This window comes from Mesorhizobium sp. B263B2A (genome assembly GCF_020165775.1).
Lineage (GTDB): Bacteria > Pseudomonadota > Alphaproteobacteria > Rhizobiales > Rhizobiaceae > Mesorhizobium > Mesorhizobium opportunistum.
In genome coordinates, this window is the sequence record NZ_JAIUIU010000039.1 from 1 (window position 1) to 44415 (window position 44415).

Below are 44415 nucleotides of genomic sequence, written 5' to 3' on the forward strand. Positions count from 1 at the left end.
AACTTCTTCGTCGCCAGCGGCGAGCCGCCCTCGTTGGTGAGGCGTATATAGTCGCCACCCAATCAAACTGTCAACACCGATCTCAGATGTTTTTTCGATTTCTCGCGGAGATATCCACCGAGCCGAAATTCGTAAGTTGGCTTGGCTGAACAGGGGCGGCGTTTCGCGGCCGCTCATTCCCGCCGAAACTTTCCGTCGCCCCGGTCCCGGGGGCGCAGCGTTGGCCTGAGAATCGCCTGTCCGTTTGGCGAATGCCGACCGCCGTGCCCGTCTGGGCAGCGCTTTAGAGCCGGCCTTCCAGCAATTCAGGCGTGATATTGCGGCCGGCGTAAAAAATGCCCAGGATCAGCACCTGTTCGCCCTCGATCGCGAAAGCGATGCTGACGGCGCGGCGGTAGCCGATGATCCGCAGCCAGGCATGATTTCGAGCCGCTCGGTGCCGCGCTGTGGAAAAGTCGACAAGCCCAGGCAATGATCGCGGATGCCGACAACGAAATTCCAGGCGATCGCGGGTGACGCACGTTCGGCTATGTCGTCATAGAGCTGTTCGAGCTCAGCTTCCGCTCCGGGGTGGAAGACGATCTGATACTCCATCCCCTACTTGGCTTTCGCCTGCCTCGCACGATGACGCGCCTCCAGCCGGGAGAAGACCGCATCCGCGGGAACACCCTTCGCCGGATCCTGTTGAAGTTCGGCCAGGCGCCCCGGGATTTCCTCCCGCAGCCATTTCTCCCGCTCCGCCTCGAAGTCCTCGAGCATACGCAGGCCGGCGCGGACGACTTCGCTGGCGTTGTTGTACCGGCCTGATTCGAGTTGCTTCCTGATGAAGCTCTCGTAATGGTCATTCAAAGCGTAATTGGGCATCGCAACCTCCTGGGAAAATATGGGGGCATACGATGGATATGGCAATAGATATCAACTGTTGGCACTTCTATCCGATTCGAGCCCTTCATCGGCGACGTGATTCGCCTCAGTGACTTGATCCTCTCAAACACAGGATCGCATCGCTGATTCGGCATCATCGAGAACGCGGCCAGGCGACACCAGCGAGATCGAGGGTTGGCGCGTGAAACCGATGGGCAGCCCGTGGGCGCGAATACCTAAGCCGGCTGGACTCCAAGCCCAACCGACTAACCTCATGTCGCATCGGCCGCGACCACGCGCCGATCAGCAATCCTCGTCGGCCGACGCGCCAAAAGCAAAAAAGCCCGGCGCGATGGACGAGCCGGGCTTGAAATATTTAATACGGAGAGAGAAGCCTGATCCTGCGGTCGAGTGCTTGAGTTGTGTTCGGCGTTGGCTTGCCTTGTTACCGGCCACTGATTCGGAGCGAATCGCTGGCGCCGCCGGCAAGCCGGCCTGCCCACTTGGAGTTTGGCGGGCGGTTTTGGTTGGGGAGGATGATTTGCGGTTTGTCCCGGGTTTGGCTTTGCCTCGAAGCGAGCATCTGCTGGAGGTTAGGCTCGAGCGGCCGCCTGAATGCGAACGGCCCGCATTGATGCGGGCCGTTTAAGTTTGGTTGCGGGGAGGATGATTTGACTTTTTGTCCCGCGGCGTCGGCTTTGCGCGCGTGCGGACCCTGGAGCGGAGAGATGGCCACCGTCGGCTGGATACAAAAGCAGCCCGGACTTTGCCGGGCTGTTTTTGTATTTGGTTGCGGGGACCCGCGCCCCGTTTTGTCATAACATCGTCAGACCCTCGGTTTTGGTCGGGTTTGGCGAGTTCGAGGATGCCGAACAGCTCGCCGCGTAGCTCCGCGTGGACCTCGCCGCGCTTGTCGCCGGGGGTGAGGACGATCTGTCCGATCAACGAGCGCAACGCCTCGGCGGCTTGGCGACCGTCCTCGTGGTGGGCAAGCACTCGCGTGAACTGCTCGACCCGCTTCTTATAAAGAGTGGCGATGTTCGGATGCAGGTCGGGCACGTCAGTGGGCGCCACTGCCACACGCGCTGCGATCTCCGCCTTCTGCCTCTCCAGGTCTTCCATTCTTGCTTTCATCGAAGGTTGGTACAGGCCATCCTCGATCGCGGCCATCATGCCGGCGATGGCGCGCTCGATCTTGTCGAGTGCCTTGCGGTCCTGTTCGCCCTGCGCGCGACGCTCCTGGTTGAGGCGGTTCGTCTCCTGGGCATAGGCTCTGATCGCCTCGGCCACGGCATCGGCCGAGACAAGCCTTTCCTTCAGGCCTGCGAGGACGCGCTGCTCGATCTTTTCGCGGGTGATGGTACGGCCATTGTCGCAGATCCCGCGGCGCTGGTGGTTGAGGCAGGCATAGCGGTCTCGTGTAAACAGGCCGTAGCGCCCGCCGCAGCAGCCGCACGTAAGCAAGCCCGACAGGAGGGAGACCGGTCGCTTCATGGTGTGCAGTTTCCTCGCCCGCGCCTTGCGCGTGGCGATGGCCACCGCCTCGAACTGGCTGGCGATGGATTTCTGTCTCTCCTTCACGGCCTGCCACAATTCATCCCCGACGATCCTGAGATGCGGCACCTCGGTGCGGATCCATTTGGCTGGCGGATTCGCCCGCGACACGCGTCTGCCAGTCGCAGGATCCTTGACGAAATGCAGGCGGTTCCAAACCAGCATCCCGGTATAGAGCTCATTGTTGATGACGCCGGTGCCCCGGATGACATGCCCGCGCACGCTGGTATCGCCCCAATGTCGGCCGAGCGGACCTGGAACGCCCTCCTTGTTCAAGTCGACGGCGATCGCCTTGGGGCTTTTGCCGGCGGCGAATTCGCGGAAGATGCGGCGCACGATGGTCGCTTCCTCCGGCACGACCTCGCGGTCGCCACGGACGGGCTCGCCTGCGGCATCAAGTTTCTTCACCACCCGGTAGCCGTAGCAAAGCCCGCCCCCGGCCTTGCCTTTCTCTACCCTCCCCCGCAGGCCGCGATGGGTTTTGAGGGCAAGGTCCTTGAGGAACAGGGCATTCATCGTGCCCTTGAGGCCGACATGCAGTTCACTGATCTCCCCCTCGGCCAAGGTGACGATGGCAGTGCCGGCGAATTTGAGATGCTTGAAGAGGGTGGCGACATCTGCCTGGTCGCGGCTGATGCGGTCGAGCGCCTCGGCCAGCACCACCTCGAAGCGGCCGCGCTGGGCATCGCGTACCAGATGCTGGATGCCCGGCCGCAGCACCGTGCTGGCGCCCGAGATCGCGGCATCCTCATAGGTTCCCGCAACGCTCCAGCCCTCGCGCGCCGCCTGCTCATGGCACAGCCTTAACTGGTCCTCAATGGAGGCATCCCGCTGGCTGTCGGAAGAATAGCGGGCATAGAGTGCGACACGGGTCACGGCGGCAGATCCTCTCTCTTGTTTGCAGGGGGTTTACCATCCGGCTCCCTGCCCTCTCCCTTTCGGCGGCCCGGCCGATTGTCGTTGGCTGCCCGCCTCGCCTCGAATGCCTCCCGCGCCATCTGCCGGCCGATCAGCCGGGCGATATCCAGCACAACCCTATCCAGCTTGGCCACCGCCATGTTGTCAGGGCCACCCTCGGGGCCGACGAGGTCGCCGTTGTCGTTGGCCGGGACCAAAGCCTGCGGCCCAGTGCTGGTTTCCTTTGCCATCGCGGTCGCTCTCCCAATGGTGGATCGACCCGCCATCAGAGTCCTCCGGACGGCGAAGAAAAGCACGAAGTTCATGTCGTAGAGCCACAGCGTGCAATGACTTGCGTCGTGCGGTTTCGTCTCAATCGTCAAGGTTGGGCTTCGGTCGGCAAGTGGAAACGTCCTGATGCTGACATCCAGACCATCAGTGAGATGGCGAACCTGGCAATCTGTGTGCCCGTCTCTCGATATCGTGGGCTGTTGATTTCCAATATCGCCTACGAGTTGCAAACCTGAAGATACATTTCAGAGGGTGAGTCAGAAGAGCGCTACATCGCGACGATATCCCGCCGCGGCTTCCTCTTCCAACGCCGCGACCAGCTGGACTGCGGACTCCCAGTGCTTGGCCACATCGCTCCGTGTCCTTTCCCGGCTCCGGCGGGCAACCGGCAAATCTCCCGCGATCGCCTTCAAGTCAAGGAGCACGGAAGCTATGTGCGGCCACGGAAAATCGGTAGGGTCGCCAATATCTCGATCAGCGCCGACAATCATTTCCAACTTGGCGACAATCCCGGCGAGCGACGTAGCAGCGACTTCGGGAATCGAATCTTGAAGCGTAAGAGCTTCGGTCATCGCAAAGACCTCGGCCTCCCGCGCAACCGCGTACTCCTGGGGATCGCTAAGAGTACCCGCTGTTCGATCTTGAGCTTGCATAGGAACATCTGCGGCCAATACCTCGATCCCAGGATCGACCATGATTTGGCTCTCCAGCCGCTGCTGCACGCGGCATAGCAGCAATGAGGCATATCGAGCTCGTTGCCATTCGCCCCAAAGGCTCAAAGCGGAATCTGTGGCTTGGGACCCCGTCCTCTCGAACTCATCGCGTTGCTGGCCGATGACGAAAGGCAAAGTCGTGGTATTGTCGGAATCAGTCATGGATCCGAGCTCCCAACAGCTTGGCTGTGGTTAAGCCGGTTGCGTGCAAGCGCACGTCGCCCGGCCATATTCGCGCGACGGCCGATATCAGCAAGGACCAGGGTCGTTGCAAACGGCTGAAGCGGCCAGTCTATCGTGCCCTTTTAACGTACCAGAGATCACTTTGCAATCACATGATCTGAAAGATATCACTGGAGCCCAGATGCGAGCGGCGCGCGCCTTGGTTCGTTGGAGCGCGAAGGATCTGGCCAAAGCTGCAAGCGTGGGCGTGGCGACTGTGAGACGTGCCGAGTCCGACGACGGCATTCCGCCGACGACCTTAGCTAATCGAAAAGCGATCCGTAGCGCGCTGGAAGCGGCAGGCATCGAGTTTATTGCCGAGAATGGCGGTGGCCCAGGCGTAAGGCTTGCACGTCGATTTTGATTTTGGGCGACGTAGGTTGTCGGCGTGAAGCGAGAGCTGTCGTCTACTGCCGGGAGCAGTGCGCCCATAATATTCGTCTGGCCGAGTTTACGCGCACCCGGCACCGCTATACTGCTGGCACCATGAGGGGCGGGTACCCAGTATCGAAAGAAAATTCTTGCATTCTTGCGGTAGCGTGTTGGACAGGGAAGCCTTGCTCTAGACAAAGGGACAGGACGACTGGCTAACATACCGGCCGGATGACATCGGCATGGCAGCTTCTGGGGGCATAATTGCGTCTACAACCAAGGACGCTGGTGCACAGCATCGTCGGCAGTACGATGATGGCAAAGCGAGTTCTCGATGTGGCAGTCGCTGCTCCAATGCTAGTAATGACGGCGCCCGTGCTAATCGTCGTGATGCTGGCGATCCGGGCGACGTCTGCCGGCCCTGCTATCTTCTCGCAAATCCGCGTCGGCCAGGATGGCATTCTTTTTGCCTGCCACAAACTGCGCACGATGCATAAGGAAACGCCGTCATTGCCCACCCACGAGGCGTCTGCCAGTTCAGTCACCGCGATCGGCAAGGCGCTGCGGGCGACCAAGATCGACGAATTGCCGCAGCTCTGGAATGTGCTCAAGGGTGAGATGAGCCTTGTCGGGCCGCGTCCATGCCTGCCGACGCAGACCGAATTGATCGAACGGCGCAGAGAACTGGGCGTGCTCGCTTTGCTTCCCGGAATCACCGGGCTCGCGCAGATCAAGGGGATCGACATGTCGGAACCAGCACTCTGCGCCGAGACCGATGCAGCCTACGTCAAAGAGTCGGTCTCCATCGGTTTGGACCTCAAAATATTGCTGGGTACATTCCACCCACATAAACGACGCGGCCTGTCGGAGGGGAATTTGGCGCGGCCGCTGCGCAAGACGTGAACCTGCCAGCGCCGGACGCAGACGGCAGCGTGGACGACGACGCAGTGTCTCACACGCCATCCCATCGCCGTCCCGGTCCAGCTTTCCGCCCCACTAGCAGTTCGGCAGATAGGTCGTCGCAGGAACTGATCTGCTTAAACGTCCGCCGCGGCTCGCACGAATAACCGCTCTGCGCGACCAGCTTGCGGCTTATGCCGAGCGGCTGGGTCTTCGGCGCCGTGCCATCAGAACGACTCGCGCCACTCCCACGGCGCGTCGAATTTGCTAACCCATAGGGCGAGCTTGGCCACTTTCGCTCTCGCCTGTTGCGACGCATAGGCGCCATTGCTGTAGCGCGGCCAATCGGGCGCCTGGCCATGCTCGACTATTCAGGCCGGCAAGCTGGCAAAGTCGGCGCCGGCCGTTTACAATTGGATATAGCGATCCCAGGTGACGGACGTGCGCTTCACCGCCTCGAGGCGGCCAGGAACCTGTCCGGCGCTTCCGCCGATCGCCGGCCGCACGGATGTTCGAAGCCCTTGCCGCAATATTGCTTGCTCTCTGGCGCGTTGATACTGTTGATCCGCCGCCCATGGACTTAGTTCGAAGCAGCAGGTGCGAGCCAATTTGGAGGAAGTTGCGCGGTTCTTGAACATGGACGCTTGCATTCCTCTTGGCTGGTGGTAAACGCAATCACAATGCCACAACTTTTCGTGATCGCCTTTGTTGGTCGTCAGGGGTCGAGCTTTCTGCAAGGATTGCTCAACTCTCATCCTGACGCATCTTGCGCGGGCGAGTTGTTCTCGCCGGCGGCGTCAAGGCGAGGCATTAAGGCTTTCCTTAAAGGGGAGCCGCAGCCGTTCGTTCACAGCGGCGAGTCAAATGTGGCCAGATATCTCGACATCCATGTCCACCGGCTGAGAGGCCGGGCAGTTGGCTTCAAGCTGCCGCTTTATTCGATGCAGGAACACCCGGGCATCTTCCCGGCTCTTAAAGAGCACGACTACAAGGTCGTGCTGGTCACACGCGAAAACCTTTTAGATCAGTTTATCTCCATGCGCCTGGCTCAGATCAACAACGCTTGGCGTTCTGACTTAGGCGAATTCAAAACACGAAGCTTTGCCGCAGACCCCCTGGAAGCACAGGAGCGCTTCATCCAGTGGGAGGAGGAGAACGCGGCAACCGCTGCAGCCGTGGCCGGAATGGAAGCGTTGCCCGTGACCTACGAGCAGATCAGCAGCAGCTTGCCGCGAGTCCTAGACTTCTTGGGTCTTCCGCTTGCCGAGACAAAAAGTCCATTCCAGCGGCAACGCACTTGGAGCCGTGCTGCTGCCTTGGAAAACTTCGATGATATGGCGGCGTATTTCTCATCGACGAGATGGGGCGGCTTTTTCGAAGCTTAATGCTTATCCTAGAGCAGTTCAGGGCCATGATGCTCCGGCGCCGTGCCGATCGAATGGCCTTCAATTGACGAGCACGAAGACCCGCTAAGGAGGACCATCTTTTCGATCCGTGGCTCTCCCCGCCCATAAAGTGGGAAATCGACAAGATGAGGTGGCGCCACCGGCGTCCATTATAATGTCCATGACCGGCCTCCCTGCGGCTGTCAGGAGCTCTGCGAACAAAATAAGAACAAGAGCCTCTTGACCGGAGACGTTCCTCATTTCAGGGGGATGCCGAGCAACCCGCGAAGTGGCCGAGAGGCACCTCCTGGACCCTGATGCATGCCGATGACGCCGGTCAGGTAGCGGGCATCCTTAGCGGCCGCTGCAATGTCACGCGCGACTATAAGCCGATTGAGTTACGGGAGGTTATCGGCAACGTCACGATCGACGATGTGCGGGAGAAGGTCCGCTGCCCAGCAGTGCGGCAGCCGGAGTGAATGGACGCCGAGCGATTACATCAGCGCCTCTTGCAATCCGATGGGAGAAACGGGTGATCCGGCGCGGCGAATTTGGCAGCGGTAGCGGCCCGGCTCAAAGACAGGGCGTACCGTCACTGCGGGCGGGCCCGGTGACTCCGAAGGTGCCGCTGGCGGACAAAGCCGACGTAAAACAGCCGCGTGAGCCAGCCCGCAAGGGGCGGATACATTTCGCTCCATTAGACGAGTTGAATAAAGGTCCCATGTCGGATAACCTGTATCTATTGTTTGCGTGGGGGCACGCCGATGACTGATCAGCCGATAAGACAACGGCGCTATGGGAGCAGGCTGGCTTCTTCCGTAGTTGAAGCCGCCGAGCAGATAGCGGTCGGGCTGATAATATTAGCGTTTTATCCGGTTCTGGCCTTTATTGCACTGCAGGCAAGGCACCGAAATCGGCCACGTGGCACGAAGGCCAGCCGTAGAGTGTCAGGGGATGAGTTTTCCTAATTGCCCGGCATCCAGATCGCCATCAGGTATTGTGCGCCGCGAAGATTTTCTCCGCTTCGCCGGGCGCCATCTCGCCTAGACTGAGATCGTCTGCGCGCCCAGGTTCATCAAGCGCTTTTGGGCGCAACCGCAAATCCATCGCTAGCAACGCTGACGCAGACCAAGGCTAGGCTAGGTCGTAGACTCATTACTGCGTAGCCAGATGCGGATGGCAACAAGCTTAAGGGCTGCGAGGTAGTTCTCAGCGAGCTTGTCATAGCGTGTGGCTATGCGGCGAAACTGCTTGGCCTTGTTGAAGAAGCGTTCTACGAGGTTGCGCGCCTTGTAGAGGAAGGGGCTGAAGCAGATAGACTCCTTGCGGTTGGCCTTTGGTGGGATATTGGCCCATGCCTTGCGCTCGGTGACGGCGATACGCAGTGCGTTGGCATCGTAGCCTTTGTCGGCCAACAGCATGGCGCCTTCGGGCAAGTCGGCGATCATGTCCGGTGCGATGCGATGTCGCTCTTCTGGCCTGCCGTGAGCATCAACCGGATCGGCCTGCCTTCGGCATCGACAAGCGCGTGAATCTTGGTTGTTAGACCGCCTCTGGAGCGGCCGAGACAATGATCTCGATCCCCCTTTTTGCTGTCGCGCCCTGTTGATGGACGCGAACAACGGAGGTGTCGATCATCTGCACCCGGCCGTCATGAGCCTTGGTGATAACGTCCATGAGACGATCCCACACGCCTGCTTTGCGCCAACGGTTGAAGCGATTGTAGATCGTCGTGGGCGGACCATACCGTGCAGGCAAGTCAGCCCAGCGCGCACCTGAACGCAGCACCCAGAAGATGCCGTTCAGGACGCGCCGATCGTCAACACGCGGCACGCCGCGCACCTTGTTGGGCAGATGCGGTTGGATCGCGCGCCACTCGAAGTCAGTCAGATCATATCGGCTCATGCCGACGCTGTCAGATATTCGAGGCTTGCGAAAGAGAAAATCGCAACTGTTTGACAGGACTAACCTCCCATCGCAGACTCCGTCCGTGAGCGAGCCCTGGGTCAACATCGTCGCGACGTTCCATCAAAAGCAAGGCATCGGGGATGATGCGTTCCGCGCAGCGGTTGCTGGAGTAGAGCGAGTTGCTATTCTGATCGCCGAAGGGCCGCTCAAGCCCGCCTTGTTCGGCTGGACCTCTATGCACGATCTATGCGTCCAACAAACCGATGTATCTCCGTATTCCGGAGCCTATCTTCGCATTTCGCCGCTGCTTTCCGGCCTAATCGAGTTTCGCTACATCGACACCGCAGTCGCCCGCCGACAATGGAATCGGCTCGTGCCGGCTGACGCCGCACCCGATCAGTTTACAGCCTTCCTCCGTCAACTGCGCTGGGCGGCGTTCCAAACGCCCGCTGGTAATGAGTTTACGGCCTAGCCCTTCCGCTTCGCCTTCTTCGCCGGTTAGCCGTAACCTTCCTGCCCAACCCGCTCGCCATCGCCAGCGCCGACCGCTGGGCTGCGTAGTTCGGCGCCACCATCGGATAGTCGCGAGCCAAACCCCACTTTTCGCGGTACTCGTCGGCGGTCAGACCGTAGTGCACGCCAAGATGGAGCTTCAGCGATTTGAACCATCCCCGAGACAGATGATGTCGTCGGGGGAACACCGAGCGCTTCGGATTGACGGCGGGCGTCAGGGCCGGCGTCTCTGGCGCGCCCGGTCCTCCGATCTTTGAAAGCGACGAATTCGCGCTTGCGATCAGTTCCAGGAGAGACGCAATCTGCACCGCGTTTTTTGTGACGAAGGCAGACACGATCTCTGCAGTGAGCTCGATCAACTTTCGGTTATTCGCAATCTCTTTTGACATGCAGTATCTCCGGCGTGGCGACAAATAGCTGAAGTCTCTCAGCCGGTTTTCGGAGAATTTCCACCAGACCAATCAACCACCATCACCGACTGCAGCGACAGTGTCCGAGCCGATCTCCCAATCTCGTTGACCTGATCAAGCGCAGGGTGCCGGCGCTCTCTAGACAGCAGCGGCTGCTTGTGAACCTGCGCCAGCGCCGTGCATCCAGAGGTCACGCAGAACACGTCCGCAGTTCCGTCGCCGCCCTTATCGGCGATGACAGACACCATGAAATGCACCCTGTTGGCGAACAGGTTATCTTTGATGTGGCACCAGTTGGCCCGGTCAGGCCATCCTGCGCGACAGCACGGGCTGCGAGCAGGCTATCGAGCGTCACCTATCCCGTTGGATAGCGCGCCGTCCGAATCCCGAACGTCAGCCAGCGCGTCATCGGGCCGCTGGCGCAACGCTTCAACTCCGCCAGATCGGCATCAGCGCCGTTCCAGGAAATGCAGTCTGGCTGCTGTTCCTGTTAAATGCAGGGCACGAATATTTGAGATCCGAAGTTGGTGGCCACGCCTGCGGACTAGCGTAGCGCCTAAACGCGCCCTGCCTAACCAATCTAGCACTTGGAGTCTCGCAATCGCACTGACAGGCGCTCCCGCCAAAACGCTTTGACTTGTAAGTTGGTTAAAGGCCCGATAACGTTCTCCGGGGTTTAGAGATGTTCTGGGTCATACTGGGCTTTTTCGTTGCGGGTAGCATGTTGATCGTTCTCATGGCGGCCTTAAGCCAGCTCGGAGACGAACCCGGCGCTCATCGATTTGGCAAGCCGCCGTCCGACGATGAAGGCCGTCGGTGACGAAGCCACATAGCTCAGGCGCTCGAATGCGGCACAGGTTCTGTTCGCCAGAGCGCGCAGATCGTAGCGTCGAGCCGGAATCGATCTTTTGCCCGCTTCGCAAATAGATAGACCTGGAGCACATTGCATACGGCAGCGGCAGAGGCCAGCCAAAAAGGCCCGCCAACCAGAATTCCAAGGCTACATAGAGCGACAGTTGCTGTCCCAGTTACGAGAGTGAGCCGGAAGGCGAACTTTTCGTCTCCAAGCACCATCAACAAAATTCCCGAAGAGCCACCTAGTACATGTCCAAGCTGGCCCGCTCCCAAAATTAGAGCAATCCAAAGAGAGTTTTCATAGTGCGGGTTCCAAAGGTAAACCAGCGTGTAACCGACAGTTGCGAGGCCGGAATACATTAGAAAGGTAAGTAAGGTGGCCACCGAAACCAGGAGCCGGAGCGCCTTTTGGATTCCTGCCCGATCGTCAAGTGTCCAGAGGTGAACCGCTGAGGGCGCAAAGGCCGAATTGGCAATGCTCAGCGGCATTATCAATACTGTCGAAATTCGCAGGGCGATGCCGTATTGCGCGATCTCTTGCAAACTGCTGAACAGCGTCAATAGGATCATGTCCACTTGGGAAAGCCCGAACAGCACGAGCGTAGTCGCTAGGTTGGGAAGCGTCCGTCGGACGATCGCTACCGCACCGATGGGTTCGTAAGCCTGTTGGCTCCAACGCCGACACGAGGACGAAATGCTGAAGGCTCCCACGCCAGCGGCAATCGCATATCCAGCGAGACTGCAAAGGAGCACCTGATCCAAGTTTGGTTGAAACCGGGTGGTCAGAGCAAACGCAAGAAACAGGGCAACGACGGTGCTTGGAAAGGCCATAAGAAAGGCCGAACTCCTGATCGCATGAATTGCCCTAAGCAGTTCGACTTGGACCGCCCCGAGTCCGGCGCAAGGGATCTGCAATGCAACTATCGCCAAGACACCGCGCCACACACTTGCGTGTTCTCCCAACGGAAGCCACGGGGCTGCGAACCAAAATGCGCACGCGATCCCGAGCCCACAAACACCTACAATCGCCTGGATCCTCACAATGACGTCGCGCGCGCGGCCGAAATCGCCTTGGGCTGCAGCAGCAGATACAAGCGCCGGCGCCGTGAACGTGAGGCCCATCATCGCCAGAATCGCGAATCCAGACGTGAGGACCTGCGCAATAAAGTAGAGTCCAACCTTGTCCGGCGGCAAGGCGAGCGGAAGAAGAAGGGAACTGCCTAAGCCGGCGGCGAGTATTACAATTCGGCCGGCGGCCGCCGCACCGCTGGCTTTCAGCATGGAAGGCAGCTTTGCTCTTCTGAGCACGCCAGAGAATTCGGTCATTGTCCAGCGCTCACAACGCAGCCAAAGGGCGTTCCAGGATTCGAGACGAATGCGCGAACCGACAAGCAACGCCACACAGATCGCGCTGGATTGCCGATGAAGTGGCGTTCGGACGAGCAATCACCGGATCAAAAACCTTGCCCATTCTGTCTGGAGCGAAACTTTGCGCAAATTGAGGAACTCCAGCGAGCGAGCTAGCCATGATCCATCGACCAGCCCTCGTAGGTAACATGGAGGTCGGGCAGAGTCTCTAGCATCCGCGTGTTCGGCCGCGAACCGATCGATCGTGGCTGAACCGCAATCGGACCTCGATCGCGCTAGTGCGAAAATGGTTGCAGGCCTATGTGTTTTACCCTGTTGTTCGCAGTGGGCACCTGGTTTGCGCCGAGAGGCGTCGAACTGCGACTTGCCAATTAGAAAAGAATCTACAGTTGGAGGCATGAAGCTTGGAGACGAGTGGGGCAGACGCATCAAGGGTTGTTGACATTAAGAAAATCGCTGAGCAGGAGGCAGCGCTCATTTTTGAGCAATTCGACGAAACCACTGCATTCGAGATTGGAGACTCCATCCGCACTAACGGCCTTGCCGGAAAACAGGCAGTCGTGGTGGACATCCGGCTTTGGGATCGGCAATTGTTTCTTGCCGCACTTCCCGGTTCGTCTGCCATCACCGCGGAATGGGCCAGGCGCAAGTTAAACAGCGTACGGATGTTTCATAAGAGCAGTTATCGCCTGGCCCTCGAGCAACGGCGCGAGGATAGGACGTTCCCGCCGGGATACGGGCTGAATCCGGGCGATTACGTATCAGCCGGGGGTGCATTTCCGATTCGCATCAAGGCAGCGGGCGTCATCGGCGCTCTTGCTGTCTCAGGGCTCAGTGAACGAGCCGACCACGAAACAGCTGTAGCCGCCCTCTGTGCGCATCTGGGCAAAGACGAAAGGGCGCTGGCGTTAGATCCGTAACCGCTTCATTTCAGGCCACCGGACAGCCCTGCAATTAGAAGGATGTGCTTCAGGGCCTTCAATGATGCCAGTGTCGGCGGGTGGAGGGCGGCTGAGCCGAGTCGGCGCAAAGCGACCCTTGTTCGACCCGACCGTCCGTGAATGGCTGCAGAGAGCAGATTTGCGTTAGCCCTAGTCTCGCGCTCCCATCTTCGGATATCATCGGGCAAATCGCTCCGCTGGAAGAACCCATCGACCATAAGCTGTGGCTCTTCACCTCTCTCGAATGGAACAGCTCGATAAGTCGTCGACGCACCGTGCATCCGAAATTCGGCGAGCACCTCCGGCAGGTGGTAGAAGCTGCCCTCCAGCCCCATGCGAAGAAAGAAATCTAAATCGGGAATTTGACGCAGGTCCGAACGCCAGCTTCCGGCCTTGATGTAGGCGGTGCGCCGGAAGAGGGCGCCGGGGCCGGGCAGGCAATGAAGTTGCGCGTATAGTGCACGACGTGAGTAATCTGGTGGACGAAGCGTCGATCGGGGAACAGAGCGTTCGTCTATTATATCAAAATCGGGGTAAACTAGGACTACATCGGGACGGGCAGTCAGTTCCTGGACACACCTCCGGACCGCAGCAGGGCGGAGGCGATCATCTGCGCTGACATACCCCAGCAGTTCTCCTGAGCTCATCGCCCATCCCTTGGTCATGGCTGCACTCTGCCCGGCGTTGGCCTGACGATGCAACTTTACCTTGGCGCCGAAGCTGCTCACGACAGCACTGGTGTCGTCTGTGGATCCGTCATCAATGACGGTGATTTCCAGGTCAGGGTAATCCTGGGCCAACAGGCTTTCGATAGTTTCACCGATATAATTGGTGGCGTTGTAAGCCGGAACTACCAAGGACACACACGGCGTCCTACCTGAATTTCCAAGTTGACTCATTTTGACGGATTGCTTTTTGCTGATTTGTTGTTGGGTGTCGAAAGATTGCCATTTCGAGCAGGAATTAAGCCGGGCGATTCCTAACGATCGTATCAAGCTCTGAGATTAAACCATCGACGATCGAGGGCCACGTAAACTTTCCGCGAACGTAGGATTGAAGAACTTGGCCCATTGAACGCAGCGAATCGCGCTCGGCCAGCATTGTACGAAGGCCATCGCGCAGCCCAGCAACGGTTGCCGGCACCACAAGTCCGCCCCCGATGCTCGCCACTTCGTCAAATCCGCACTGGTCCGTCAACAAGACCGGGGCCCCTGCCACTCCGGCCTCGAGGGCGACAAGAGACATCGCTTCGGCACGTGAAGGGACGGCAAGCAGCAGAGCTCGCTGATAAGCGTCAGTTCGATCCCGTTCCGCGAGATGGCCCGCAAACATGATACGATTCCCAAGTTGCCTCTCCATTGCCAGCGCTTGCAGCCTAGAGCGCATACCAAAGTCGGGGCCGGCCATGATCAATCGGACGTCGGGGAATTCCGGCGCCACATCAGCGAAAGCCTGGATCAGCAGGTCTGGGCCCTTCACTTCAGCGAGGCGCCCGACGAACAGGACGTATGGCTCAAGCGGCTGTGAAAGCTGATCCGAGACCGCTTCAACATGCTCCTCGACGCCGTTGGGAACGACAATGACACCATCTTCTGGAAGCTGAAACCGCTCAATGATTTGTCTTCGCTCAAGGGGAGTGACCGCCACTAGTAAGCTGGCCTTGCGGATCATCCGCCTACCGAAAAGAAGGTGGAATACGCGCGCGATGGGCCGCGGACGCTCGAGACCCACGAACTCCCCCGCCGCGGAAAATGCGTATGGTTTGCCCAGCTGCGATGCCAGGAAGGCCGTGACTACCGAAAGCAGGTTCCAGTAACCAAGAATGTGCAGCGCATCCGCTCTGCGAACGCTTTGCGCAAGGCGGACAGGGTTGATGAAAGGCACCGTAAACCGTAACCGCACCGATCCGGTCGCGTAAACCGGGATGCCGCCTTGGCGAAGCTTCTCCGCCAGATCGCCACCCTGCATTGTAGCGACCTCGCATCGATGTCCCTTTGCTGCGAGGTGGGTCGAGAGACGCCGCGTTCGTTCTGCAGTGCCTCCACCTTTCCGAGAGTCGAGCGATATCGTGGTGAGAAGGATTTTCATACGGCGTAGCGGCGGAATTCGTCGGCCAAATGCTCGGCATATGCTTCGAGCCGCTCCGCGAACGCGGCGGAAGGCAATCCGAGTTCAGAGGCTCTTGCGTTCGAAAAACGTCGATCTATGCTTCCAGCTGGAATTCCTCGCAAACGCAAAAGCAGCCTCAGTATCGATCTCGGTGCTGTTGGACCGACAGGCAGACTTCGGCCAAAGGCGGCAGCAAGGCGATCCTGCACAAATGCAAAATTGTTGTTTGGGTCGTGATCATCGGTGACAAGCACCACCTGAGAGCCAAGGCGCGACCTCTCAAGCGATAGCTCAACGAGTGCCCGGGCCACAGTTTCCACACTGACAAGGTGCATTCGTCTGGCGCCGTAGAGCGAGCGGCGAAGTGCGATTTTCCATTGCTGTGCCCGACTTATCTCCTGAGCGAGGCTGACCAGATTGCGGCCGCCGCGGCCGAAGACGGCGCCTAACCGCAACACAATGGCTTCGGGGAACGAGTCCCTCATTACCGATTCCACCGCGATATGTTCGGTCTCGTAAGGAGAGATTGGCTGCGGCGGCGTATCCTCATCAACGACGGGGTTTTTGATACCGGCATAAACGTCAATGCTGCTCGCGTGAATGCAACGGGAAATTTTGGACTGCTGAAAAATCGGTTTGAGGCGCTCCATCGCATCTCGACACCACCCAGTGCCGTCGGGGCGCAGGAGGCTAACCAAAACATCATGGCCACGAAGAACGTTTAAGACCTGAGCTGTATCGTTGAGGTCAATGTCGGCAAGTTCCATACCGCTGGAGTCTAGCCAATGTGGCCGAGACCTATGCAAAAGATATCGTCCGGGACGAGTAGCCGAGTTGACCCAGAAAGCAGCAAAAGCTTCTCCGACAAAACCACTCCCTCCGAGCACGACTATGCGCGGCTCGTGTTTGAATAGTTCTTCTGTCATGAACAGGCTTCTTCGGGATTGCTATGCAGGTGAAATCGCGTGACTGCTACCAGTCACGGCGAACCAAGCCAATTCGCATTCGGTAATTAGCACGACGCCGACGCCATGCGCAACGAAGGCCGTGGCAAACCTACACACCTAATTGGGGAAATAGGAAGTCTCACTTGGGCCGGAGGTTGGTTTGGGCTTATGACATGCACATGACCGACTCCCCACCGAAATTTCAGTCCTCCTCGCTCGTTAGTTTCGTCCTCACGGCAGGAGCGGTTGTCGCACTTGCTGTGCACCCATTGCTTCTGATGAGTCATCCCAGTTCCTCGCCGTTTATCATCGTTTGGTTCTACGTGTCTGGTTGCGCTGCCCTGGTGGTCTCCCTCGTATTCCCCTCCTCTTTTTTCATTTTCCTGCTGTCTTCATTCCTCTTCGTTGGCTTCATAGCCAAGGCATTTGCGAACTTCGTATTTGACGTGCAGCTAATTGAGCCAATTAGCACTTTCACGTCGCAGTGGGATCAAGCCCTGACCTTTGCTGCTAGCGGCTTTTCCGGCGTATGTTTGGCAAACATTTTGGCGGCGCTCTTTCCTTCGTTTTCAAAAACGTCGGCCGCCTCCGGGAACGCGCGTCTCACGAATTGCGTAACTGTTGCCTTCGTCACGATCCTGATTGTCTCGGCAGCGGTGTACTGGGTCAACTACTCGTTTCATATCCTCCGAATTGGCTTTCCCTTGGGCATAGCGATCGACCCCCGGATTTACTCGGTTGCCGCGTTCGTAATTACGTGGGGCGCGCTTTTGGGAGGACTAACTACAGTCCTCTGGCTCATCGAACTCCGGAGGTGGCCATATGCTGCCTTAGTCGTTACGGCCACTTGTCTGGGACTGCTCGCCTCGGTGTCGATGGGTAGTCGGATACAGCTTCTTCTCTATGTCCTGGCCGCAGTAGCAGTCATCGTCTTGCGGCGTCGACAAGTCCGGGACTGGATCGCGATTGCCGTTGCAATGTGCCTGGCCGCGTTGTTTTTCGCAGGGTCGCTGGCGGTTGTCAGTTTCGAGCGCACATTCGACTTTGCCCAGAGCGCCCCCGCAGTTCCGCCGGGCACGGTACCAGACTCTCTCGCAGTCCAGGAACCAATCGAACCTGCGCAACAGATGGCGACAAGCGCCACAAACCCATCGGGGGCCGCCCCGGAGGTTGGCTCGCCAAAGGCTGCCGCTAAAGCAGTTCCGAAACCGCCGGCATCCCGAACGACATCATTGGCAAATAAGGTGGAGGCCGTCACACGTGATCGCTTTGCCCTTCAGGGCTTGTTCCACCAACTCCGCAATCTAGCAGTTATGCGGTGGGTCGGGCTGGAGGGCGTCATGACAGCAGCCGCCAATCCTGATCAACTCGGCAGCGCCGTGTTCATGAAAGTCATCTCCGAGGATCCCGCCGCAGGCGCTCAAGCAATCTACCAAAAAATGTCAGGTGATCGATATGGGGCCGTCAAGTACTACACGTTTCTCACACTCCCTGGCCCTGTCGGTGTGGCGAGCTTGTCGGGGTCGCCGCTGCTTGTGGCGGCTTTTATGTTTGGCCTAGCGCTTGTGGGTCATTCGATCGAATGGGTGGCTGCTCGCCTGACCCAAAATCTAGCCACCGCAGCTGTAACAGGAGTGTCATTGGCTTACCTGACCGTGCAGATGGGCTTCCCATGGACGTTACTGATCTATGCCATCGAACTCCTCCTGTCGGTCACGTTCGTTGGTGGCGTGTGGTGGGCCACAAAACGTCTGACATTCGTGAAGAGAGGTTGAGAGTTCAAGGGGCGCGCTGCGTCACTTGGACGGGCGCAGAAGGACCGAACCCCTCGTCATTGTATCTTCCAAACTCGGCTATTCACAAAGCCGGTATAGCTTAGGACAATCCGCGTCACCTTCTCGGAGACGTTCTGCGGCTGGTAATCGGTCGGCAGACGCAGTAGCCGGTCCATCCCACGCGGCTGGGTTTCGAGAATCCGAAGTCCATCAAAAACCCGATCGAGATCGAGCCCCGCCATCATAACCGACGCTTCTTCGAACCCCTCCGGACGTTCGTGCACTTCTCGCAAATTCAGGGCCGGAAAATTTAGGATTGCGCTCTCTTCCGTGATGGTCCCGCTATCCGATAGCACAGCACGCGCGCAGCTCTGCAGCTTCACGTAATCCAGGAACCCAAAAGGTTTTTCGAATCTGGCGCTCGGGTGTGGTTCGCCCCCAAGCGCATCAAGGCGCTTGCGTGTGCGGGGGTGCGTAGACACTATGACAGGTTCGTCGTATCGGTTCGCAATGCCGTTTATGATCTCGAGCAGCTTTTCCAGGCGTTCGGGATCGTCGACGTTCTCTTCGCGATGCGCGCTGACGACGAAAAAATTTCCCGCGGTAAGCTCAAGCCGGTTCAGCACATTTGAGCTGTCGATCGCCGGGCTGTAATAATCCAGAACTTCGCGCATGGGACTTCCGGTGACGATTATCTGGTCTGGCGGAAGGCCTTCACGCAACAGATAGTCGCGAGCAATTTGGCTATAGGGCAAATTGACATCGGCTATGTGATCAACGATCCGGCGATTGATCTCCTCGGGCACCCGAAAATCGAAGCACCGGTTCCCCGCTTCCATATGGAATACAGGAACTTTCCGCCTTTTCGCTGCGATCGCCGCAAGGCAGCTATTCGTGTCGCCGAGGATGAGCAACGCATCTGGCGTGTGCTTGATTAGAACATCGTCAGCAGCAATAATCACCTGGCCTATCGTTTCCGCAGCAGATTTACCGGCTGTGTTGAGGAAAACGTCTGGCGGCCGGATACCGAGCTCAGAAAAAAAAATGTCATTGAGCTCGTAGTCGTAGTTTTGCCCTGTGTGCACCAATGTGTGCTCGAAAACCGAGTCGAACTTGGCGATAACTCGCGAAAGTCTTATAATTTCCGGTCGTGTACCGACAACCGTCATCACTTTAAGCACGGATGGCATCCTTTAGTACGTCAAGTCGCCTCAGAAGGGTCTTCACCTGTTCAATATCCAAGCGATTAGTGTTGTGCGAGGTGTAGTCTTCTAGCCTTGAGACTTCCTGCTCGCCCTCAACGAAATATTTGTCGTAATTAAGATCGCGCGAATCCGCCGGAATTCGGTAGTAATTTCCAAGATCCTCCGCACGAACCATCTCCTCGCGAGACACCAACGACTCGAATAGCTTTTCCCCATGTCGCGTGCCGATAATCTTGATTGGATTATCGCGGCCGAGGAGTTCTCGCATCGCATTTGCCAAAATCCCGACGGTAGACGCCGGTGCCTTTTGAACGAAGATGTCGCCTGAGCGGGCATGCTCAAAGGCATAGAGAACCAAGTCCACGGACTCGCTGAGAGACATCAGGAACCGAGTCATATTTGGATCGGTGACCGTGAGTGGTTGTCCGCGTATAAGCTGATCCAGGAATAGGGGGATAACCGACCCACGAGAAGCCATGACGTTTCCGTAGCGGGTAGCACAGACCACCGTCCTCACGGACTCGCTCAATCGGGACTTGGCTATCATGACCTTTTCCATCAGGGCCTTGGACATGCCCATGGCGTTGACCGGATAGACCGCCTTGTCGGTGCTTAGAACGACACACCTTCGCACGCCATGACTGACGGCCGCGCGCAGGACGTTCTCGGCCCCGAGCACATTCGTTTTGATCGCTTCCATCGGGTAGAATTCGCAGGAAGGCACTTGCTTCAGCGCTGCGGCATGAAAGATGTAGTCGGCACCTCGCACCGCATCGTCTACGGCGTGATAGTCGCGGACATCCCCAATGTAGAATTTGAGGCGATCATCTCTGAGCGCCAGGCGCATGTCCTCCTGTTTTTTCTCGTCTCGGCTGAAGATGCGAATCTCTGCGAAATCACTCGCTAGAAACCTTGAAAGGACTGCGTTCCCGAATGAACCAGTGCCTCCGGTTATGAGCAGCGTCTTGTCAGAAAACATTCATATGGTCTCGATTGGATTAGCCGAAATCGCGCATCGCGCGAATGAGTGCAGGCCATGCAGGCGGATCGTAGCCGGTGGCTTGGCGGAAGCGGGACGAGTTAAGCGAGCGATCAATGGACAACCCGTCATCTGGCTCGATCCGAATGCGCTTGCCGTAGATTTCTGCCAGGAGCTGAAGGAGATCGTGCTTGCTGATCGCTTCCGCAGACACATGATAGAGTCCTTTGAGCTCAGGATTAGGCAAAACAAAATCACGGATGATCCGAGCTAGCTCAACCGTCGGGAGGCCGGAGAAGATCGCTCGTGTAAAGCCTCTGACACTCCCCTCTTGGGTCAAAAACCAGTCGATCAGGCTGTGCGAGCTATTCAACTCGCGGCCGATGATCGAGGTCCGTAGCGTGACCGCATTGTCGTAATCTACCTCCCCAAGCAGCTTGCTTCTTCCATAGAGATCGTACGCGTTCGGACGCGAACTCTCCGTATAGTTTCCGTCGGCACCGTCGAAAACGCAGTCCGTGCTTATGTGAATTAGCCGAGCCTCTGAGAGAATGCAGAGGCGCGCCACCCTATGGGGAAACATCGAATTGATAGGGATCGCCGCCAAAGGGTCATTCGCAGAGGCAAGCTGCTTGACGAGGCCTATGCAATTTATAACGACGTCAGGCCGCACCTCGGAGACCAGAGCAATGAGCGCATCAACGTTTTCGGCGTCGGCTAACTCAACCAGATTTCTTCTGGTGCCCTCTGGAAAGAGGCGGTGATGCGAGCTTGTGCGAGTTGAGCCAAATACCAGGTGATCAGGACTGCCCGAGAACAATCTGAACACCGCATTTCCCAGCATACCTGACGCGCCAAGCACCAGCACCCTTTGAGGATTTCGGTTCTCCATCGCTAGTTCCTAGGTCGCTGTTGTGGGTGTTTTGCGCTTAGTCACGGCACGCCGGAAATGTTCAATAAGCGCCCGCGCAAGGGGTGCCGGAGCAAGATGAGCGTTGAAATATTGGCGGCCGGAGGCTCCCATAGTTTCCCTCTCTTCCTCCGGCATGTTCTTTAACTGCACAATCGCCCGTGCAAGTTTGATAGGGTCACCCGCGGGAACAGCTAGGCCAGCGTTAGCATCTTGGACAAGTTCTGCGGCCTCGCCATCTAAACATGCCAGGATCGGACGTCCTGCGCTTAGATAGCTCGGAATTTTGCTCGGTATTGTCAGGCTAAGGGCCGCCGACCGATTGAGGGTAACAAGAAGGGCAGATGCCTGAGTTAAGATGCTCGGCATCGCCTCAGGAGGAAATCGGCCGGCTAAAACCACGTTGCTCAACCGTCGCATCTCGATCTGCTGGGCGAGCCACCCAGACCGACTACCACTCCCTACAAGAACGACGCGTATATCTGGATCTTGGATGAGACTGGCTGCGTCAAGCACAGTGTCCAACGCCTGGGCTGTGCCCAAGTTGCCCGCGAAAACGATATTAAAGCCGGCAGGCAGCCTTAATCGAGAACTCTCGTCCAGATCATCTGGCCCTAGGGATCGATCGCCCGGATTTGGATGATAGGCGATCGGGATGTTGTCTCCCGCAACGGCTCTTATCTTCCCGATAAATCCACGAGACTGCGCTAAGAGAAGATCGGCGCGTCGGTATATGAAGCTCGTGAGTCGTGCAACCGCTGCAAGCGCCAATCTGTTTTTTATGAAACCAGTTTCTTCTAGGCTCTCTGGCCACAAATCCTGCACCCAAATGACGTGCGCTGCGCCTTTTATCTGCCGAAACACAGCGCCCACCAACCCTTGTAAGATAGGAGAGATCGCGTAGACGAACACAACATCGTACCGCCTACCTCGCGTGAGATACGGGCCTAGCACCCCTCCAAAGACTACGAACGAGAAGTAGTTCCAAACGCGCCAAAATCCTCCTCCGCCGCGTCGGGGCGCTAGAGGAACTCGGTGGATCACATAGCCCGACGGGTGCAGTTCAGTTCTCAATCCAAATGCACTGTATCCTCTGAACACCTTGCCATGCGGGTAGTTTGGCTGTCCGGATAGAACTTCCACATCGCAGCCCTCGGAGCGGAGGGAATCAACAACCTCGTTGATCCTGAAATTCTCGGGCCAGAAGTGCTGGCTGACGACGAGCACGCGCAGACCACTGCCGGGAGCGTTGCCCGCCGGCTGATTATCCTCTGATACCAGGCAGGCGTGCTTCATTGCTGTAACGAGCGCGCGCCGCTCATTGTCACTTGAACTTCAAATCCCGGCGTGAACTCTGGTACCGTTGACTGGAGAAGACGCAACGCGCCCTCCACATTCAAGTCGCTTATCATCCGATGCATCTCATCGAAGATGCGCTCGATCATCGCCCGCTTAATCGAACGTGCTGACGCGGATAGAATGCCTGGCGACCCCGTCTCACTTAGCTTCTCATTACAGTCGAACAATTCCTCGTAAAGTTTCTCTCCGGGGCGGAGTCCGGTGTAAGCAATCTGGATATCGACGTCTGGGCGCCGTCCAGACAGACGGATCAAATTCTTTGCCAAGTCAACAATCTTCACCGGCGATCCCATGTCGAGAACATAGATCCTGCCGCGCTCAGAAATTCCGTCTCGTTCATGAGCTGCAGCCTGCAGAACCAGCATGCACGCTTCCGGGATGGTCATAAAAAAGCGTACGATGTCGGGATGCGTCACGGTTACGGGTCCCCCGGCTCTTATCTGCTGCTCAAACAGCGGAACCACTGAGCCGGCCGATCCCAAAACATTGCCGAACCGCACCGTCATGAACTGGGTTGGCTGGGTCTTCGGGTCGAGATCCATCGCCTGGCAATACATTTCGGCCATGCGTTTGGTGGCGCCCATGACGTTAGCGGGATTCACCGCCTTGTCAGTCGAGACCATGACCATCTTCGAAACCTTCCAGCGCAACGCGGCATCGGCCACATTTCGCGTACCAATGGCATTGGTAAATAGTCCCTCGATCGGCTGAGCCTCCACCATTGGAACGTGCTTCAGGGCAGCAGCGTGAAAAATGAGATCCGGCCTGTGCGTTTCGACGACACTGCTGATTGCATCTCTCTCGCGAACGTTGCACAGAACGGCGTGGATCGTTGAAGATGGACGTGTGTGACCCAATTCAGTGCTTATGCAATACAGCGCGTACTCATTGGCATCCACGAGTACCAGGCTCAGTGGGCTGAGTTTAGCTAGCTGTCGAGCCAACTCAGACCCGATCGACCCTCCGGCTCCTGTGATCATGACGTTTTTGCCGCCGATCATGGAAGCTATCTTATGCGAATCCAGTTTTACGGGTGCGCGCTGCAGTAGGTCTTCTAATTTTATCGGGCTGAGCTCGATCTCCGCATCGATACTTTTCATGTCGAGCAGATTGGGTAGGGTCAGCAGTTCTACCTTCTGTCGTGCGGCCAGATCTACCAACTCCTCCAGCTTGGCATGCCGCTGATATTCCTCGCGCGATCTCGTGAGGACTATCGCCTCAGCCCGGCGGCCCCGCGCCTCGAAACGCTCCAATGTCTGGGGTAACTTGTCGAGCGGTCCAACGACGGGAATTCCTCGAATCGCTCGTCCAGTTCTTCGGCCGCGCTCGTCCACAATCGCTAGCACATGAACGGAGGCACGTTGCCCCTCCTGAATCGTTCTTATGAACGCCTCGGCATTGTCAGTGGCGCCGATCAGAAGAACGTTCTTTGCGCTTCCATTTGCGGCCTTGCCTTTTCTCATATCGCGCTGGTTTCGATAAACCCGGTAGGCCGCGCGCGGACCGGCCAAGAGCACAATCGTGAAGGCCCAAGCGATAACAATCGATGAACGAGGAATCGAGTTCAGCCGATTAATCAGGAATTCGAATACGGTGAAAATGGCAAGAGCCGCCGTTGCTACACCCGTAATCGCCAGGAAATCGGAAAGCGACGCGTAACGCCATATGCCGCGATTAAGCCCCAGGACGAACCCAGTGATACCGACTACGAGCCCGAAGAGCGCAGAGGTGGCGAGGAAACTCCAAAATTTTCCGAGAAAAGCTACGTCCAGCCTTAGCGCAAATGATAGCAGGAGCGCTGCGGCTCCCATCAAGCCATCATGTACAAACGCGAGACCCCGTAAGGTCAAAAGCCGAGAAATTACGTGAGTAGCCTTGGATTTCATACTTGAAGAGATGTATTGCGCCTGATCGGGATCAGGGGGACGCTCCCGACGGGATGCCAGGGCGTCGAACTCCGAGCTATCGCCGTTGACCAAAAGGCGGATTGATCGCGCCGGATCTTATCCATCAGCGATGCCTTAGGCGCTTGCTGCCGGCTCATTAACGAAAGCGTCAGATGGGGCGATCCCATTTTAAGCAAATTGTCCCAGTATTTTTGTTCTTACCCGCACGTAAGGTCGACGCCAGCAAAGCAGCTGATTTGATTCTGTATCCCACATGACGAAATCGTCCAATACTTTATTTGCGGAAGCCCACCGCAAAGAGGGCGGAGCTGGCGCCCTATTGGGCGGCAATGAGGGTTTGGCTCAGGAGGCCAGAAGGGCGAGCCCCTGACCATGAACAAGACTTCTAAGCGCAGACTTGTTGCAGAGCACACTCTCTTAACTTTTCCCAATCCTGATCGGAGGCACCTCTGTTCCTCAAGAAATGGTCTCAAATTGGCCACGGAGCATCAGACATTGGCACCACTGCAAACTCTCGGACAAGCTTTTCCGCGATCGAAGAAGGCAGCCATCGGCTAACTCGAACCCTTGCACCAAGGGTCCGGTCGTTTCCAGTGAGGCAGTGGTCGGCTATTCTTGATGTGCTGGCGGCTCATCAATGCGACACATGCGGCGAGATGAAAACGACCGGCGCCCAAATGGCAAGGTTGCCGGATGACGACGCCGGACGGGCAGTCATCGGCAATTGCAGCGCGGCGCCCTTTCAGTACGACTCCGCTGGCATTGCATTTGCATTGCAACCCTTGCCGTTTGATCCCGGTCTTGACCGCATTCTCTGGTCAGGCAGTAGGCTCGTCGCCTTGAGGTTGTTGGTTGGGACCTCACCCGGCGAGTTGAACATTCCGTCTTTTGCAATCGCGGGAGGAAGGAAGCGAATGTTAGCGACAAAAAGACCCAACTCGTCGAGGCTTGCCTACTGATTGCATTGCCGCAATAGCGGTGGCACTTGCGTGGATCGTGCCACTGAGGTGGTGTAGCTGACGGTTTTGGGGTGCCGTGCTCTCCGGCATGGACCGGAATGATCAGCGCGCCACTGGGGGCGGGCTGATGAGCGGATCATCACTCATCGGGCTGATCGTCTCAAGCGTCATGTATCGGGCACGCTGAACGGCCCATTCATCATTCTGTTCTAGCAGCAACGCGCCGACGAGGCGGACGATGGCGTCGTCATTGGGAAGGATGCCGACGACCTCGGTCCTCCGCTTGATCTCACCGTTGAGCCGCTCGATCGGGTTGATGCTGTGCAGTTTGACACGATGCTCCTTTGGGAAGCTCATATAGGCGAGCACATCATGCTCGGCCTCATCCATGATGGCGGCGAGCTTCGGCGCCTTCGGCTGGATCTGGTCGACGACGGCGCGCCACTGCAGGCTGGCGGCTTCTGCTGTCTCCTAGGCGAAGGCTGTGGCGATGAAGGCTGAGACGACGCGACGGCCGTTCTTCCCAGCATGGGCCAGCACATTGCGGGCGAAATGAACCCTGCAGCGTTGCCAGGTGGCGCACAGCACCTTGGAGACCGCTGCCTCGATGCCTTCGTGAGCATCGGAGACGACCAGCTTGACACCTCTGAGGCCGCGCCGGGTCAACTACGCAGGAATTCCGTCCAGATCGGTTCGGCTTCCGAGGTGCCGATCTCCATGCCCAGCACCTCGCGCAGGCCGTCAGCGTTGACGCCCACGGCAATGATGACGGCTACCCAGACGATGCGGCCACCGCGGCGCACCTTCAGGTAGGTGGCATCAATCCATAGCTATGGCCAGTCGCCTTCGATCGGGCGTTCGAGGAAGTCCTTCACCTTACCGTCGATCTGCTCGCCCAGTCGGCTGACCTGGCTCTTGGAAATGCCGCTCATCCCCGTCGCCTTGACCAGATCATCGACCGAGCGGGTTGGGATTCCCTGGATGTAGGCTTCCTGGATCACCGGGGTGAGCGCCTTCTCGGCCATGCACCGCGGCTCTAGGAACGAGGGGAAGTAAGAGCCCTTCCTGAGCTTGGGGATGCGCAGCTCTACCGTTCCCGGCCGAGTCTCCCAGTCCCTGTCGCGGTAGCCGTTGCGCTGGGAGGTCCGCAGCGCGCTCTTCTCGCAATAGCCGGCGCCCGTCGCGGCACCCACCTCCAACTCATCAGCCGCTCGGCGCCAAAGCCGATCATCTCGCGTAAAAGATCGGTATCGGGGGTCTTCTCCACGAGCGCGCAGGTTCATCATGTCGGCGGTCATCGGTCGTTCCTTCGAATCAGGTTGGTGTCAGCAACGCGACCCTACCGGGGAACATCGATGACCGCTGCTATCGGCGCCGCCGAGCTACACCACGGCGGGACACGATCCACGGGCATTGCTTCTGGAATGTGCAAGAAATGACAGGAATACAAGATCTTTGACGTTTCGCTCACATTGCGGCAAGAGGCTGCAGTGTGCTATTCCCGGGAAAGACTCCAGCAAAAACAACCGACCGCCCGGCGCGCAATGTGCGCCCTTTTATCCTGCCATCTTAATCGGTCGTACTTTGAGTAGGCTTGACATTCATCGTCGTTCCTTCTCTAATATACGATATTACACCATTCTATGCTATAAAACACGATTCTGTGCTCTTGAGTTGAGTTCCGATGCGCCGCGCAGTCTTCCGCGCTCTGCGACGGCGTAGTTGCGCTTTTTATTTGCAGCACTGGAACCGTCGTGGCGCGCTTTTCCATCGGATTGACGGAGCATCATCACAGGTAATGCGGCTCGGTCCGGCCGTCTCGCGATCGGCGGGGCCGCATGCAAGATAACATGCGTGCCGTCGTTCCTGGTCTGCATCGATCCTCATCCGCCGGAGCGAATCTCTTGTGTCAGGTGGCACCCGCCGGCGTGCCGGCACCCTGCGTTTCAACTTCCGTTGCACCGTTCATCGACGCGCTCCCGACAGCCTGCGATTCTTGCCACGGGCGCGGCGCGCGGCGTCCGCCTGGCTTGCCGCCGGATCGCCGACATAGAACGTGCCGTCGGTTCAGATCGAGTGCATGATCACCGCCTGCTTGCGCGCCACGGCGACACAGGCCTTGCGGCGGCAGGAGCATTTTGCGATCGCCTGGCCTCAGCTCTTGACCTTGTCGGAGCCGTTGAAGCGCGCCATCAGCCCCGAAGCCGCCTCGTAAGTGAGCGTCGCACATCAGCATCGCCGGCCTTCGATATGCGACCCTGAACGTCGATCGAGGTGCCCGACTGACAGCGCCGCGACGTCTGGCCGAAGTAGGCCGGGATGTCGGAAGCGCGACGATCGTCGAGCGCCGTCATGAACGAAAGTGCCGTCACCGGCCCGACGCCGGGGATTGCCATGAAGCGCCGGCAGAGTTCGCTACGTGCCCCATTTTGATGACGAGATCGTGCAGCCGGCAATACTATCTCCACAGCGCTGCGCGTGCCGACAGCATGGCGTCCATCAACTGGCACGACAGCGGATCCTCCGCCACCGGCGGTGCGCACGGCCTTCTCGAAAGCCCCTCGCCCGACCTTGCTCAGAAGGATGCCGAACTCCCTCAGCGAGTGGCGGATTGCGTTCTCTAGGTCGAGGGACTTGGCCTGCAAATTGCGCCAGAGCGTCAGCAGAAGCCGTGTCCAGTAGCAGCTCTGCGACTTGATGTGGGCCTGACGATACCAGCCCGTGCGCATCAGATGGGCCATGCCGGGCGCATCAGCCCTGTCGGTCGTGTTGCGCTGCGCCGACATAGCGGCGCGCACATGCCCCGTCTCCAGGCAGATCGCCGGCAGGCCGAGCTTCTTGAACTCCCGATGATGCCAGGGCGACCGCGGTCCCGCCTCGCGGGGAGCTACAGGCGCGGCAGCGCCAAGGGCAAAGTATCGTTACCCGAAGGCGCTGAGGTGTCGACGGCTCTATCCGGCGCCGCCCTTGGCGGAGCCGGATAGCCTGGTCCGGTGAAGCAGGATGCTTCCATTTTGTGGGTACTACGCGATTTCTACCATATCCCTGATGAGAGCTTCTACCATATCCCTGATGAGAGCGCAGATTTCATCTTGCCGAACGAGAGGCTTCGCGCTGAGGTGCGCCCACCCATTGAGCAGGAAGTACGCTTTCATGAAGTTAGATAATCTGTTGGACATTCCCGATCCCGACGCGCGGCTTTACCGCGTCTTCTCCAAAAGCCGGTTCCTCGAGCTGGTTCGCACCGGCAAAAATGCTCTGGTAAAGCCCAAGTTGTGGGATGATCCTTTCGAGAACTTTTTCTTACAGTCGGAGGTGGAGGATTCCAGCGGCCAAAAAATCTCGATCGCGGGTCTCGCCGAGGACTGGTACGGCCAGTGCTGGACGCTGAACGAAGACACAGACGCCATGTGGCGGATCTACAGCCACGGCAAGGATGGCATCAAAGTCAGAACGACGATCCGCAAATTGTTTGACAGTTTTTACGATGACACAGACACTTTCGCTTCACTGAAGTACCTGATCGGCAAGGTGCAGTACCGCAAGGAAGCAGAAATTGCCGACTTTATGGCCTCGACCAGTTTTACGGATATCGCCTTCGGCGGCCAGGCGACGGGCTTTGCAAGGCTCTTATGCGTGAAGCGCGAAGCCTTCGACCACGAGCGGGAGGTTCGCCTGTTGTTTCAGGACACCAATCCCAAGCGAAGCACGGGAAAAGCGGTTCTGTTTGATTTTGATGTGAACGCCATTTGCGATGAGGTCATGGTCGATCCACGGCTGGACGATGCCGGCGTCTCTTCGCTAACGGCGGAGATAAAGGCGGCCGGATGCACCGTGCCTGTGCTGCAATCACCGCTTTACCGGGTCCCAAAATTCACACTGCGGCTTTAGCGCAAGCGCAGCCGGATAGAGCCCGGTCCTGCAAAGCAGGATGACCGAATTCTTCATCGGCACTTGCTTAATCGCGGTTGCTTGCGTTCTATTGACGTAGTTTTCAGCACCAACTTAGTTGCAGGCGGCCGTGGCTCCCAAGTATCTGTCGTATTTCCCTAAACCGTTGCTGGACGACCTTGTGAGCGGTCGCTGGTTGCCCGTGATTGGTGCAGGTATGTCGCTCAATGCCGTGCTCCCGCCGCCAGCGAAAATGCCGCTATGGGGTGATCTCAGCAAATATTTCGCTGATGAACTGACGGACTACTCATCAACCGGCGTGCTGGACGCGATTTCCGCCTACGAACATGAGTTCGGGCGAACACGCCTTATCGAACGGCTCGCCGAGTTGCTACATCTCGACAAGGTGCAGCCGGGTCCCGCGCACAAGGAGTTTTGCAGCCTTCCGTTCGATATCGTTTGCACTACGAATTTCGATTTCCTGCTGGAGAAACAATACGACCTTGGGCGACAGGACAACCGCTCGGTTCATCCGGTGGTGGATGAAGACCAGCTGTCCATCAATATCGGGGCCGCTGGTATTTTACTGCTCAAGCTGCACGGCGATATTAGGCACCCTAAGCGGCTTGTGGTGACCGAGGCCGACTACGACGGTTTCCTTACCAACTATCCACTGATAGCAACTTATCTGGCAAACCAGCTTATCACCAAGACAGCGGTGTTCATCGGCTACAGCCTCGACGATCCCGATTTCCGGCAAATCTGGCATGTGGTGGCAAGCCGGCTGGGTAAAACCCGGCGCATGGCCTATGCCGTCGTTGTGAATGCACGGCCGGGCGACATTGCCCGTTTCGAGCGGCGTGGCGTAAAGGTGATCAACCTTCCGGGAACGCGAGACCGCTATGGCCAGGTATTGGCAGAAGCATTCGCCGAGCTCCGCGAATATCGGCGCGAGCATGCCGGCCCAACACTAAAACCAACCGACGAAAAACCTCTGGAACAGCTCCTGTTACCACGCGATGCGCTGTCGCGACTGTGTTTGTTCGCAACGCCGCTCGACGTGCTTCCATTCTACAAACAGTACATCTTTCCTCTCGCTGAAGCGGCGGGTTTTGTGCCGGTGACAGCGGCCGATGTGGTCAATCTGGGTGAGAGCGTGAGCGCCAAGATCGACACCCTTATCGACCGTGCTGCGGTGATGGTGGTGGATGTGACGACACGCAACACACAGGCTGAGTTAGGCTTGGCGCTTGGACGCGCCCAGGAAGTATCCACGCGTCCTAATCGCCGGCCATTGCGCGTCATTCCGGTGCTGACCGACGGCACCCGGATTCCGACTGATATCAGCGGGATCGTTTATATCAGGCGACCAGTCCTGTTGTCGGAAGACAGCGAATTTGTGCGCGCGCTTGGTCGGGAATTCGCTCGCTTGGCTCAAGAGATGGGCAATGTGCAAAACCTTGAGCCGAGGCGGCTTTTCGACGCGAAAGAGTACCGCGCGGCAGTAATAGCGGCGATGTCTCTATTGGAGGCAGAGCTGCGTCAACGCCTGGACAAGGAGCCGTGGGAAAAGGTCGAAGGGCCTATGTCCCTGCGACAGCTCTTTAACCGGGCTCTACGAACTGATCGAATATGGAATGTTAGCGAGAGAGAGATTTCTCACTGGTTGAAGCTGCGCAACACGGCCGTTCACACCACCCTGCCAGTTGGCCGCAGCGAGGCAAAAACAGTTGTCGAAGGCGTCGAACGGATTTTAGGTCTCAGGTAGTCAGTCAACCGTGCAGATTATTCCGTCCGGCCGTCAGCGAGCCGGTAGCCATGAAGGTCGCGGTCTTTCACTGCGCGGAACGGAAAATTGCTTTCCAGGGCCTTTTGCAATTCAGGCTCCTCCTCCCACGGATGGGCGACGAGACACCATAAGATATCGAAATACTCACCGTCCTTGGCTACAAGGATCCCAATGCACTTCGACAGGCGCTGGTCGTATTTGTGGGCCCGAACAAACTGCTGCAGGCCGCGAACACGCATCGCTGGCCAGTCTGGATCCTTGACCCATTCGGGATCGGCCGGAACAAAGACAAACCCGCAGTCGGTGGCGGGAAACGTAAACCGATACGGCCTTGCGAACTCGCCTTTCTGCGTCGTCTCGATGCACAGCTGAATCCGCTCTTTTGCGGCGCGCCAGGCCGACCGGGGAAGCTTCGCAAACTCAAGAAGAATATCGTAGTAGTCGTCACTCAGCTCCGGCACAGAAAGGTGGTCATGCACCCGGCGCAAGATAGGTGCCAAATCCCATTCATGGCCGTCTTGCACAAGTCTGTGCACATGTCCGGCAGACGCTGCGTCGGGCGGCACAGCCGGGTCACCACCAATGAAGTGACCCGCAAGTGCCACTTCACCGAGACCGGCACTCTCCTGGGCGAACTTCGTAAGCACCCATTCCCGGTAACGGAAATAGCGCACAACTTCTTCGGGAACGCGGAGCAAACGGGATAGCTCTAGGTAATCGCTCGCTTCGATAATATGAATAAAGCCTTCGGTCTTGCTGACATGATGGCGAACGCGGCGGCAGTCTTCAGGCAGGCTCGGAGAGGGCCGATATACGACGATCTTCAAGACATCCTTGAAGGCGGTTGCCGCCAGATTGAAAACGCGCCCGCGCTCGTTCGGAACAGGGATATCCGGGCAGCTTCGCAGGTAGCGCAGTGTCTCGCGCACCTGCTTCGTGGCTCTTCCGCGCACCTTGCTTTCGAACCAGCGGCGCTCGGCTTCCGCATCGCCGGCATCGGCGCTGCCCCGTTCCTTGATCTGGTAGATAAGCAGGACATCGCCCAGCATCACGACGGCATCGGCAAATTCTACCTCGCTGGATGCCGGCGGCGAAAATTTCGTCCGCGAGAAGGTAAACTCCTCGAGAAAGAGCAGGCTATGGAGGTGCTTGCTGATAAAGGATTGTACGTCAGGAGCGGTATCGGCCATGGGTATTGCAACAAAGTTTGGGGGCAAAGCTGGCGCTTACACTCTTCGCGTATCGCATAAGCGATTGCGCGGGGCCCTTATCTGAACACCCCTGAGCACAAAAAAGCCAGAACTCAATACGGCACATCAACCACGGCACCCGGCTCACGATCCGCGAGCCCCCAAAATCGTGTCACCGCGCGCATATAGCGGGCGAAGTCCGCATCCGACAACTGAATGCCCTCGCTCAGGATGGATTGCTCTTCGGATTTTGTGGCAATTGTGTTGTCGGCATATTTCCATAAATGAGGGGCAAGCTGACGCAGCTTTTTGACGGCGCGCCCGTCACCATGCCGCACCACGTTCGCCACAACATGTAGTTCCCCAATTGTGCTCCCTACTTCCCCGGTTTTCAGATCGAGACTGTGGCGTTCCGCAGTTTCTTGGATAAGTGGGTCAAAGAGAACAGCAGCCACTCGCGCACGCTGACTTTCAGGCACGTGCACCCGCACCCAGATTCGGAGCTGCCGTTCAAAAAGACCATCAAGCGTAAGCGCAAAGCAGCGCCGCGCCTCGAAAGCAAGCAAGTTCGAGGTGTGCATTTCGGCGTGATCGAGAAACTCAGTCATGGATACGCAGGGGCCACTTGTCCTGACGCCGCCATGGATTGGCAAATTGCCCAGCGCTGGACGCACGACGCGGCTATAGAACCGGTCGAGGTCGGCTTGAAAAATCCGTGGCAGCAAATCCTGGGGCATAGGCGTGGCCTAAATCCATAGTGGGCGCGTAATGGGCTCTCCCATTTCAGACTTTCTTGTCCGCCGATTTGGCGCGATCCTGGGCAAGGGCATCGAAGCGGGTCTTGAGGTCGTAGCCGGAATTACCCAGCTTCCGAACCACTTCTCGGTCGGCATCCACGGGCTCAACGATCTGCACGGCACCGGTATTATCGATGGTGGCGGTCAACCATGAATGGACAAACTTGCTGCTGGAGGTTTCGTCATCGCCGTACCTGTTTCCCTCAATGTAGAGATCAAGCTTTACGAGCAGCAACAGGCTGCAATCCAAACTTCTTAGAACCTCCAACAGAAATGCCGTGTCACATACAACGGCGGTTCCCTCCTCGGCTTTCTCAGCCTGTCCATCACCGCGACGCATTCCCCAGGCATCGGCGGAGTAAGCGCGTTTTCCCCCTGGCATAAGCCAATCGGCGGACCATGGGTCTTTGCTTGCCGCCGCAAACTCGGTGTTGATCGCCATGGTCAGACGAGGGCGTTGGATCGCCGCGTCAGACCCATAGGGGTCGTATTTATCGAGTTTGGAGTAAGCCTCCCGCCGGCTTATCCACACTTTGCACGGGGTGTTCTCGTCGTTCCCAAAATCCCCGTCCTCGTCCTCGCCCTCATATGCCCGAAGAGATGGCAGGTACAAATTGTGTTCAGAAGCGGCGCCGAGGGCGACGGCAGCAAGCTCGACCTCACCTTTGGGAACAAGGGCGGACATAATATTTACACTGACGTTATCCGGCGAACTCCACGAGCCCGCGACCAGAACGCTTTGGCCGAGCGGGCTACCGATCTCGATGCCGGCGAGGTTCAAAAGCGTGCCTTGATCGCTGGTCGGCCGCGACTGTTTCGATGTTCCATCCGAAAGGTCGTCGCACGCCCGCGCTGGATATGGGCCAACACCGTCCGAAAGCCAAAGACCATCGGGGCGCGTAACGCGGTAGTCCTTTAGCCAGTCTTCCCATGACTCCTCGTAGCGCTCCAAGCGTACGACCGGGCGCTCAAGAAAAAGCTCGCCACCCGCCAGAGCCCGCGCATGCCACGCCAGATAGGTGCCGTAGCTGTGGAAACGATCATCGGTTCCCTCTCGGTATCCGTCTGATCCCCGGCTGGGTTTTGATCGACCGGCAAAGTCATACATCGATGATGAGTCCGGCGACATCGTTCGGATCCAGCGGATACACCTGTCGCCCGCCTCCCACTGAGGCATCCCAAACATTCCACCAAGGTCCGTAATCTTGTACTTCTCAAAATCATATTCAAAATTGAAATCCGGCTCAGGCTTGGGCACATCATTCGGCCGATCCCACATCCTGGTCGCCACGTAGGAACTCTTTTTGGCCTTCGGGAACTTTGATTTATGAACGGCCGCAATCTTTTTGAGCGTATCCTTTGCAGCGGCGCTCCTCGACTTCCCGAGGCAAATCTTCAAGGTGCGCACCGCTACATCGCGCAGGCCGACATGAGGAAATGCGTCATCAAGCGCAATGGCTTCCAGTCGCGCGGCATAAGCCGCGATTTCGTTCGGAAAATCGAGCGCGATACGCGCGACAGCGAGCAGGAACCAAAACTTCGCATGCAGGACAAAAAACGGTAGCTTCTGGTCCTGAAAAGCACCTGCATCATGCGCGCCAAGCATGTCAAAGAGTTTGGCAATGACAGGCCATCGCCCCAAACGCGCACAACTGCGCACGACGTGGGCGGCTCGCCAGCGGGATTTTGCTTCAGGTGAGCCAAGGCAAAACCAGATCAGGCCAGCAACAGTCGCGTCGGGATCGTCGCCAGGATCGAGCCCTGCTCCCCAAGGGCCGTCACCTACATCGTCGGCAAGGCGCCCGGCGGCATCGTCAAGCATTCGCTCGAAAGCGAGTTTGGGAACAGATGGGGCCGCCGAGGCCGAGACCAGGCTCGCAAGATTGAGCCAGGTGGTAGCCGCTGCCCGTAAATCTCTCGACGTGGCTTCGGCAACAAGGTCAATCGCCAGCTCAATTCGCGGCGCGCCTGTAAGCTCCGCAAGCTTGTTGAGCTCCCAGTTAAAACCCCACTCAGCGCTCATCAGCTCATCGGCGTGCGCACTTACGAGGCGCTTGGCGAGGTTGCCAACACCTGCGAGCGCGCTCGGTGAATCGGAAAGCCAAGCCTCCTTTGTTGCCTTCAGCAGCTCGTTTTTTGCGAAGAGGTCGAGATTGCGCATATTTGCGATAGCAACGATGTGCCTGTCACGGTCTGCATAGGCAACTTGCGAACGCAACCGATCAAAGGCCGAGAGCTTTTCAATCAGAGCACCGTCGAAGGCATCCATTTGCTCGACCAGCGTTTCAACGGACGCGCTGTCTAGGGGATCGGTTGCCGTGATCGCCGCATTGATTTCCACACGGTTCTGCTTCTCCTGCTCGCGCCGGATGTTGTCCGCTGGACCAGGCATCTCGCTGGATGACGATGTACGGTTCCTATCGACCTGCCGGTGGGCGGAAGCGCTCCGCTGAAGCGCGTCTAATCGTGGCGCCAAGGCGGCCAGAATATCCGCCTTGCGTTCCAGCACAGCACGAATTTCTGCTAAATACCGAGGATCCCGCCTCGTTGGATACATTCTCTCAAACTGGTTCAGAAGCTCGTGGAAAACGGCTACATCGCTGGTTCTCTCCAAAACGGCATCGAATAGGTCACGCCATCCCCAGTCCCACATGGTGATGGGCTCGACCAATTCCAGCAGCAGAGTGCCATCGATAGGCGCTAGCCGTCCGTCCCGCACGAGAAAGCTAACGGCTGCCGGAAGCGTATATTCGAGATCAACTTTATCGCGGTCATGCCAGCGCGCTATTTGCGCGAGGTACTTTGTTCCCCATATCCGGGAGAAAGCCTTTGCCGTGAGAGGCCAGGGAAATTTGTCTGAATCGTAGTTGTTAAGTTCGCAAATCTTGGCCAAGCGTAGGGCAATGGCCGGATTAACCGGGTCGCCCCTCAGCGACGCGGCAAACGCGAGCAGTTCGTTTATAAAATCGTGATCGCCGGAGCCGATCGCATCAAGTTCCGTGAGGCCGCGCTTAAAAAGAAACCCCGCTTCGGTCCGGTTGGCTGGCAGAATGGCGCGCGCCAAGCGCGCAAAGAGGTCGGCGCGCTGCTGAACATCGTCTTCCAGTTCGATTACTTTGATCGCGGCCACAGCGGCCCGCCCCGCATGCGAATGGCACTCCGGGACTCTCGAGAACAACGTGATAAAATCAATCCAGAGATACGCGGGCACAAAGGCGCACCGGCCAAGACATGTTTCCAAGCGATCCGCTGCCTTTGGGTCGATAGGCAGGATCGTTTCGAACAACTGCAATGCACAGGCGCTGTAGAGTTCATCAATGTATCGTGCCGCCTCTTGACGCCTCCAAGCATCCTTCTTCGAGGCGTCCTGTGCAGCAGCCCACGTCTCGAAAAACGTGACCGTTGCGGTTTTTCGATCTTCCGGCGTTCTTGCGCGCAGCAACTGGACGACGACTTGGCCGAGATCTAACGCTGGAACGACACGCTGGCGGATTTTGTCAGAGGCATGGTGCCGTTCAGAACTCGAGAGACGCGATTTGCTTTCTTTGGCCCCTTCTTCTTCTTTGGCTTTTCTCGTGTCGTAGGGCGGATCAGCAGCCAGCTTGTCAGAGAGAAGTTTTTGTTGCGCAGCGAGATCTTCAGGAACGGCCTCACCCTCCACGAGCCGCCAAAGCTCGGCAGGAAGGCAGTCAAACAGTGAGAGCGGCCTCCCGGCCAACGCAGCGTTCACGGCTGCAACGAGGATCCAGGGAAGTACGTAGGATGTTGACCAGGGGTCAGACAATGACCAGATGTCATAGCGGCGCGTCGATGCGCGTTCGAGCAATTGCTCGGTCTCCACGGCAAGGCCAAGACGGCACGCCCGGAGAGCACACCGCAGCAGTGATGCCCGAAAGGTGTCTTCCTTGCGCGGCAAATAGTTGTCTGAATCGGTTGGCTTCTTTTGCGACACGGCAAGGCGCTGCAACAAGCGTTTTGCATCTTCGTCACTTGTGCCCGGGAAACACGTCAAAGCCGCCCCAATCAGGGCCGGCGAGGCTTTCGGGCACCGGGCAAGTTGTCCGAGATAGGTTGGTAATGCTGGAAACGTGCCAAGCGCATGCGAGATGCTCAGAAGCGAGAATAGCTTCTCCGCAATTTTGTAACCGAAATCAGCATTGAAGGAGCCGATGTATCCTGCGGCGTTCGTTTGCCTGCCATCGACCGCGAGATAAAACGGGATTGCCACATGTTCGCTGACATCGGCTCGATGCGCCGGCAGCGACCCGTCCTCTTGCTCATAACTCCAACGTATCCATTCATCAGCGGCAACCGCATGGCCGTAGGCAGCGCCGAGATCCTTGTCCGTGGTATATGCAATCGTTAGCCGGGCGTGGCGCTGGCCCGGCCAGCCGAGCCGCATTTCGAAGAGGCGGCGCAGGCATTCAGGATCGGCGAGGCCAACGACCAGATCAGGATTTTCAGCAAGGTAGGCATCGCCGCGTTCATTCACCAGCGCAAGCGAAGACAGCTCGACCAGAAGGTCGGTTGTAGCGTCGTAGTCGCGTGCTTGCGCGGCAGCACCGAGGGCCGTTTTGACCCTGACCAGCCGTATCGCCCGTTTTGCCACATCGCTATCGAGTTCAGGCGGGAACCGCGTGTCGAATGCAAGTCGCCGTAGATCGCCTACCCGATTCATTGCAGAGAGCAACAGAGGCAGCGAGCGTGCCGCGTAAACCGAAGTTCCTTGAGCGTCGCCCAGCCGGACAACTACATCATTCATGAGGCTGAGCTTGGAGCTGTATTTCCGCTTCACCAATGTCTCGGTCGGCTCGTCGCGGAAAATCAGGCCGTGCCTGGTCCGCTCCAACAGCGGAGAGAGGTCGGCGGCAAGGCTGGCGGCTTCATCCTTCGACAGCCCGAACGCAAGCGCCATTTCATCGACCGGGACAGGCGGCGGTAGCACGCCGAGCGCACATAAAAAGGCATCAATTGCTCCTGCCTTGGCGCCTTTCGCATCCGCGAGATTTATGGCGCGTTCGATCCGGTCCTCGATCAGCGCGTCAAGATGAACCTTCTCCGTGGTTAGTGTTTCGCCGGAGAGAGAACGGTCAGGTTCGATAAGGTTGGCAAGCACACGCGGATTGCCGTCGGACCGACTTCGCAGCGCTACCAGTTGAGCGGCCGTTGCATCTTTCCTCCTGGCCAAGACGAAGGCACTCGTTTCATCCAGCGTAAATGGATCGATTTTATATTCCTGGCACTGAGCCGTCCCGATAGCCAAGTCACGTCGTTCAGGCCGGGCTGTAGCAATAACAATCAACCCATCAACGGAAGGGAGATGCGAAAGGCTTTCCAGCAACTCTTTCGGAAAGGATGGCTGGTTACGCCTTTGTGCTTCATCAGCTGCGTTGTCCGCGGCGTCCATAATAATGATGAGGCGTGCGGAGGGCCTCGTCCGGCGTAGGGTTGTCAGCGTTTGCGTAAACCGCTCAATGGCGCGGCGTATGACTTCGCTGGGCTCCGATGATCCCGGCAGGATGGGATCACACAGCCCGCGACACGCGAGTTCATTGACAATGTGCATGAGGCCCCGTTCGGGCCGGTGGCGCCCATCGATGAACGACCGGTATGCGCCGCCACCGAAGCAGTCAAAAAGCAATACTTCATCGGTCGCCCCAAGCCGATTCACCAAGCTTTGCGCGAAAACAGTCTTCCCAATTCCGCCCTCGGCATGGATCAGCCAGCGCCCGGCCGATCCAACCTTGCCAATGAAGCTGCCCAGTTGAACCCGCTCTACAACGTCGCCAACCTTGGGAAATGCCTCCGGTGTCGGAAGCAATTCATCTTCGTCAGAAAGGCCAAGGGCCGCCAGAATATCCACCTTGCCGATGATGTTGTTGCCCTGCCCGGCCGTCCCCGCCTTCTTTCGAATAACGTCTTTTAACTCGCCAATGCGCGCACGTGCCAGCAGATCGCCCGAAGCTGACCAGTCGGCGATTATTGTCGCCGTGTGGCGTTGTACGGCGCCCAGGTCCTCTGCGCGGCCGACAAGTTCGAAGCGAGACAGAAATGCAATGAGTGCTTCATCCTTCAGCGTTACCGCCTCAAGAAGCTGGTCGTATTGCTTTTTGACAGCCTTGGCTTCTGGTTCGCGCCCGGCTCCTGCGGCAACAATAGCATCGGTAAGGTCGGTGGCAATCGGCCGATTGGTGAAAAGCGTGTAGCGGAGTTTTTCGCGTGTTCGCTCGGCTCCATACTTCTTTTCGAAACCGGCCTCTGCACTCGAGAATTTCTCGATGGTCTTTTTTATGTCGGAGAACCGCATACCGGTGTCGGCGCGGGAGACCGAGTACTTGAATTGGGTAATGTCGATCCGCTTGGCTTTTTCGAAATTGGGTTGCGATCCGTAAAAGAACACTGCGTCGGCGATGTCGGTGGTATCCGCATTCGCACCTTCTTCAATGTCTTTGGACAGTCCTTCGACAGCAATCCCGCAGAGTTCGTCCCGTGCGAGCAAAAGGCCGAGGGCCCGACGCGCCAGCCAAGCTTCGTGAAACTGATGCCCGTCTCGGGAAGCGCGCACGGTGTCAACGCCGCCCCGTTCCCCCGGAATCTGGCGCTTCTTTACAAGTTTCTTTGTCGAAGTTTTCGTCAAGGCATTCTCAGCTGATCGTCTCTCCCTTAACTGGGAAGTTCGCCGATTCTAATGTACGGTGATAGCCCGGCACAGAGATTTCACGCAGCCGAATGCGTTTAAGTGCCGCTGCTGTTGGATATAGGGACGATCTTTGCCTCGGTGGCTTCTTAAATCGGCAGACGCACAATTTCCCATCCGCTAGCGTATTATTGAGATTTACAGGGCAGCTGGGTCCAAAATCACCCAGTTTCTGATCCAGGAGATGACGTCCAATGGCAACTGGTTTGCCCCAAATCACACGCGAGCAAATGCTCGCACTGTTGAAACAGCAGGAAGAGCGCGAAGCACAGCAACGCGAGCTTATTCGGCAAGCCGTGGCCTCAAGCAAAGTGCCGCTGCCGGATGACCTCGCGCAAGCTGTTGTTGAGCTCAACAATCGACATGCACGTGCGATCTTGCGCGACCATGCCGGTTATCCGCTAGCGGAACGGCGGGATTCTTACCTGACCAGCCTCGCTATCATGGAGCAATGTCTTCAGGATTTGCTCGTCGCGATCTGCGTTTTTGAGCGCTCGGCACTGTCCAAAGAGTCGAATTATTTCGCATCGGGCGGAGAGGATGAATCCGGCAGGACGGAGCGCCGGATTCAGAAGGAACTCTTTGCCACAGCAAACGCGGCGGCTTCGCTGGTCGATCATGGGCGACGGGTACACAAGCTCCAGCCCCTCCCCGGCTACAATACCAAGCGCGCAGAGTGTTTCGGAACGGACGGCTTGCATGAGTTCGTCATTGGCCTTCGGGTTATTCTTTACCACTTGCAGGCGGTGGAACCTGGGTGGCTTATCGAGGGTTCGAGCAATGCGACCTTCGTGATAGACAAGGATGTTCTCTAACGCATCGTAGGCGCCTACGCGAGTGGCCTAGGCGCCGGTCTTCCCGCTATCACGGCTTATATCGACGCGTCGCCCGAACATGTCGATCTGCGGACGGTATTTCTCGACTACCGTGCCCGCATGGCCGCATTCAATGGCTGGATGAAGAAGGAACTTCAGGCCGAGAGCCTGGTCGCTCTGCGCGACTATGATGCCCTCCACAAGCGGAAGGCTGCTGCAGACCAGTGCATGTTATGGAAAGCCTTGACGGGCAACTGGCTGCGCAACTTTCCGGTGCCGCCAGATCCCCACGCTCACTTGCCGAAATACCTCACGCAGCCGCAGTTGGATGAAGTTTATACGCTGCCAAGGAATTCGAAAGAGCAGGTCGATCTCGTCATCAGGTACATGGACAAGAATGAGATTGTGGATGACGCTTTGCGGGCAGACGCCTATGAACTTTTCGCGCGCTCGCCGCCGCCCCAATCCGAACCGTTGCCTCTTCGGATGTAGCATGAACAGCGGTGGTGTTTGGTCGCCGCTGCATCTGATGTACAGCGGTCAGTGCGACAGATGTAACCGTCGTAGTCGGAGCGGGATTGAGGCCTACAGTTGGCGAGGTGGGGCATCCGAGTCGTCCGGTATCTCTTCTGCGAAACCCTGCTAAACGAACTCGACTGTAAGTCCTTCGAGTTCAATGCGATTGGCCAGCCGCACCGTCGGCCGTTGGGCCGCCGGCATTTTGCGGCTGCCGAGCCGTTCGAATACCGGCTGCGTCGAAACTTCTTCTGCCAGCCCGACAAATTCGGGTCTTCGAGCAGGCGAGCTCGGCTCCCAAGGAACGCCACCTTCGGTGCCCCTAATCCTTTCCAATAGCGGACGCAGTGCGGAGGCCGCTCCGAGCAGCAGCTGATGCCGGAAGTTGTCTTGAGCCAACAGCTCAGCAGCGTTGGGAGCAACCCGGAAGGCAAAGGCGGCTTCATCCAGGCTGCGGACAATCTCGATGATAGCCAAGCGCTCGGCGCCGCGAAAGAACTCGGCAGCACGGGCCATGTGGCGCTCACGAATTTCAGCCACTCGCCTGTCTGCTGCGGAACTCACGGTACTTCTTTCAGCGCCGGAAAAATCCCGAAGGGAATCCGAATGGTCGCGCACCGCCCGGGGAAAGGTGGCGCGCAATCAGCCCAACAATCGAGTGGGCGCTCCCGGTCATGGCTGGAAGCTCGCTCGGTAGACGCTCGCCATCAAACTCACATGGGCCTCAAGCGGCGGACTCAGTTCGAATGCCCGGGGTTCACGAGCGAAGTTCCACAGTCTCATCAGCAGCCAGTCGTTGCGATGACGGTCAGAGGCCGCCAGTTCGTTTCGCGTAATGTGGAACGGTGTGCGTTCCCAGCCATTTGTCGTCTTCACCTCAATCAGACGATCGCTGCCATCTAGGTCGAAGCTCCGAATATCATAGCCCGCCCCATCGCCATCGACGTGCGACACCCAGCGGATTTGGTTGGCAAGGTCGGTGCGTCCGGCAGCGAGCAGGCTAGTGCGCTCATGGGCGAGGATGCGCTCCTCTCCTGCACGGCCGAGCGCCCGGTTCTGGGCGTCCCGCTGGGCGATATCGTGCTTGCGGGCGATAGCGGCCATCTGCTCGGTCTCGTCGGGCGGCGGAGCATTGCTGTGCGTCGGCGGCGGGCCGATCCACAGCATCGCCTCCTCCAGTAACGCTGACTGCGGGCGGCGCATTTCGGTGCGCGCGGCGGGCGCAAGCCACTCCGGGTGACGATCGAGCCATCTCACCACGGCGTCGACGAGCGACGCCTGGAAATTAAAGGCCGGCTTGTAGCCAGGGATCCAGGTTTCTCCGAGTCCCTTGAGGACCGCGCTAACATTCTGGTGCTTGTACTCTATCGAGCCGCGCGGGCGGCCGATCGCGGCCTGGAGGAGACGATTGTGCCCGGCCTTGCTGTAGGGCTGCCCGGTGACGTCGTGACCCAGCATCGCGAAATAGTCCGCGACGATTGCGTCATTCTGTTCGTCCGACCAGTCAACGGGCATTGGAGGGGAGCTTCAACTAGCGAAGAAGTATCAAAGCTTAATCATAACAGAAACTTCCGCAGCATGACCAGTGCACGACAGCGGCGGGTTGCCTTCTTGGATATGCAAGGCCCTCTACACGTCATTTGCAAAGTACAGCCTGATCGCGTCCTGCTGCTTGCCGAGCGTGCCGTCCTTCCGGAAGCGTGTCCCGTCGACCACAAAGATGATGCCTTTCTCACTGGAGTAGACGGCCGTGCTCGTTACAGAGATGCGAACGCTGCGGCCTTGAACCTGCCCGGTCACGATATCACCGATATCGATTCCGAGGATTGATTTTGCCACTGCCGAGCGTTCGACTTCGAGTTCCGTCTCCCATTGATCCAGCTCTTCTTCGATCCGCGACCAGGCATCGCGGGCGGACCGAAACGGGCGGTCGGCGCCGAACCAGATTCTGTCGGCTAGCGCTAGGGTATCGTTGGGCACGTTTCGCTCCATCGCGCGCGCCGCTCCAGACAGCATTTCGCAAACCTGCTCTGCGTCCATCAGTGCTTGGAGCCGACCCCGGTAGGGCGCAACGGTCGCTCTCGTGATGGAAGGAGGCAGGGGTACTTCACGAGTGGGCATGTAGTCGATTGGCATGATTTCGCGCAGCGCCAATCTTGCGGTACCGATGCGCTCAGGCGGATCTTCCTCTCTCCAGGCGCGTCGCGTGCTCTCCACCCAAATTTCAGAGGCGGCGATGCAGAGGGTGCTATCCAGAAACATGCGCGAATCCGGAGTGTGGATGTAGCGGGTAGACCAGGAATGGTCAGCCGACGTCAGCGGCATCACCACATGGTGGAGCTGGTGTTCGCGAACCATGTGCACCAAAGAGGCAATCCGCTCCTGTAAGGATACGGTCAGGCGGACAAGAACGGCGGGACCGTTCCCGCTCGACCACCGGTTTCTCTGCTCGCTCTCAAACATGAGAAGCTGCGGCCGCGCGAATGGAAGCAGCTTTCCGACGAGACCCACAGCGCTTCCCTGCAGCGAATGGCTCCAGTTGGCATCGATCTTTCCCTGCTTGATCCACTCATGAGCGCGGTTTTGGATCAGTAGCAGAAGTTGCGCCGCGAGGTTCGGATCGAGGTTCGGGAGTCTGTTTCCGGTAACCGCGGCAGCGTCGACGCCCTGCGCCTTCAGGTCAGCTATCGCGGCGTTGTAGAATTGCTGTTGGAGATTGGAGAGAGTTCCGGCTGCTTGGATGCGCGCGGTCTCACGCCGGCGCCGATCGATCTCTTCGCGGAAGGCACCCAACGGTGGGCGCCGGGGACCACCTCCTGCCTGAACCTTGGCCCAATAGCCTCGGGGTGGCTTGGGGACCTGCAGGCGCCTGCAAAGCTTGGCGAGTGCCACATCGGAGATGCCGAGTTCTTTTGCGATCTCGCTGGTCGGCCTTTCCCAGACCAGCGCGAAGAGTTCCTGGCGGGAGAATTCTCGTCGTGTCATGCATGTGCCTCGTGCCGGTGCTCCCATATGTCAGTCATTGGCATCGCTTTCGAAAAAGCGATGGCGCGACCGCGCTATTGAGCGTGCAGGAGGATCGATGGGGCGAGAGACGAGAGAGTTCGTCTGTCAGCGACAGAAGGCCCTGGTGCTTTCGCTGCGGCCGGTGGCTAGCTGATCTCCACGATCGAAGATCACTGCCTTCACAGGATGTGATACTGCCGGAATGCGACGGCCGGGGGATGAGAAGTCGGCATTCCTCTTAAACGCAAAAACCGCCCCGGTCAGACCGGGACGGTTATAGATTTATGATGAAACTGGTTGCGGGGACAGGATTTGAACCTGTGACCTTCAGGTTATGAGCCTGACGAGCTACCGGGCTGCTCCACCCCGCG

At 58.0% G+C, this 44415-nt stretch carries 31 protein-coding genes, 1 tRNA gene and 4 pseudogenes; 10 read left to right on the forward strand and 26 right to left on the reverse strand.

Annotated features, from left to right (window positions below; all coding sequences use genetic code 11):
* Positions 1–283 precede the first annotated feature (283 nt).
* From LB568_RS31450 to LB568_RS31470, 5 genes and pseudogenes are all read right to left on the reverse strand, one after another.
* Positions 284–594, reverse strand: a pseudogene (locus LB568_RS31450) (type II toxin-antitoxin system RelE/ParE family toxin).
* A gap of 3 nt (positions 595–597) precedes the next feature.
* Positions 598–864: a type II toxin-antitoxin system ParD family antitoxin gene (locus tag LB568_RS31455; RefSeq protein WP_224732221.1), complete on the reverse strand. Its 267-nt coding sequence runs from the start codon at positions 862–864 to the stop codon at positions 598–600.
* A gap of 645 nt (positions 865–1509) precedes the next feature.
* Complete coding sequence (locus tag LB568_RS33745) at positions 1510–3294, reverse strand: recombinase family protein (protein WP_224732222.1); 1785 nt, start codon at positions 3292–3294, stop codon at positions 1510–1512.
* Positions 3291–3698 carry a hypothetical protein gene (locus tag LB568_RS31465; RefSeq protein ID WP_140571240.1) on the reverse strand — a complete coding sequence of 136 codons (408 nt, stop codon included), beginning with the start codon at positions 3696–3698 and terminating at the stop codon, positions 3291–3293. Before LB568_RS31465 ends, LB568_RS33745 begins: the two co-directional genes overlap by 4 nt.
* 165 nt (positions 3699–3863) lie before the next feature.
* The gene (locus LB568_RS31470) at positions 3864–4481 is read right to left on the reverse strand and encodes a hypothetical protein (RefSeq protein WP_224732223.1); all 618 of its coding nucleotides are present in this window, start codon (positions 4479–4481) and stop codon (positions 3864–3866) included.
* Between the two features lie 178 nt (positions 4482–4659).
* Between LB568_RS31470 and LB568_RS31475 the strand changes: the two genes are divergently transcribed.
* The 3 genes from LB568_RS31475 (at position 4660) to LB568_RS31485 (ending at position 7198) form a co-directional block, all read left to right on the forward strand.
* Positions 4660–4905, forward strand: coding sequence for a transcriptional regulator (locus LB568_RS31475; RefSeq protein ID WP_140571282.1), 246 nt, complete (start codon positions 4660–4662; stop codon positions 4903–4905).
* A 320-nt stretch (positions 4906–5225) separates the two neighbouring features.
* Complete coding sequence (locus tag LB568_RS31480; protein ID WP_412033939.1) at positions 5226–5816, forward strand: sugar transferase; 591 nt, start codon at positions 5226–5228, stop codon at positions 5814–5816.
* A 677-nt stretch (positions 5817–6493) separates the two neighbouring features.
* Positions 6494–7198, forward strand: a complete 705-nt coding sequence (locus tag LB568_RS31485) for a hypothetical protein (RefSeq protein ID WP_140571242.1) — start codon at positions 6494–6496, stop codon at positions 7196–7198.
* A 1139-nt stretch (positions 7199–8337) separates the two neighbouring features.
* On the opposite strand, the pseudogene LB568_RS31490 reads toward LB568_RS31485, so the two are convergent.
* A pseudogene (locus LB568_RS31490) lies at positions 8338–9103 on the reverse strand (IS5 family transposase).
* Positions 9104–9188: 85 nt separating this feature from the next.
* On the opposite strand from LB568_RS31490, the gene LB568_RS31495 reads away from it, so the two are divergent.
* Complete coding sequence (locus tag LB568_RS31495) at positions 9189–9578, forward strand: hypothetical protein (protein WP_224732224.1); 390 nt, start codon at positions 9189–9191, stop codon at positions 9576–9578.
* Here LB568_RS31495 and LB568_RS31500 read toward each other — a convergent pair.
* The 3 genes from LB568_RS31500 to LB568_RS31510 all read right to left on the reverse strand — a co-directional run bounded on the left by LB568_RS31500 (position 9568) and on the right by LB568_RS31510 (position 12210).
* A complete protein-coding gene (locus LB568_RS31500) occupies positions 9568–10008 on the reverse strand; it encodes a MucR family transcriptional regulator (RefSeq protein WP_140576877.1) in 441 nt (146 codons plus the stop codon). The genes LB568_RS31495 and LB568_RS31500 overlap by 11 nt on opposite strands.
* Positions 10009–10046: 38 nt before the next feature.
* The gene (locus LB568_RS31505) at positions 10047–10277 is read right to left on the reverse strand and encodes a hypothetical protein (protein WP_140576876.1); all 231 of its coding nucleotides are present in this window, start codon (positions 10275–10277) and stop codon (positions 10047–10049) included.
* A gap of 586 nt (positions 10278–10863) precedes the next feature.
* Positions 10864–12210 (reverse strand): lipopolysaccharide biosynthesis protein, encoded by a 1347-nt coding sequence (locus LB568_RS31510; protein WP_140576874.1) that lies wholly within the window; start codon positions 12208–12210, stop codon positions 10864–10866.
* Between the two features lie 446 nt (positions 12211–12656).
* Between LB568_RS31510 and LB568_RS31515 the strand changes: the two genes are divergently transcribed.
* A complete protein-coding gene (locus LB568_RS31515; RefSeq protein ID WP_140576872.1) occupies positions 12657–13172 on the forward strand; it encodes a heme-degrading domain-containing protein in 516 nt (171 codons plus the stop codon).
* 5 nt (positions 13173–13177) lie between these two features.
* On the opposite strand, the gene LB568_RS31520 is transcribed toward LB568_RS31515, so the two are convergent.
* The 3 genes from LB568_RS31520 to LB568_RS31530 form a co-directional block, all read right to left on the reverse strand.
* The gene (locus LB568_RS31520) at positions 13178–14056 is read right to left on the reverse strand and encodes a glycosyltransferase (protein ID WP_181180455.1); all 879 of its coding nucleotides are present in this window, start codon (positions 14054–14056) and stop codon (positions 13178–13180) included.
* A gap of 100 nt (positions 14057–14156) precedes the next feature.
* The gene (locus tag LB568_RS31525) at positions 14157–15281 is read right to left on the reverse strand and encodes a glycosyltransferase family 4 protein (RefSeq protein WP_140576869.1); all 1125 of its coding nucleotides are present in this window, start codon (positions 15279–15281) and stop codon (positions 14157–14159) included.
* Positions 15278–16228 (reverse strand): NAD-dependent epimerase/dehydratase family protein, encoded by a 951-nt coding sequence (locus tag LB568_RS31530; RefSeq protein WP_140576867.1) that lies wholly within the window; start codon positions 16226–16228, stop codon positions 15278–15280. Before LB568_RS31530 ends, LB568_RS31525 begins: the two co-directional genes overlap by 4 nt.
* A gap of 200 nt (positions 16229–16428) precedes the next feature.
* Here LB568_RS31530 and LB568_RS31535 point away from each other — a divergent pair, with 200 nt between their 5' ends.
* Positions 16429–18024 (forward strand): hypothetical protein, encoded by a 1596-nt coding sequence (locus tag LB568_RS31535; protein ID WP_140576866.1) that lies wholly within the window; start codon positions 16429–16431, stop codon positions 18022–18024.
* Positions 18025–18080: 56 nt separating this feature from the next.
* Here the strand turns inward: LB568_RS31535 and wecB are convergent, their stop codons facing one another.
* The 7 genes and pseudogenes from wecB to LB568_RS31570 all read right to left on the reverse strand — a co-directional run.
* On the reverse strand, positions 18081–19214 hold the full coding sequence (wecB, locus tag LB568_RS31540) for a non-hydrolyzing UDP-N-acetylglucosamine 2-epimerase (protein WP_140576864.1): 1134 nt from the start codon (positions 19212–19214) through the stop codon (positions 18081–18083).
* Complete coding sequence (locus tag LB568_RS31545; protein ID WP_140576862.1) at positions 19198–20208, reverse strand: polysaccharide biosynthesis protein; 1011 nt, start codon at positions 20206–20208, stop codon at positions 19198–19200. The genes wecB and LB568_RS31545 overlap by 17 nt, the downstream gene beginning before the upstream one ends.
* A gap of 19 nt (positions 20209–20227) precedes the next feature.
* Complete coding sequence (locus LB568_RS31550) at positions 20228–21100, reverse strand: dTDP-4-dehydrorhamnose reductase family protein (RefSeq protein ID WP_140576860.1); 873 nt, start codon at positions 21098–21100, stop codon at positions 20228–20230.
* Positions 21101–21109: 9 nt separating this feature from the next.
* Positions 21110–22345: a glycosyltransferase family 4 protein gene (locus LB568_RS31555; protein WP_224732225.1), complete on the reverse strand. Its 1236-nt coding sequence runs from the start codon at positions 22343–22345 to the stop codon at positions 21110–21112.
* 65 nt (positions 22346–22410) lie between these two features.
* The gene (locus LB568_RS31560; RefSeq protein ID WP_181180454.1) at positions 22411–24288 is read right to left on the reverse strand and encodes a polysaccharide biosynthesis protein; all 1878 of its coding nucleotides are present in this window, start codon (positions 24286–24288) and stop codon (positions 22411–22413) included.
* 1157 nt (positions 24289–25445) lie between these two features.
* Positions 25446–26641: pseudogene (locus tag LB568_RS31565) on the reverse strand (IS256 family transposase).
* A gap of 667 nt (positions 26642–27308) precedes the next feature.
* Positions 27309–28246: pseudogene (locus tag LB568_RS31570) on the reverse strand (IS110 family transposase); the annotation flags it as partial.
* Between the two features lie 250 nt (positions 28247–28496).
* Here LB568_RS31570 and LB568_RS31575 point away from each other — a divergent pair.
* Both LB568_RS31575 and LB568_RS31580 read left to right on the forward strand, forming a co-directional pair.
* Entirely contained in the window at positions 28497–29234 is a 738-nt protein-coding gene (locus tag LB568_RS31575; RefSeq protein ID WP_224732226.1) for a DUF2971 domain-containing protein, read from the forward strand.
* A 130-nt stretch (positions 29235–29364) separates the two neighbouring features.
* Positions 29365–31002 carry an SIR2 family protein gene (locus LB568_RS31580; RefSeq protein WP_224732227.1) on the forward strand — a complete coding sequence of 546 codons (1638 nt, stop codon included), beginning with the start codon at positions 29365–29367 and terminating at the stop codon, positions 31000–31002.
* A gap of 17 nt (positions 31003–31019) precedes the next feature.
* Here LB568_RS31580 and LB568_RS31585 read toward each other — a convergent pair whose 3' ends face one another.
* From LB568_RS31585 to LB568_RS31595, 3 genes are all read right to left on the reverse strand, one after another.
* Entirely contained in the window at positions 31020–32213 is a 1194-nt protein-coding gene (locus tag LB568_RS31585) for a hypothetical protein (RefSeq protein WP_224732228.1), read from the reverse strand.
* A gap of 113 nt (positions 32214–32326) precedes the next feature.
* Positions 32327–32950, reverse strand: a complete 624-nt coding sequence (locus LB568_RS31590) for a hypothetical protein (protein ID WP_224732229.1) — start codon at positions 32948–32950, stop codon at positions 32327–32329.
* A gap of 46 nt (positions 32951–32996) precedes the next feature.
* Positions 32997–39647 (reverse strand): NACHT domain-containing protein, encoded by a 6651-nt coding sequence (locus LB568_RS31595; RefSeq protein WP_224732230.1) that lies wholly within the window; start codon positions 39645–39647, stop codon positions 32997–32999.
* Positions 39648–39901: 254 nt separating this feature from the next.
* Between LB568_RS31595 and LB568_RS31600 the strand changes: the two genes are divergently transcribed.
* Both LB568_RS31600 and LB568_RS31605 read left to right on the forward strand, forming a co-directional pair.
* Complete coding sequence (locus LB568_RS31600) at positions 39902–40522, forward strand: hypothetical protein (RefSeq protein ID WP_224732231.1); 621 nt, start codon at positions 39902–39904, stop codon at positions 40520–40522.
* A 120-nt stretch (positions 40523–40642) separates the two neighbouring features.
* Positions 40643–41014: a hypothetical protein gene (locus tag LB568_RS31605; RefSeq protein ID WP_224732232.1), complete on the forward strand. Its 372-nt coding sequence runs from the start codon at positions 40643–40645 to the stop codon at positions 41012–41014.
* A 150-nt stretch (positions 41015–41164) separates the two neighbouring features.
* Here LB568_RS31605 and LB568_RS31610 read toward each other — a convergent pair whose 3' ends face one another.
* The 4 genes from LB568_RS31610 to LB568_RS31625 all read right to left on the reverse strand — a co-directional run bounded on the left by LB568_RS31610 (position 41165) and on the right by LB568_RS31625 (position 44415).
* The gene (locus LB568_RS31610) at positions 41165–41578 is read right to left on the reverse strand and encodes a hypothetical protein (protein WP_224732233.1); all 414 of its coding nucleotides are present in this window, start codon (positions 41576–41578) and stop codon (positions 41165–41167) included.
* Positions 41579–41710: 132 nt separating this feature from the next.
* Positions 41711–42553 (reverse strand): DUF3883 domain-containing protein, encoded by an 843-nt coding sequence (locus LB568_RS31615; RefSeq protein ID WP_224732234.1) that lies wholly within the window; start codon positions 42551–42553, stop codon positions 41711–41713.
* Positions 42554–42667: 114 nt separating this feature from the next.
* On the reverse strand, positions 42668–44023 hold the full coding sequence (locus tag LB568_RS31620) for a hypothetical protein (RefSeq protein ID WP_224732235.1): 1356 nt from the start codon (positions 44021–44023) through the stop codon (positions 42668–42670).
* Positions 44024–44338: 315 nt separating this feature from the next.
* Positions 44339–44415, reverse strand: a tRNA-Met gene (locus LB568_RS31625).

What these genes read in the sequence shown, in the direction of transcription:
- LB568_RS31455 (WP_224732221.1), bottom strand. Translation starts at nt 864, where the DNA reads ATGCCCAATTACGCTTTGAATGACCATTACGAGAGCTTCATCAGGAAG.
- LB568_RS31470 (WP_224732223.1), bottom strand. Translation starts at nt 4,481, where the DNA reads ATGACTGATTCCGACAATACCACGACTTTGCCTTTCGTCATCGGCCAG.
- LB568_RS31480 (WP_412033939.1), top strand. Translation starts at nt 5,226, where the DNA reads ATGATGGCAAAGCGAGTTCTCGATGTGGCAGTCGCTGCTCCAATGCTA.
- LB568_RS31485 (WP_140571242.1), top strand. Translation starts at nt 6,494, where the DNA reads ATGCCACAACTTTTCGTGATCGCCTTTGTTGGTCGTCAGGGGTCGAGC.
- LB568_RS31500 (WP_140576877.1), bottom strand. Translation starts at nt 10,008, where the DNA reads ATGTCAAAAGAGATTGCGAATAACCGAAAGTTGATCGAGCTCACTGCA.
- LB568_RS31505 (WP_140576876.1), bottom strand. Translation starts at nt 10,277, where the DNA reads ATGGTGTCTGTCATCGCCGATAAGGGCGGCGACGGAACTGCGGACGTG.
- LB568_RS31510 (WP_140576874.1), bottom strand. Translation starts at nt 12,210, where the DNA reads ATGACCGAATTCTCTGGCGTGCTCAGAAGAGCAAAGCTGCCTTCCATG.
- LB568_RS31525 (WP_140576869.1), bottom strand. Translation starts at nt 15,281, where the DNA reads ATGAAAATCCTTCTCACCACGATATCGCTCGACTCTCGGAAAGGTGGA.
- LB568_RS31530 (WP_140576867.1), bottom strand. Translation starts at nt 16,228, where the DNA reads ATGACAGAAGAACTATTCAAACACGAGCCGCGCATAGTCGTGCTCGGA.
- LB568_RS31535 (WP_140576866.1), top strand. Translation starts at nt 16,429, where the DNA reads ATGACCGACTCCCCACCGAAATTTCAGTCCTCCTCGCTCGTTAGTTTC.
- wecB (WP_140576864.1), bottom strand. Translation starts at nt 19,214, where the DNA reads ATGCCATCCGTGCTTAAAGTGATGACGGTTGTCGGTACACGACCGGAA.
- LB568_RS31545 (WP_140576862.1), bottom strand. Translation starts at nt 20,208, where the DNA reads ATGTTTTCTGACAAGACGCTGCTCATAACCGGAGGCACTGGTTCATTC.
- LB568_RS31550 (WP_140576860.1), bottom strand. Translation starts at nt 21,100, where the DNA reads ATGGAGAACCGAAATCCTCAAAGGGTGCTGGTGCTTGGCGCGTCAGGT.
- LB568_RS31560 (WP_181180454.1), bottom strand. Translation starts at nt 24,288, where the DNA reads ATGGGAGCCGCAGCGCTCCTGCTATCATTTGCGCTAAGGCTGGACGTA.
- LB568_RS31575 (WP_224732226.1), top strand. Translation starts at nt 28,497, where the DNA reads ATGAAGTTAGATAATCTGTTGGACATTCCCGATCCCGACGCGCGGCTT.
- LB568_RS31585 (WP_224732228.1), bottom strand. Translation starts at nt 32,213, where the DNA reads ATGGCCGATACCGCTCCTGACGTACAATCCTTTATCAGCAAGCACCTC.
- LB568_RS31590 (WP_224732229.1), bottom strand. Translation starts at nt 32,950, where the DNA reads ATGCCCCAGGATTTGCTGCCACGGATTTTTCAAGCCGACCTCGACCGG.
- LB568_RS31600 (WP_224732231.1), top strand. Translation starts at nt 39,902, where the DNA reads ATGGCAACTGGTTTGCCCCAAATCACACGCGAGCAAATGCTCGCACTG.
- LB568_RS31605 (WP_224732232.1), top strand. Translation starts at nt 40,643, where the DNA reads ATGGCCGCATTCAATGGCTGGATGAAGAAGGAACTTCAGGCCGAGAGC.
- LB568_RS31615 (WP_224732234.1), bottom strand. Translation starts at nt 42,553, where the DNA reads ATGCCCGTTGACTGGTCGGACGAACAGAATGACGCAATCGTCGCGGAC.
- LB568_RS31620 (WP_224732235.1), bottom strand. Translation starts at nt 44,023, where the DNA reads ATGACACGACGAGAATTCTCCCGCCAGGAACTCTTCGCGCTGGTCTGG.